This window comes from Vibrio sp. 10N.247.311.14 (assembly GCF_041467715.1).
GTDB classification, from domain to species: Bacteria; Pseudomonadota; Gammaproteobacteria; order Enterobacterales; family Vibrionaceae; genus Vibrio; species Vibrio crassostreae_C.
In genome coordinates this window covers 1-57,671 of the sequence record NZ_JBFSVE010000020.1, presented here as the reverse complement: position 1 = coordinate 57,671, position 57,671 = coordinate 1, and the positions used below count along the sequence as shown (strand labels likewise).

Genomic DNA, 57,671 nt, shown 5'->3' with positions numbered 1-57,671 from the left:
TTCTATGGTTCGTCGCTTCGACAAAGCATTCAAAGACAGCGGCCTTTCAGGTGTACCCGCTGTTGTGGTTAACAACCGCTACCTAGTAGAAGCTCAAGGTATCAACTCTCTTGATGAGTACTTCGAGCTCGTGAACTTCTTATTAAAGAAGTAAGCCATTGATGAAAGGAAGCTTCGGCTTCCTTTTTTTTTGCTAGTTCAAAAATCATTATTGATAAATAATTAACCTGGAAGTTTAAAGCTTTACTGCTATTAATAACCCGTCCTAAGAACCGGTGGGCAAGGAGCCCTTGAATGAAAATAAAAATAACTCTCTTGGCATTGAGCGTTGCGGCTTCTCCCGCTTTTGCCAAGCTTGCAGACCAACAAGGTTTCAGTGGTGAAATCTCTCTCAATACCGGGGTTACCTCTTCCACCTCGAACTTTAATACCGATGCTGATAGCAATATTTCATCCACAGATCAGAAGGCTTCTTCGGAAAGCTCTTTTCTGGTTGCTCCTTTAGGTAGTGTTGCTTATACCTTTGGTGAAAAGCTAAACCATCAGGTATACACAGGTACCGCGCGAGATGATGTAGCAACAGGTACTGTAGTTCTCGAAGTCGGTTACAAATACCAACTTGAGTCAGGCATGGTGATCGACGCTTCACTGCTGCCAACCATTATGTCTGGTGAAACTTGGGCTGATCCATACAACACCACATCAGCTCGCACCAAGACCGATGAAACTGGCAATGCGTTTCGTTTGAAGCTAAGCAACATTGCGGGCTCAGCTTTCTCGCTAGACATGGCCTATGCGACCAAAGATGTCGACAAGGATGATATTCAAGATCAAGAGCTCAAACGAGATGCCAATACTCTCTACTTGAAAGGTCAATATCGCCTGCCACTCAGTCGTACCATGATGCTTATTCCATCCGTCATCTATCAAACACGTGATGCTGATGGTAAAGCTGAATCTTACGACCAATTCGGTGGTGAGGTAAGCTTGTTTGGTGGCATGGGGCGTCACCAGTACGCACTAACAGCGGGTTACAGCCAACGCTCTTACGATGCGAGCAACCCGATCTACGACAAGAAACGCAGCGACGACAATATCAACCTATTCGCCGCCTATGAGTATGATCAATTCATGGATTGGGAAAACTGGTCGTTTATTTCACTGGCAGGCTACGGCACCAGCGACTCGAACATTACCTTCTACGACGAGTCTCAATATATAGTTTCAGTTGGCTTGAACTACAAGTTCTAACCTTAGCGAGTATGAACTGCAATCCAACGAAAGCCTGCATCTAAGCAGGCTTTTTCTGCTTGCTAGACAGCTTGAGCCGTGAGTTGTTTCAGCAAGCGATCCATCGCGCGATAGCCTAGCGCTTCTGATAGATGTTTCTTTTCGATCTGCTCGTTACCGTCAAGGTCGGCAATGGTTCGTGCCACCTTAATAATTCGATGATAAGCACGAATCGATAAACCCAAGCGATGTAGTGCTGTCTCAAGAAACTCTGCATCTTCGCGTCGCAGTGGGCAATACTTCTCAATTTCTCGGCTACCTAACAGTGCATTCGATTTATGGTTGCGAGATAGCATTAACTCTCGCGCCTGCCTAACCCTTTGCTTAACTACTTGAGTGGTTTCACCGCGATCACCGCCTTCGGCCAACATTCCTTTTGGCAACAGAGGTATCTCCAATGACATATCGAACCTATCCAGCAAGGGCCCAGATAAGCGATTGAGGTAACGCAGGATGATCTGTGGGTTGGCGCGCGCCTGGTTACCTTCGTAATAACCCGTTGGACTTGGGTTAAGTGCACCGACCAATTGAAAACGCGCAGGAAAACGAGTCTTGCCCGCAGCACGGGAGATAATGATCTCGCCCGACTCTAGTGGCTCTCGTAATGAATCAAGCACCTTGCGCTCAAACTCCGGCATCTCATCTAAGAACAATAAGCCGTTATGCGCTAAAGAGATCTCTCCGGGGCGAGGCACCGAACCACCACCCACTAATGCCGCCATTGAACTGGAATGGTGAGGAGAGCGAAAAGGTCGTTGCTTCCAGTTGTATTGATTGATTTCTTGTTGCGTTAACGAGGCCACCGACGCGGTTTCCATCGCTTCGTCATCACTCATTTCAGGTAATAGGTCACGCAGTCGAGAAGCGAGCATAGTTTTTCCGGTTCCGGGTGGGCCAAGAAACAATAAGTTATGATTCCCAGCAGCGGCTATCTCTAGAGCTCGCTTTCCTTGTTGTTGGCCGATAATATCTTGTAGGTCGCGAAGCACTGAAACATCAGCCTGATGATGTTCCGTTCTATATAGCCCAAGCTGAGCCTGTCCACACATGTCAGCACAAACCTCCAACAAGGTTTGTGCAGATTTATGCGCTCCCTTGCCCACCAGCGCAGCCTGATCACCGTTATGATGTGGGACAACTAAGCATCGCTCTACACTGTCGGCGGCTAACGTCGCAGGCAAAACGCCCTTTACCGAGCGAAGTTCTCCTGACAATGCCAACTCACCGATAAATTCATGTTGAGCTATTTTTGATGTCGGAAGCTGATCTGACGCCACCAAAATCCCAAGCGCGATGGGCAGGTCAAAACGGCCACCTTCTTTGGGCAAATCGGCTGGGGCGAGATTAACCGTGATTCTTTTCGATGGAAACTCAAAGCGAGAATTGATGATCGCGCTTCTCACTCGATCTTTAGATTCCTTGACCGTTGTTTCAGGTAGACCCACCAGCGTGAAGCCAGGCATTCCGTTGCTTATATGCACCTCAACGGTCACTTCTGGCGCCTCTACACCCACACTAGCTCGGCTATGAATTATCGCGAGTCCCATAACTTTCCTTTGTCTTTGATTTAAAAGTATTCGCTCTGGATATTCGTTGCTCACCAAAGCGATAAGGTTGTTATATAGCTTGGTGGAATGGTATTTTAATGTGAAAAAAGAATGACATTTCCCTTGTCATGCGGCAGATTTGTGTGATAACACTAGAGATGTAGACATTTACTGAAGACAATAAACGAGAAAACTCGAATATTATGATTTTTAACGCTCGCATTTACGCACTGATTAACCTGATTATCGTAGTCATTATTAAGACTGCGCGGGGGCGAGTGGGAAGAAAGTAACCACGAATTAGAAAAAACCCCCGCACTGACAAGTCCGGGGGTTTTTTCTAATTTAAACATTCGATTTTTATATTTTTGAGCATTTTCGGCTTTGCCGATTTACAGGAAGAATGGGAGCACAAGATGTGCAGAGACAAAGGAAACAGTTACCAAAATAAAGGTAATACGGGAGAATTCCGATGAAAGGCGCAGAACTAGTCGTATCCGCACTCAAGCAACAAGGAATTGAGACCGTATTTGGTTACCCCGGTGGTGCCATCATGCCAATCTACGATGCACTCTATGACGGCGGGGTTGAACATATCCTATGTCGCCATGAGCAAGGCGCCGCTATGGCCGCGATCGGCATGGCTAGAGCAACACAAGATGTCGCTGTTTGTATGGCAACCTCGGGACCAGGTGCAACCAACCTAGTCACTGGCCTTGCTGATGCCTTTATGGATTCAATCCCATTGGTTGCTATCACAGGTCAGGTTGCAAGTTCCCACATTGGTACCGATGCATTCCAAGAAATGGATGTGATTGGTATGTCTCTGTCATGTACTAAACACAGCTACCTAGTAACTGATATTGAAGAGCTAGCTCCAACCCTCGCTGAAGCGTTTGTGGTAGCAAAGTCTGGCCGCCCTGGCCCGGTTATCGTCGATATCGCTAAAGACGTTCAACTAGCAGAAGCACCTGTTAACGCTCTTCCTGAATTTACTCCACCCGCAATTCCTGTTGCGACAACTGATGCCATTGAACAGGCACAGTACTTTTTGTCTCAAGCGACCCGTCCTGTTTTATACGTAGGTGGTGGTGTTCAACTTGCTAAAGCAACCGATGCGGTTCGTGAGTTTTTACGCCTAAACCCAATGCCAGCAGTAAGCACACTGAAAGGCTTGGGCACTATCGAACGTGACGACCCACACTACCTTGGCATGCTGGGTATGCACGGCACTAAAGCCGCTAACCTTGTGGTTCAAGAGAGTGACCTGTTGATTGTTGTCGGTGCTCGTTTTGATGACCGAGTAACTGGCAAACTCGATACCTTTGCGCCGCATGCTAAGGTTATCCATATCGATATCGATGCCGCTGAGTTCAGCAAACTGCGTCTTGCCAATGCGCCAATTCGCGGTGACATCAACAAGATCATGCCTCAACTAGAGCTAAGCCAAGACATCTCCTCTTGGGTTCATCACTCTGAAGGTCTTCGTAGCTCATTCAAATGGCGTTACGACCACCCTGGTGATCTGATTTTTGCTCCACTGCTGTTGAAGCAACTGTCAGACATGATGCCAGCAAGCTCTATCGTATCGACTGATGTGGGCCAACACCAAATGTGGGCAGCTCAGCACATTCAGCCTCGCGATCCACAGAACTTCATTACCTCTGCCGGTTTAGGCACCATGGGCTTTGGCTTGCCAGCTGCAATGGGTGCTTCGGTTGGGCGTCCTGATGACCAATCTATTCTTATCTCTGGTGATGGCTCGTTCATGATGAACGTGCAAGAGCTTGGCACGCTGAAACGCCGCCAAATCCCAGTGAAGATGGTACTTCTTAACAACTCTCGCTTGGGTATGGTTCGCCAATGGCAATCGTTGTTCTTCGATGGCCGCCATAGTGAAACTATCCTAGATGACAACCCAGACTTCGTAATGCTAGCGAAAGCGTTCGATATCCCGGGTAAAACCATCACGCGTAAAGAAGAAGTAGAGCCAGCACTAAAAGAGATGCTAGAGAGCAAAACCGCCTACCTACTTCATGTTCTTATCGATGAAGAAGAGAACGTATGGCCACTAGTACCGCCAGGTGCTTCAAACAGTGAGATGTTGGAGAACACATAACATGAAAAGATACCTATTAGACATCAAAGCCGATGATAAGCCTGTACTACTAGAGCGTGTTCTTCGTGTTATCCGCCACCGTGGCTTTATTGTTAAGCAAGTAGCGGGCACTCAAAACCACGAAAGCAAAGTGGCGAGTGTTGAGATCATTGTAGACAGTGACCGTCCGATCTCTTTCTTAGTCAATCAAATCGAAAAGCTGTGGGATGTGCGTACCGTTGACGTTATCTCTATCAGTCGTAATGAATTGCCAAACAACAACTTACAACAAAAGATAAACGCATAAGGAACCACAAACATGACAGCTAAAACGGCAGACTATATTTGGTTTAACGGTGAGATGGTTCCTTGGGCAGAGGCGAACGTTCACGTCCTGACTCACGCAATGCACTACGGTACTTCTGTGTTTGAAGGTGTTCGTTGTTACAACACACCAAAAGGGCCGGTTATCTTCCGTCACCCTGAACATGCTAAGCGCCTAAAAGACTCAGCAAAAATCTATCGCTTCCCTATTCCTTACACTGAGGAAGAAATTATGGAAGCGACTCGCGAAACGCTACGCCAAAATAAGCTAGAGTCAGCGTACATCCGCCCTCTAGGTTTCGTAGGTAACGTTGGTTTGGGTGTCTGCCCGCCAGAAAATACTGAGATGGAACTGATCATCGCTGCTTTCCCTTGGGGGTCTTACCTAGGCGAAGAAGCACTAGAAAACGGCGTTGATGCAATGATTTCTAGCTGGAACCGTGCCGCTCCAAACACGATCCCAACCGCAGCAAAAGCCGGTGGTAACTACCTATCTTCACTATTAGTTGGTGGCGAAGCTCGCCGTCATGGTTACGATGAAGGCATCGCACTGAGTGTTGATGGTTACCTTTCTGAAGGGGCTGGTGAGAACATCTTTGTGGTACGTAACGGCGTGCTATCCACACCACCAGCGACCAGTGCGATTCTGCCGGGTATCACGCGTGATTCGATCATGACACTAGCAAAAGACATGGGTTATGAGATCCGTGAAGAGAACATTGCTCGTGAAGCGCTATACCTTGCTGATGAAGTATTCATGACAGGCACAGCGGCGGAAATCGTTCCGGTTCGTAGCGTAGACAAAATTACAGTAGGTGAAGGCAAACGCGGTCCTATCACTGAAAAAGTTCAAGCGGCTTACTTTGGTCTATTCAATGGCACCACTGAAGATAAGTGGGGCTGGTTAGACTACGTTTATCCAGCAGACCAAACTTCAGAAAACCAAACGCAAACAACTAAGTAAGCAACAGCCAAATATTTTATAAGGATTTAAGCAATGCCAATCTATCGTTCAGCAACGACTACCCACGGACGCAACATGGCTGGTGCGCGCGCTTTATGGCGTGCAACTGGCGTTAAAGATGATGACTTCGGTAAGCCAATCATCGCAGTTGTAAACTCGTTCACTCAATTCGTACCAGGCCACGTTCACCTTAAAGATATGGGTCAACTGGTTGCGGGTGAAATCGAGAAAGCGGGCGGTATCGCTAAAGAATTCAACACCATCGCAGTCGATGATGGTATCGCAATGGGCCACGGCGGCATGCTGTACTCACTGCCATCACGTGAGCTTATCGCGGATTCAGTAGAATACATGGTCAATGCACACTGTGCGGATGCGATGGTGTGTATCTCTAACTGTGACAAAATCACTCCGGGAATGATGATGGCAGCAATGCGCCTTAACATCCCAGTGATCTTTGTATCAGGCGGCCCAATGGAAGCGGGTAAAACTAAGCTTTCAGATCAAATCATCAAGCTAGACCTTGTTGACGCAATGATCCAAGGTGCCGATCCAACCATTTCTGATGAGCAAAGTGAGCAAGTAGAGCGTTCTGCATGTCCGACATGTGGTTCATGTTCAGGTATGTTCACAGCGAACTCAATGAACTGTCTAACAGAAGCGCTTGGTCTATCTCAGCCAGGTAACGGTTCTATGCTAGCAACCCACGCAGACCGTGAAGAGCTGTTCATCAATGCAGGTAAACGTATCGTTGACCTAACTAAGCGTTACTACGAGCAAGACGACGAATCAGCACTGCCACGCAACATCGCTAACCGCGCAGCCTTTGATAATGCTATGGCGCTAGATATCGCGATGGGGGGTTCAAGTAACACAGTACTTCACCTTTTAGCGGCAGCTCAAGAAGGTGAAATTGACTTTGATATGGGTGATATCGACGAGATGTCTCGCCGCGTTCCACACCTATGTAAGGTTGCGCCTTCAACACCTAAATACCACATGGAAGACGTTCACCGTGCTGGTGGCGTAATGGCTATCCTAGGTGAGCTTGATCGTGCTGGCCTACTGAACAACCAAACTCGCACCGTTCTTGGTCTAAGCATGCAAGAGCAACTTGCTCAATACGACATCATGCAGACAGAAGACGAAGCCGTGCTTAAGTTCTTCCGTGCTGGCCCTGCAGGCATTCGTACTACCAAAGCATTTTCACAAGATTGCCGTTGGGATCGTCTTGATGACGACCGTAAAGAAGGTTGTATCCGTACTAAAGAGAACGCATTCAGCCAAGAAGGCGGCCTGGCGGTTCTTTCGGGCAACATCGCGGTTGATGGCTGTATCGTTAAGACAGCAGGCGTTGATGAAGAAAACCTGAAATTCCAAGGCCCAGCTATCGTATTTGAAAGCCAAGATAGTGCTGTTGATGGCATCTTAGGTGGCAAAGTGAAAGCGGGCGAAGTGGTTGTTATTCGTTACGAAGGTCCTAAAGGTGGTCCGGGCATGCAAGAAATGCTTTACCCAACCACTTACCTAAAATCAATGGGTCTAGGCAAGTCTTGTGCTCTATTAACAGATGGTCGTTTCTCGGGTGGTACATCGGGTCTGTCTATCGGTCACGCTTCTCCAGAAGCAGCAAGTGGCGGTGTGATTGGTCTAGTAAACACTGGCGATATCATCACTATCGACATCCCTAGCCGTTCGATCACACTTGATGTGCCTGAAGCTGAACTAGAAGCGCGTCGTGTTAAGCAAGACGCACTAGGCTGGAAACCAGAAAACCGTCAGCGTGAAGTGTCTTTCGCACTGAAAGCTTACGCAAGCATGGCGACCAGTGCCGACAAAGGCGCAGTACGTGATAAGTCTAAACTTGAGGGCTAACTATGAGTGACGGCACCTCCAGTCCCAAAAAACAAAGTGGCGCAGATTACCTGCGTCAGATCCTGAGAGCGCCGGTTTACGAAGCGGCAATCGTAACACCTCTACAGGATATGCCGCGTCTAAGCGCGCGCATTGGTAATCAGGTTCAGCTTAAACGAGAAGACCGTCAGCCGGTGCACTCGTTCAAGCTACGTGGTGCCTACAACATGGTATCAAGCCTTTCAGAGCAACAGAAAGCCGCAGGTGTGATTGCAGCATCGGCAGGTAACCATGCTCAAGGTATGGCGCTGTCCGGTTCTAAGCTTGGTATTCAAACCACGATTGTGATGCCAAAAACCACACCAGACATCAAGGTTGATGCGGTACGTGGCTTTGGCGGTAACGTAGTTCTACACGGCAGCAACTTTGATGAAGCTAAAGCTGAAGCAGAACGCCTTTCCGCTGAACATGGCTACACCTTTGTGCCTCCATTCGATCACCCATTGGTGATCGCCGGACAGGGCACCATGGGTATGGAAATGCTTCAGCAAAATGGTCACATGGATTACATCTTTGTGCCTGTCGGTGGTGGTGGTTTGGCTGCGGGTGTTGCCGTGCTAGTTAAGCAATTGATGCCGGAAATAAAAGTCATCGCGGTTGAACCTGAAGATTCATCTTGCTTGAAAGCAGCACTGGATGCCGGTGAGCCAGTAGTACTGGATCAAGTCAGTATGTTTGCTGATGGTGTTGCGGTTAAACGCATTGGTGAAGAGACATTCCGTCTTTGCCAACAGTACATTGACGGTCACATTGCAGTCTCTAGCGATGAGATATGCTCGGCGGTGAAAGACATCTTTGAAGACACTCGTGCGATTGCTGAACCTTCAGGAGCACTTGCTCTGGCTGGCTTGAAGAAATTTGCAGAACAAAACCAACTGCAAGACAAGCAATTGGCAACGGTACTGTCTGGTGCTAACACCAACTTCCACGGCCTGCGATATGTCTCTGAACGTTGTGAGCTAGGTGAGAAGCGAGAAGGTCTGCTTGCGGTGACTATCCCTGAGCGACAAGGGGCGTTCCTAGAGTTCTGCAATATTATTGGCGGCCGAGCGGTGACGGAGTTTAACTACCGCCACAACGACGAAAGCCTAGCGAATATCTTCGTTGGTGTACGTCTGCAAGGTGGTCAGGAAGAACTTGAGCACATCATCAATGACCTACGTGAGGGCGGATATCCAGTCGTCGACCTTTCTGATGATGAGATGGCAAAACTACACATTCGCTATATGATTGGCGGCAAACCATCAAAACCATTGAAAGAGCGCCTATACAGCTTCGAGTTTCCTGAATACCCAGGAGCCTTGATTAAGTTCCTTGATACCTTAGGTACCCACTGGAACATCAGCCTGTTCAACTATCGTAACCACGGTGCCGATTATGGTCGCGTATTGTGTGGCTTCGAACTTGGCGATGATGATTTAGCTCAGTTCTCAACACATTTACGAGAGCTTGGTTATCAGTGTAAAGATGAAACCGATAACCCTTCCTACAAGTTCTTCTTGTCTTAAGAATTAAACTATCAAACCCAAAAGAGCGAGTTTTTACTCGCTCTTTTTATTGATGCTGATTCAGCTTAAGCTTGAAAAGGATCTTCTTGTAAACAGATCATTAGATCGCCTTGCGATGATCCAACCAATCTTGGTGAAGTTGCTCACTCGATCCTAGGTACTTCACCATCCATTCGATCAGTTTATGGTTATCGTCTTTTCGCCAGACCAAACAACAATGACTCTGCGGGCTCGGTTCAGGCAGTATTTTTTCCACCAGCAAGCCTTGCTCGATAATTGGCGCGGCAATGTGCCTCGGCATATAACCCACCCCAACTCCATTCTTAAGACACTCTATGGCGCTATACCAGTTAGGTAACAATAGGCGTCTTTGATTTGAGTAATGGCCTGTGTGTCGCTTAGGGAGCACACTAGAGGTATCGTCCAAACATATCGCGGGATACTGGCTAACAAATTCTTCGTTGAGGTTTTGCTCTCGCACACACGGGTGACTGGGCGACATTACAAACGCCCAATCTAGGCGTCCCATATCTTTAACCTCAAAGTCGCCACCGACCGGAATCGCTGAGGTTGCGCCAATCACAATATCCGCTCTGCCCTGTGCAATCGCTTCCCAAGAGCCATTAAACACCTCCATGTTGATCTGAAGCTCTGCAAACTCAAAGGTTTGATAGAACTCTTCAATCATCGGCTTCATCTTATCGAGCTTAACCACGTTATCGAGCGTTAGGCGCAAGGTTTTCTTCCAACCACGCGCTGCTCGGCGAGTCTGAGCACTGACCTCTTCCATCTGTCTCAGTAACGCACGTGCCTCTTCAATGAACAGTTCACCTGCCGGAGTGAGCTCAACCTTTCTCGGTAAACGCCTGAAAAGCAGCACATCCAGTTCTTGTTCGACCTGTCTGACACCATAACTGATCGCCGAGGGCACTTTGTGCAACTGCTCAGCCGCCGCGGTAAAACTGCCCAAGCGCGCTACCGTATCGAGCATTTCTAAAGAGGATTTAGAGAACATAAGCCTTCAAATTTTTTGATTGATAACTACATATTTTAGCGTTTTATTTTATCAGGTCTGAAAAATAGAATGTCAGCATAAATAAACAGGGGCTTTAACTTCTGTCTATCAAACAATTTTTTTGATGATAAATACATCACTACTTTTAGCTTAATGGCATCTTATGAATATTTCTAAATTTCAATTGGTCTACCTTGCAGTTCTTTCAATGCTTGGCTTTATTGCGACCGATATGTACCTTCCTGCATTTAAGGCAATGGAAGTTGATTTCGCAACCGGCCCAGAGCAAATTGCTCTGTCTCTAACGGTATTCCTTGGCGGTATGGCAATGGGTCAGCTTCTTTGGGGCCTAGCGAGTGACAAGTATGGTCACCGTAATACGTTGGCGGTTGGTCTTGTTATCTTTACTGCGGCTTCATTCGGCTTGGCATTCAGCACCGAGGTATGGCACCTACTGACACTACGCTTCATTCAAGCGATCGGTGTATGTGCTCCAGCGGTAATCTGGCAAGCAATGGTTATCAAGCGTTACTCACAAAGCAGTAGCCAACAAATTTTTGCAACCATCATGCCTTTGGTTGCGCTATCTCCTGCACTAGCACCTCAGCTAGGTGTGTTACTGGCGGATAGTTTTGGTTGGCACAGCATCTTCATCACATTAACCTTGATGGGTGCACTGCTAGTGGCGACAACAATGGCTCAACCAAAAGAAGCGCCTGAAGTAAAACAGACATCGATTAAGACAGACATCAAGATGTTGCTTAAATCAAAGCCTTACATGGGTAATGTTTTAATGTTTGCGTCAGCATCTGCAGCGTTCTTTGCTTACCTAACAGGTATGCCAGAGATCATGGCTCAACTAGGTTATGAAGCAAAAGACATCGGTTTGAGCTTTATCCCACAAACAATCGCGTTCATGGCGGGTGGTTACTTCGGTAAGCAAGCAGTGAAGAAATATGGCGATGGCGTTGTACTAAGAAACCTTATCGGTTTGTTCAGTGTAGCGGCGATGCTTATCTTTATCGCATCACAGTGGGAACTGACGTCAATCTGGCCTCTACTTGCGCCTTTCTGTTTGATTGCTGTCGCAAACGGCGCACTTTACCCAATCGTAGTAAACCGTGCTCTATCAAGCGCTAAACAGAGCCCAGCAACAGCTGCTGGTCTACAAAACAGCCTGCAAATCAGTATCAGTGGCCTATCAAGTGCATTGGTCGCGGCAATGGCTAGCCAAGCACTAAGCGCGACGGGTATTGCCGTTGTGATCTGTTTGGGTGCGTTGTGGGTTGGCTATATTGTTTCGAACAAAGAGCTTTCTGAACACTTCGCGACACCTGACAACTCTCGAGTAGTCGCTGACGAGAAACAAGACTAGTTTCTAAGTTAACGAAAACAAAAAAGAGCGAGATTACTCGCTCTTTTTTTATATCTAGATAAATAAGAAAAAGCCAGTAGCGGTACTACTGACTTTCATTTAAATCATCTTATTTGTTAAGAGACTACTTTTTCTTAGTCGGACGCTGCCAATCTGCAATCTTACGTTCTTTCGCACGGCTGATAACCAGCTCATTTTCAGAAACATCGCGCGTTACTGTAGAACCAGCACCAACGGTAGCACCATTACCAATCGTAACAGGCGCTATTAATTGACTATCTGAACCAACGAATACGTCGTCGCCAATGATGGTCTTGAACTTATTCGCACCATCGTAGTTACAAGTAATTGCACCCGCACCCACGTTTACGCGCTGACCAATTTCAGCATCGCCTAGATACGTTAAGTGGTTCGCTTTAGAACCTTCACCAAGGCGAGTGTTCTTCACTTCGACAAAGTTACCAACGTGCGAGTTATTACGCATATCAGCACCAGGACGTAGACGAGTGAAAGGACCAACCGTACAGTCTTCACCGACCGTTGCACCTTCGATCACGCTGTATGGGCGAACGATGGTGTTGTCATCAATCTCGCAGTCTTTCAATACACAACCAGTGCCGATAATCACGTTGTCGCCAATGCTTACGCTGCCTTCGATGATAACGTTAGTGTCAATCTCAACGTCCATACCGCACTGCAGCTCACCACGTAGATCAAAGCGGCTTGGGTCGCGCAGCATTACGCCTTGCTTCAATAACTTGTCGGCTTGCTCAGCTTGGTAAGCGCGCTCTAGACGAGCCAGTTGAGAGCGGTCGTTTACGCCTTCCACTTCAATTGGGCTTACTGGGTGTACCGCTTCAACTGCACGACCTTCGTCGTGAGCCGCTGCGATAACGTCAGTCAGGTAGTATTCACCCTGTGCGTTGTCGTTACTTAGGCCAGACAACCAGCGCTTCAGATCGCCACCAGTCGCCACCATAACGCCAGTGTTGATCTCTTTGATAAGCTTCTGCTCATCCGTTGCATCTTTCTGTTCAACGATAGCCACAACAGGACCATTACGACGAATAATACGTCCGTAGCCCATTGGGTTGTCTAACACGACAGTAAGTAGCGCGATGCCACCGTTTGGTTGAGCGTCTAATAGGTTTTCAATGGTTTCAGGTGAGATCAGTGGAACATCACCATATAGCACCAATACTTTTTCATCATCAGCGAAATGTGCAGATGCTTGATCCACAGCGTGGCCTGTGCCGAGCTGCTCAGCTTGCAGTGCCCAGTTTACAGATTCTTCAGCTAGAGTAGCCTTCATCTGATCACCACCGTGGCCGTAAACCAGGTTGATGTTTTGAGCGCCTAGACCATTACATGTATCGATAACATGCTTCACCATTGGCTTACCCGCAAGTGTGTGCAGAACCTTTGGTGTGTTTGAATACATGCGAGTGCCTTTGCCCGCCGCGAGAATTACCGCGCTAAACTTCATTGTAAACCTATCCAACGTTATTTTTATTAAGCCGATATTGTAACCGTTTTTGGCCAAAAAATTAAATCGCAATAACCATTTAACCAGTAGTGATACGTAAAAGAAGCATTTTTGAGAATCTAAAAATGCAAAAAGGCGACCCTTAGGTCGCCTTTATCTCAGAGTCTATAATCTTAAAAAGATTAACGACGCTGTTTTGTCAGTTCGATAACTCGTAACTGAGCAATGGCTTTAGCCAGTTCACCGGCCGCTTGTGCGAAGTCTATGTCGCCATGCTGATTTTGGATATTCTCCACAGCCTTGCGTTTAGCTTCTTCCGCCTTTGCTGCGTCTAGCTCTTCACCACGGATAGCTGTATCAGCCAGTACAGTCGCTGTACCAGGCTGAACTTCTACCATACCACCAGAAACATAAATGATTTCTTCGTGGCCGTGCTGCTTAACAATACGCACCATACCAGGCTTGATAGCGGTCAGCAGTGGAGTATGACCATGGAAAATACCAAGCTCACCCTCACTACCGGTCACCTGAAACGTCTCAACAAGGCCTGAGAAAATTTGTTTCTCTGCACTTACAACGTCTAGGTGAAAGGTTATTGCTGCCATATCGCCTCCTAGTTAGCCTTATAGCTTCTTAGCATTCTCGATAGCTTCGTCAATTGCACCACAGTACATGAACGCTTGCTCTGGAATGTCATCGTATTCACCAGATAGAAGACCTTGGAAGCCACGTAGAGTCTCTTTAAGAGGTACGTAAACGCCTGGGTCACCTGTAAATACTTCCGCTACGTGGTAAGGCTGAGTTAGGAACTTCTCAATCTTACGAGCACGAGATACAACTTGCTTATCTTCTTCAGATAGCTCGTCCATACCTAGGATAGCAATGATATCTTTCAGCTCTTTATAGCGCTGAAGAGTAGACTGAACGCCACGAGCGATGTCGTAGTGCTCTTGTCCAACTACCAATGGATCCAGTTGACGTGAAGTAGAATCTAGCGGGTCGATCGCTGGGTATAGACCCATAGATGCGATGTTACGGTTAAGTACAACCGTTGCATCCAAGTGAGCGAACGTTGTTGCTGGAGACGGGTCAGTCAAGTCATCCGCTGGTACGTATACCGCCTGTACAGACGTGATAGAACCAGATTTAGTTGACGTGATACGCTCTTGTAGAACACCCATTTCTTCAGCTAGTGTAGGTTGGTAACCTACCGCAGAAGGCATACGACCTAGAAGTGCTGATACTTCAGTACCTGCTAGTGTGTAACGGTAGATGTTATCAACGAACAGTAGAACGTCACGACCTTCGTCACGGAAGCGCTCTGCCATTGTTAGACCAGTCAGTGCAACACGTAGACGGTTACCTGGTGGCTCGTTCATCTGACCGTAAACCATCGCTACTTTTGATTCTTCAGGTTTTTCGATGTTTACAACACCTGCTTCCTGCATCTCAAAGTAGAAATCGTTACCTTCACGAGTACGCTCACCTACACCTGCAAATACAGATAGGCCTGAGTGTTGAAGTGCGATGTTGTTGATAAGTTCCATCATGTTAACGGTCTTACCTACACCAGCACCACCGAATAGACCGATTTTACCACCCTTAGCGAATGGACAAATCAAGTCGATTACTTTAACACCAGTTTCTAGAAGAGCTGTCTCGTTAGACTGCTCTTCGTAGCTTGGAGCTTCACGGTGAATGGCGTAATGCTCTTCAGCACCAATCTCGCCACACTCATCAATCGCGTCACCTAGGACGTTCATGATACGACCCAATGTCTTAGTACCTACTGGTACTGAGATTGGAGCGCCAGTATTTTCAACTGTCAAACCACGACGTAAACCATCAGAGCTACCCATTACGATTGCGCGAACTACGCCACCGCCAAGTTGTTGCTGAACTTCAAGAACTAGACGTTCTTGTACTTCATTAACATTCAGAGCGTCGTATACACGAGGTACTTCACCCTGTGGGAACTCTACGTCGACTACCGCACCGATGATCTGTACGATCTTACCTGTAGCCATCGTTAATCCTCTAACTATTTAGTTTTACCTAAGCTTAAACCGCAGCTGCGCCTGAAACGATCTCAGAAAGTTCTTGTGTAATTGCCGCTTGACGCGCTTTGTTGTACACAAGTTCTAAGTCATCAATAATGTCACCAGCGTTATCTGTTGCTGATTTCATAGCAATCATTCGAGCCGCTTGCTCACAAGCAAGGTTCTCGACCACACCTTGATATACTTGAGATTCGACGTAGCGAACCAGTAGTGCATCTAGTAGTGGTTTTGGCTCAGGCTCATAAATGTAGTCCCAAGCATGATCGCGTTTCATGTCTTCGCTGTCTGATTTAGGCAAAGGAAGTAATTGATCGATCGTTGGTTCTTGTACCATAGTGTTTTCAAACTTGTTGAACACTACGAACAGGCGATCCAATTCGCCTTCATCATATTTCTTCAGCATAACGCTTACAGAGCCAATCAAGTCTTCAAGGCTTGGGCGATCGCCCAGACCAGAAACTTGAGCTGCTACTTTCGCGCCGCTGTTGTTGAAAAATGCTGTCGCTTTTGAACCTACAATTGCAAGTTCAACGTCAGCACCTTTCTCAGACCAATCTTTCATGTCGTTCATGGCTTTTTTGAACAAGTTAATGTTCAAACCACCACAAAGACCACGGTCTGTAGAAACGATGATGTAACCAACACGTTTGGCTTCACGTTCCTCAAGATAAGGATGCTTATACTCGAGGCTACCATTAGCCAAATGACCGATCACTTTACGCATTGTTTCTGCATATGGACGAGTAGCTTCCATTGCGTCTTGAGAACGACGCATTTTTGAAGCTGCTACCATTTCCATTGCTTTCGTAATCTTCTGTGTGCTTTTAACACTACCGATTTTATTACGTATCTCTTTTGCGCCGGCCATCGTTACTCTCCGTTAATGGTATGAGGTGGCCCTAAGACCACCTACCAATTACCAGGTCTGGGTTGCCTTGAAATCGTCAACAAGCTTCTTCAGCTCAGCTTCGATTTCTTTATTGAAAGCACCCGTTGTGTCGATCTGTGTTGCTAGATCGGCATATTGACCACGAGCAAACGACAGTAAAGCAGCTTCAAAGTCTAGAACTTTAGAAAGTTCAACGTCTTGAAGGTATCCACGCTCTGCAGCGAAGATTACTAGAGCTTGGTCAAATACAGACATAGGAGCGTATTGCTTCTGCTTCATCAGTTCTGTAACTTTTTGACCATGGTCTAGCTGCTTCTTAGTCGCTTCATCAAGATCCGAAGAGAACTGAGCAAATGCTGCAAGTTCACGGTATTGAGCTAGAGCAGTACGGATACCGCCAGATAGCTTCTTGATGATTTTAGTCTGCGCCGAACCACCTACACGAGAAACTGAGATACCAGGGTCAACAGCTGGACGTACGCCCGCGTTGAATAGCTCAGTTTGTAGGAAGATCTGACCATCGGTAATCGAGATTACGTTCGTCGGTACGAATGCAGATACGTCACCAGCTTGCGTTTCGATGATAGGAAGAGCAGTTAAAGAACCCGTCTTGCCTTTCACTTCGCCTTTAGTGAATTCTTCTACGTAGTGTTCGCTTACACGAGCAGCACGCTCTAGTAGACGAGAGTGAAGGTAGAAAACATCACCAGGGAACGCTTCACGACCTGGTGGACGCTTAAGCAGTAGTGAGATCTGACGGTAAGCGACAGCTTGCTTAGATAGATCATCATAAACAATCAGTGCATCTTCACCGCGATCACGGAAGTATTCACCCATCGCACAACCAGCATACGGTGCAAGGTATTGCAGCGCTGCAGATTCAGAAGCCGATGCAACAACAACAACAGTGTTTGCTAGTGCGCCGTGCTCTTCTAGTTTGCGAACTACGTTAGCGATAGTCGACGCTTTTTGGCCGATTGCAACGTAGATAGAGAAAATACCAGAATTTTTTTGGTTAATAATCGCATCGATCGCCATCGCTGTTTTACCAGTCTGACGGTCACCGATAATAAGTTCACGCTGACCACGACCGATAGGGATCATTGAGTCAACTGACTTGTAACCAGTTTGAACAGGTTGATCTACCGATTTACGGTCGATTACACCTGGTGCGATAATTTCTACAGGCGAAGTCAATTTCGCATCAATAGGACCTTTACCATCAATTGGCTCACCTAGCGTGTTTACCACACGACCAAGCATTTCAGGACCTACTGGTACTTCGAGAATACGACCCGTACCTGTAACTTTCATGCCTTCCTGTAGGTCAGCATATGGGCCCATTACAACAGCACCAACCGAATCACGGTTCAAGTTAAGTGCTAGCGCGTAACGGCCACCCGGTAGTTCAATCATTTCACCTTGCATCACGTCCGCTAGGCCGTGAATGCTAAGGATGCCATCGCTTACCGAAACGATAGTACCTTCATTGCGAGCTTCACTAACAACGTCGAAAGATTCAATACGTTGTTTAATTAGATCGCTAATTTCAGTGGAATTAAGTTGCATGCTCCAATCCCCATTAAGACTGCAATGCATCGCTCAGGCGGTCTAAACGACTGCGCGCTGAGTTATCGATGACTAGGTCTCCGGCTCGAATAATAACTCCACTAAGTAGAGTCTCATCTATACTGCAATTCAGCTGAACTTTGCGCGCTAAGCGCTGTTCCAATTTGCTGCTGATCTCTGCGCGTTGTTCTTTAGAAAGTTCAACCGCTGAAGTGACTTCAACGTCGATCTCTTTCTCGTGCTCTTGTTTGAGCAATAAGAACTCTTTGCAAACATCAGGAAAAGCCATTAAGCGGCCATTCTCTGCCATTACTTTTATCAAGTTCTGGCCGAATTCATCAAATTGTTCGCCACAAATTACAATGAATACTTCAGCTAATTTTTCAGCAGTTTGAGAGCTGCTTAAGAAATTGTGAACATCATCATTTTGTGCCACTTCGGCAGCAAAAGTAAGCATCTGACCCCATTGGTCTAGCTCACCTTTCTCTACCGCAAAGTCAAACGCTGCTTTAGCATAGGGGCGTGCGATTGTAGTCAAATCAGACATATACAGCCCCTTGCTTTAAAGTTTTGCAGTAATGTTGTTAAGAAGATCATCGTGTACATCTTTATCGATTGTACGCTCAAGGATTTTCTCAGCACCAGCAATTGCCAGAGTTGCGACTTGTTTGCGCAGGTCATCACGGGCACGTGTGCGCTCAGCTTCAATTTCGGCTTCCGCTTGCGCTAAGATTTTCTGGCGTTCTGCCTGAGCCTCTTCGCGAGCTTCATCAATAATTTGAGCCTTGCGTTTATTTGCCTGTTCAATAACCTCAGTTGCGGTGCGCTTCGCTTCTTTCAATTGGTCAGAAGCGTTGGCTTGTGCTAGATCCAAGTTTTTAGCAGCGCGTTCAGCGGCTACTAGACCGTCAGCAATTTTTTTCTGACGCTCTTCAATTGCTTGCATGATTGGTGGCCATACATATTTCATGCAGAACCAAACAAACATAGAAAAAGCAATTGCTTGACCTAACAGAGTTGCGTTCATATTCACAACAGCTACCCCTCGTTAAGAATCAACTACAAAAATTTAATTAACTAATTAACAGTTAATTAGCCTGCTAGTTGACCAACAAATGGGTTAGCAAACGTGAATAGTAGTGCGATTACGATACCGATCATTGGAACAGCATCCAGTAGACCAGCGATGATGAACATCTTAACTTGTAGCATTGGAGCCATTTCAGGTTGACGCGCAGCGCCTTCTAGGAATTTACCACCAAGAATAGCAAAACCAATTGCAGTACCTACGGCACAAAGACCAACAATAATAGCAACAGCGATTGCTGAAAAACTTAGTACAGTTTCCATTTACGTTCTCCGATTAACATTAATAGTTAGAATAAAACTTAAAAATTTTTAGTGATCGCCATCTTCATGGGCCATTGATAAATAAACAATTGTTAACATCATGAAAACAAATGCTTGAATCAAAATAACCAAGATATGGAAGATAGCCCAAGGTAGAGAGCCTACCCATTGTAAATACCACGGTAGCATTGCCGCACAAAGAATGAATACAACCTCACCTGCGAACATGTTACCGAATAGACGCATACCAAGTGATAGAGGCTTCGCGAGTAGCGATACCACTTCAATCAGTAGGTTAAACGGGATCATGATTGGGTGATTAAATGGATGTAAAGCAAGTTCTTTGGCGAATCCACCTAAGCCTTTTACTTTGATGCTGTAGTAGATCATCAGAGCAAAAACACCTAAGGCCATTGACATGGTTATATTAACATCAGCTGAAGGAACCACTTTCAAATAAGGGATACCTAGCCAATGCTCCGCAGGATATGGTAAGAAATCGATAGGCACTAAGTCCATCAAGTTCATTAAAATAATCCAGCAGAATATAGTCAGTGCTAATGGAGCAATCAGAGGGTTGCGGCCATGGAAAGTGTCTTTAACGTTGCCATCAACGAATTCAACTACCATTTCAACAAAACACTGAAGCTTACCAGGTACACCTACTGTTGCTTTCTTAGCGACTGAGCGAAAAACCCAAAGGAATAACATCCCTGTCAACACCGAAAAAAACAGACTGTCTATATGTACGTTCCAGAAACTTGTCTCCTCTACAAGACCAAACTTAGCTAAAGAAAGGTTTTGTAAGTGGTGCTCAATGTATCCGGATGCTGTTGGCGCAGCCATAACTCATCCTATTTTTTATTGTTAATGAAAAGCACTGGCGCAAAGATATTAATACCTAGAACCAGTAAATAGGTCAGTTTGAGGGGAACTAATTCCACCTGCATATACATGTAGACAATAGAGAATAGTAGAACTGTGATAAGGATTTTTAGCGCTTCGCCTGCATAAAACGACGCCGCAACTAACTTAGTTGCGCGAGCTCCACTAAATAGGAAAGCACACACACAAAAAACTGCATTTGCGATGACAAAAATACCGCCACCGATTAATGCAGCAAAACCCCAATCAGGATTAACAGCTAAACCTAACCCTATCGCCACTAATATAACCGCGCTAAGCTCGATCAATAACATTTGCTTTGCAAGCACTCGTCCTGGTCTTGCTAACGCCGCTACCATGTATTCGTTCCTCTTTTAAGCCTTCTTTACTACTCGCTTAAAAGCGTGCTGAGAAATTGGCGAAAATTATACGTTCAGCCAAATTGATTGCAATAACAACGCAGCAATCATTTACATTTTTGCATACAAACCTACAACTTTTGTACGAAATTACTTGTTTATTACATAATTGACCTAAATCAATTATCTCATTTAGTACTCTAGTTTAGCAATAAGTTGCTCTAATTTGTGAGGCTCATCAAGAGTAATTGTCACTTTTGACTTACCGCTAACAGAACGAGTAACTGAAACGTTTGCTTGCAATTTTTCCGTGAGTCTTCGTGAAAGTTCGATAGCTTCTGTGTCTTCAGGCTTCGATTCACCTTCAACGTCTGGTTTTAAGCACTTTTTGACAAGTTGCTCAGTTTGACGCACGGTCATTTTTTTGGTTGCCGCAGTGTTTGCTGCTTCAACCTGGGTATCACCTTCAAGCGCAAGCAGTGCTCGAGCATGCCCCATTTCCAGTTGTTTATTGGAAACTAAACCTTTTACTTCATTTTCGAGCTGATTTAGACGTAATAAGTTACTCACCGTAGCTCTCGATTTACCGATTACATCAGCGACTTGTTGGTGTGTCAGCTCAAATTCGTTCTGTAGTCGCTCTAGCGCTTGTGCTTCTTCGATAACATTCAGATCTTCACGCTGAATATTCTCAATCAACGCCATCGCGATAGCGGCTTTGTCTTCGACTCTCTTGACCAAACATGGCACTTGTTTAAGGCCAGCTTGACGAGCCGCTCTCCAACGACGTTCACCAGCAATAATCTCGAACTGGTCGTGCGCCAATGGGCGAACTACGATCGGTTGGATAATGCCTTGAGATTGAATTGATGCTGCCAGCTCTTCTAGCGCTTCAGGCGCAATATCCTTACGCGGTTGATATACACCAGGCTTCAAGCAACCAACAGCCAGTTCAATAAGCTCACCATCAGCCGACAACGCCTGACTATGAGAAGCAACTTGCTGTTTTTCACGAGCCAATGAGCTAGTTGCAAGCAATGCATCTAGCCCTTTTCCTAAACCACGCTTAGACATTGAGCGAATTCCTTTGGTTGGACCTATACTGGGACTTCTTCACGACGCAACATTTCGCCAGCAAGAGCAAGGTAAGCCTTAGCTCCTGCGGAATATTTGTCGTAGTACATTGCTGGCTTGCCGTGACTCGGGGCTTCTGCCAGACGCACATTTCTAGGGATCACAGTTCGGTAGACTTTGCTACCAAAGTGTTTTTTGAGTTGATCAGATACTTCGTTCGATAAGCGGTTGCGAGGATCGTACATAGTACGCAGAAGACCTTCGATCTTAAGATTCTCGTTTACAACAGCCGCTAGCTTACTGATGGTATCCATCAATGCAGTCAAACCTTCCAAAGCAAAGTATTCACATTGCATAGGAACCAATACGGAGTCGGCCGCAGCCATCGCGTTGATTGTAAGAAGATTTAATGAGGGCGGACAATCAATAAAGATGAAATCATAGTTATTGCGAATAGGTTCGAGTGCATTTTTTAAACGAACTTCACGAGCAAACACTTCCATCAGCTTGATTTCTGCCGCAGTAACATCACCGTTCGCGGCGATGAGGTCATAATTGCCAGATGTACTCCGGCAAACCACCTCATCAAATGGGGTGTCTTCAACCAACAAATCGTAAGCTGTTGCTTCAACTTGATACTTGTCGACACCGCTCGCCATAGTGGCATTACCTTGAGGATCGAGGTCAACAACCAATATCTTGCGTTTTGTTGCCGCCATTGATGCTGCTAAATTAATGCAAGTTGTTGTTTTTCCTACGCCACCCTTCTGGTTGGCAATTGCTACGATTCTACCCACTATGGCCTCGCTGATTATCCCTGACGCGATAAAGTAACTAGATGACGCTCTCCATCAAGCTCTGGCACTTGCAAAGCTTTAATGTCTGTCACTGAACACCATTCAGGTAACAGGTCGATTTCGTCTCTAGGATGTTGTCCCTTAAGAGCCAAAAATACACCGGATTGCTCTTTAGGTAAATGGTGACACCACTCTACCATGTCTGTCATTGACGCAAATGCACGACTGAGCACTGCATCAAACTTTTCTTCTGGTTGAAATTCTTCAACGCGACTTTGAACCGGTACCACGTTGTCGATACCCAGCTCATGAATCACCTGTTTGATAAAACGAATACGCTTACCTAGGCTGTCTAGCAAGTAAAACTCGCAGTCTGGATTCATGATTGAGAGCGGAATCCCAGGAAGACCAGGCCCCGTACCCACATCGATAAAGCGCTTACCTTGTAAGTGAGTGCTAACAATGATGCTATCTAAGATATGTTTCACCATCATTTCTTGTGGGTCACGAACTGATGTTAGGTTATAAGCTTTGTTCCACTTGTTCAGTAACTCAACGTAGCCAACCAACTGGCCACGTTGTTTTTCAGATACTTCAAGTTCAGTCTGGCCAATAAGGTGATCCAGTTTTTCGCGTAATGCGCTCATTATGCTTCCTCACCTTTTTTCAACAGGCCGTGTTTTTTCAAGTAAACCAACAGAATTGAGATTGCTGCAGGTGTGATACCTGAAATTCGCGAAGCAATACCAATTGAGTCAGGCTTAGCTGTCGTTAGTTTAAGAACCACTTCGTTAGAAAGTCCTTTTACCTTGCTGTAATCGATATCAGCAGGCAGTTTGGTGTTTTCATGACGCAGTGATTTTTCAATTTCGTCTTGTTGACGCTGAATGTAACCATCGTACTTCACTTGGATCTCAACTTGCTCAGACGCTTGTTGATCTTCCAGTGCAGGACCAAAACGATCCAATGCGGTTAACTGTGAATAAGTCATTTCAGGGCGACGAAGAAGATCTTCACCGCTCGCTTCACGAGACATTGGTGTTTTCAGAATTTGGTTCAGTTGATCAATATCTTCAGATTTTGGATTAATCCAAGTCTCTTTCAGACGTTGACGCTCCTTCTCCATGTTTTCCATCTTCTCGTTGAAACGAGCCCAACGAGCGTCATCAACAAGGCCAAGTTCACGCGACTTTTCAGTCAAGCGGATATCGGCGTTGTCTTCACGAAGCAGCAGACGGTATTCCGCGCGAGACGTAAACATGCGGTAAGGTTCTTTGGTACCCATGGTAGATAGGTCGTCGATAAGCACGCCCATGTAAGCTTGGTCACGACGTGGACTCCAGCCTTCTTTGCCTTGAGTAAACAAACTTGCATTCAGACCGGCCATCAAGCCTTGTGCAGCCGCTTCTTCATAGCCAGTGGTACCGTTGATTTGACCCGCAAAGAATAGACCTTTGATAAACTTAGTTTCGTAAGTCAGCTTAAGGTCGCGAGGATCAAAGAAATCGTACTCAATCGCATAGCCAGGGCGAACGATATGAGCATTTTCAAAGCCCTTCATCGAACGAACAATTTGAACCTGTACATCAAACGGCAGACTGGTAGAGATACCATTCGGGTATAGTTCGTGAGTCGTTAGACCTTCTGGCTCAATAAAAATTTGGTGACTGTTCTTGTCAGCAAAACGCATTACTTTGTCTTCAATCGAAGGGCAGTAACGAGGGCCAATGCCTTCAATCACACCCGCGTACATAGGGCTGCGATCAAGGTTGGCACGAATTACGTCATGCGTATTTTCATTGGTATGCGTGATGTAACATGGAATTTGACGAGGTTGTTGAGCTCGGCTGCCCATGAACGAGAAAACAGGCGTCGGGTTATCACCGTGCTGAACCTCAAGCTCAGAAAAATCAACGCTACGCGCATCGATACGAGGAGGAGTACCTGTTTTCAGGCGATCAACTCGGAATGGAAGATCACGAAGACGGTCAGCCAGTGCGATCGATGGTGGATCACCAGCACGGCCACCTGAAGAACTTTCCATACCAATATGGATCTTGCCGCCTAGGAATGTGCCCACAGTCAGAACCACAGCGCTTGCGCGGAACTTAAGGCCCATCTGCGTTACCACACCTACCACTTGATCCTGTTCAACGATCAAGTCATCAACCGACTGTTGGAACAAAGTCAGGTTTGGCGTGTTTTCAAGAACGTTACGAACAAAGGCTTTGTACAGTGCGCGGTCAGCTTGTGCACGAGTAGCACGAACCGCAGGGCCTTTTGATGCGTTCAATGTTCTGAACTGAATACCTGCATGATCAATAGCTTGCGCCATTAATCCACCCATTGCATCGACCTCTTTTACCAAGTGGCCCTTACCGATCCCGCCAATGGCTGGGTTACAAGACATTTGTCCTAGTGTATCGATATTATGAGTAAGTAATAACGTACTTTGACCAGTACGTGCAGATGCGAGTGCGGCTTCCGTTCCTGCATGGCCACCACCAACAACGATGACGTCAAATTTTTCGTGATAAAGCATGAACCGACCTCAGGTATTCAAACGTTTTCTAGATTGATAAAAAGGAGCGATATTCTACCTGTTTTCATAGCCTGAGAAAACGTTTTTGGGATTTTTCGAAAAAGCTGTTTTTAATTAATATAGATAAGATCTTTAAGGAGATCTTTTATTAGATCTATTATTAGGATCGAGGGTATCTGTGGATAAGTCGAAAATGATCAACGAGATCATGGATCTTTTTTGGATCAAATGATGTGATCTAACTTTGATCAGGATGAGGATTAGCTGGGATCAAAATGGCTACTTATTCACAGGAGGAAATTAGCCTGAAACTTGTTATTTGGATAACTATAGGTTAATCACCGTATATGTATGATCTTATCCACAGCAGAAATTGAAAATAGATCGCTAATTTTCGATGTTTTTGAAAAAAAGTTATTCACAATCACGATGTTCAGAGACAAAAAAAGCGGCATAAGCCGCTTTTTGAGAGAGGAGAGAGGTTAAAACTGTTCGCTATGATCGTTGAACCAAGCTTCTGCTGCGTCTTCTGGTACCGGAGTTTCCAATACATCGATGGTAAAACAGTCAGAAATAGGCTGAGCACCGAGCTCTTTCATCTGGCTGTGGACTGATTTTCCCGCCAAACAGAAGGTATCGTAACTCGAATCACCAAGCGCCACGACAGCAAAGCGAACCGGGCTTAAATCTGGAGATTGCTGGGTCAATGCGTCGATAAACGGCTTAATATTATCTGGAAATTCACCCGCACCATGAGTTGAAGTCACCAGCAACCAAAAGCCTTGTTGGGGAATATCATCGAATTCAGGCTGATTATGAAGGGTGATCTCGTGGCCTTGCTCTTCAAGAAGATCATTAAGGTGATCGCCAACGTACTCTGCACCACCTAAGGTGCTGCCTGTAATAATGTGGATCATTAAGCTGTCCTTACTAAAGAAAAAGGCCAGCATGAGCCGGCCTTTAAAGGTTATTTACCAATACAGAAAGAGGTGAAGATACGGCCGAGTAGGTCATCGGAACTGAATTCACCAGTAATCTCGTTAAGGTGTTGCTGCGTTATACGCAGTTCTTCTGCCAAGATTTCCCCTGCCATATAGCCTTCGAGCTGTTGCTGGCCAATATCTAGATGCTCAGATGCGCGTTCTAGGGCATCTAAGTGGCGACGACGTGCCATGAAGCCACCTTCATTGCCACCAGCAAAGCCCATGCAATCTTTTAAGTGATTACGTAGTGCATCAACGCCTTGTCCCGTCTTTGCTGATAGTCGAATCAGAGTTGGATCATTAACATGGCAAATCCCGAGATCTTCACCGGTTTGATCGGCTTTGTTACGAATCACGGTCATTCCGATGTTATTCGGCAGACGATCAACGAAATCTGGCCAGATATCTTTCGGGTCGGTTGCATCGGTAGTGGTGCCATCGACCATAAATAAAACGCGATCGGCTTGAGCAATTTCTTCCCAAGCGCGTTCAATACCGATTTTTTCGACTTCATCCGAGGCTTCACGCAGGCCTGCGGTATCAATAATGTGCAGTGGCATACCATCAATATGGATATGTTCACGAAGTACATCACGGGTTGTACCTGCAATATCAGTCACAATCGCGGAGTCTTTACCCGATAATGCATTCAGTAAGCTCGACTTACCGGCATTAGGACGACCTGCAATCACCACCTTCATACCTTCACGCATGATGGCACCTTGATTGGCTTCTTGGCGAACCGCTTCGAGGTTGTCGATGATAGCTTGTAAGTCAGCACTTACTTTACCGTCAGCAAGGAAATCAATCTCTTCTTCTGGGAAGTCGATAGCGGCTTCAACATAGATGCGTAAGTGAATCAGAGAGTCCACCAGCGTATTAATGCGTTTCGAGAACTCACCTTGCAACGATTGCAGAGCTGATTTCGCCGCTTCTTCTGAACTGGCATCAATGAGGTCAGCAATCGCTTCTGCTTGGGTTAAATCCATCTTGTCGTTCAAGAAGGCACGCTCCGAGAACTCACCTGGGCGTGCTGCGCGTAGCCCTGGAATAGCGAGGATGCGCTTGATGAGCATATCCATTACCACAGGACCACCGTGGCCTTGCAGCTCTAAAACGTCTTCACCGGTAAACGAGTGCGGGTTAGGAAAGTAAAGCGCGATGCCTTGGTCTAGCTCTAAACCATCGTGAGATTTAAAAGGGGTGTACTCAGCGTAACGTGGTTTCAGTACTTTGCCGGTAACTTCAAGCGCAACTTGGGCTACTTGTGGGCCTGAAACGCGAATAATACCGACGCCGCCACGGCCGGGTGCAGTCGCTTGAGCAACAATCGTATCTGTAGTCATAGTTGTGCCTGCTAGCATGTGAAAGCCAAAAAGGGGCGCTCACGATTAATCAATTAGCTGAATTGTAATCAGCTAAAAACAAAAAGGCGACCTTTTGGTCGCCTTTCTTTGTCTCTTTCTATTATCGAACTTACTTAGAATGTAAGCCTTTCTTTTCCAGCGCGCGGTAGATAAGCGTTTGCTGAATCAGAGTTACGATGTTCGATACTAGCCAGTATAGAACCAGACCTGAAGGGAAGAACAGGAAGAAGAATGTGAACATAACCGGCATAAAGGTCATGATCTTCTGCTGCATTGGATCCGTTACAGTTGTCGGGCTCATCTTCTGGATTAGGAACATTGAAGCACCCATCAGAAGTGGCAAGATGTAGTATGGGTCTTGTGCTGAAAGGTCAGTAATCCAACCGAAGAACGGTGAGTGACGCAGTTCAACAGACTCCATTAGTGCCCAGTATAGCGAAATGAAGATAGGCATTTGCAGAAGGATAGGTAAACAGCCACCTAGTGGGTTTACTTTCTCTTTCTTGTAAAGCTCCATCATTTCTTGGCTCATGCGTTGACGGTCGTCGCCGATACGCTCACGCATTGCAGTCAGCTTAGGCTGAAGCATACGCATTTTCGCCATAGACGTGTACTGAGCTTTCGTTAGTGGGTACATAGCACCACGAACGATGAAAGTTAGACAGATGATTGCCAGACCCCAGTTCACAACGATGCCTTGAATGAACGAAAGCAGAGTATGAAGTGGTTTAGCAATGAACCATAACCAACCGTAGTCAACTACTAGGTCTAGGTTAGGTGCAACAGCAGCCATTTGGTCTTGAAGTTTAGGACCAACCCAAAGCGTTGCTTTGAAGTTTGCTTCGTCGCCAGTAGCGATGGTTTTGTTCGGCATGCGAACACCGATGTCGCCAAGGTTACCAATTACACGAGTGTAAAGGTTGCTGCCTGCTTCGTCGCGTGGGATCCATGCACTTGCAAAGTAGTGCTGAATCATCGCTGCCCAACCTTGACCGTTTGCTAGGTTAAGAGACAGGTTGCGATCTTGCATGTCGTCGAAGCTGTATTTTTTGTAACGCGTATCTTCCGTAGAGTAAGCACCACCACGGTAAGTTGGCATTGTTAGGCTACCGCCGTCATCCATTACGTTCTGACGCAGGTGAGCGTACATGCCGAATGTCGCGTTGTTACCAGAGTTGTTGACTACATCGTATTCAACATCCATTGCGTAGCTGCCACGCTTAAGGATGAATGTTTTCGTGTAATCAAGGCCGTTCGCTTGGTAAGTCATCGGGATGCGTAGTTCATCCTGACCATCAGCAAGCGTGAAGCTGTCTGCTGAAACTGTGTAGCTTGGGCGGTTTGTGCTGCTTAAATCGATACCTTGAGGACCCACTAGACCGCTTTGTGCGATAAATTGGTGACCTGGTTCGTTTTTAAGAAGAACAAACGTATCTTCAGAATCGAACTCAGCAGAGTAATCGTTTAGGTTTGCTTTAACGACATCACCACCAACCGTATCAATTGACAGAGTCAGTACATCAGTTGTTACTGTGATAGTTTTAGCAGAAGAAGCAACTTGACCAGGAGCCGGGTCTAGATCATCTGCATAAGATGGCGCTGGTAGGGTGCTGCCAGATTGTGCCTGCTCAACCGCTTGTGGTGCTGGATTCTGAGCTACGTTCCATTGTTGGAACAGTAGGAAAGAAACCAAAGCCAATGCGATTAACAGGATATTACGTTGAGAATCCATCGTTATTTATCTCTGTCTTGTTTTTGGACTGGTGGAACGGGGTCAAAGCCCCCTTCGTTCAAAGGATGGCATTTTAATAGACGTTTGCCTGATAACCAACACCCTTTTACAAAACCGTGAGCTTTCAACGCTTCTATCGCATATAAAGAGCAGGTTGGAGTAAATCGGCAGCGTGGGCCGATGAGTGGACTAATAAACCATCTATAAAAATAGATGGGTATTAGCGCTATCCACGCGAAGGGCGAGACAGGCGAAGCCATAATTTGTCGAGTAGCTTGAACATTTCTTCATTGCTTAAATCTTGCGCGCTCTTCTTAGCGATTACAACAAAATCTTTGTTAGGAAGTTTGTGTTGAGTGTTACGAAAGCTTTCACGAGTAAGACGCTTGAATCGGTTACGACCCACGGCGGTTTTAATCTGCTTTTTCGGAACGGCTAATCCAAGACGAGGATTTGAAAGAGAGTTATTTCGGGCAATGATGGTGAAATGAGGGGAGCCAGCTCGATGAGCTTGCTTGAAGACATTTTGATAATGTTCGGGAGTTAACAAGCGTAACTCCCGACCGAAGGCTAGCTTATTCAAAATAATCAAAGATTACTTAGAAAGACGCTTACGGCCTTTTGCACGACGTGCATTGATTGTTGCGCGACCGTTCTTAGTAGCCATGCGAGCACGGAAACCGTGAGTACGCTTACGCTTTAGAACTGTAGGTTGAAAAGTGCGTTTCATTGTAATTACCTTACTGATCAGTAGTTTTAGGTTTTTGTTAAACCCGGCGTGGGCATTTTTTCTCTTCTTTATATAAGAAAGGAAAACCGACGCCTCTCAACAAAGAGGCGGAATTGTAATCACTGTCACAAAAAGTGTCAATGATTGGGTTAACTAAAATTCCGGTCGGGGGATTATACGTAGAATAACTAAAATCACAAGGATCCTTAGTCGATCCCAACCTTATTTAAGAATTTTTTTAATTTAGGATCCTGTGGATTACCAAAAATATCCTGTGGAGATCCCTGCTCGATAATATGACCGTCAGCCATGAAGATCACTCGGTCTGCGACCTCTCTCGCGAACTGCATTTCATGGGTAACCACCAGCATGGTTTGATGCTGATTTGCCAGTTTTTTCATTAGGTTAAGCACTTCGCCAACCCACTCAGGATCGAGCGCTGAAGTCGGCTCATCAAACAGTAAAAGCTCGGGTTGTAGTGCCATTGCACGGCCAATACCCACCCGTTGTTGCTGGCCACCAGAGAGCGCGGCTGGGTAGCTATCACCTTTGTCACCTAAGCCAATATCATCAAGTATTTGTTGTGCTTTTTCATGGGCTTGCTGTTTTTTCCAACCACGAACGGTAATTAAACCTTCAGCAATATTCTGTCTCGCGGTTTGGTGAGCGAACAGTGCATAGTTTTGGAACACAAAACCGGTCTTACGACGCAGTGCAAGCACCTCTGCCTTAGTGTGTTTCTGAGTATCAACCTTGATATCATCAATCGAAATCGTGCCTTGATCGGCTTGCTCTAGAAAATTCACACAACGCAGTAGGGTAGATTTACCCGTACCACTTGAACCTATGATGACAATTATCTCACCTTGTTTGATTTCTAGGTCGATCCCTTTCAAAACTTCGGTGTCACCAAACTGCTTGTGGATACTTTGTAATTTGATCATCGTACATATGCCTTATTCAGTTTCACTTCGGCCCAAATTTGAATACGAGTGAGGATAACCACCACGCCCCAGTAAATCAGTGCGACTGCTAAGAAAGCCTCGAAGAAGCGGAAACTTGAAGAAGCCTCCATCTGAGCTTTAGCCATGATTTCGGCGACACCTAGGGTGAAGGCAAGTGAAGTCGACTTGATCATATCGATGAAGTAGTTCATCAACGACGGCAGTGCCACGCGAGTTGCTTGCGGTAAGATCACTCGGCGCATAGCTTGGCTGGTTGTCATACCGACCGAAAGGCTGGCTTCCATCTGGCTGCGATCAATACCGATAATCGCGGCACGAATACTTTCTGCCATATACGCGGCAAAGTGCAGGGTTAAGCCAATCACAGCGGCGCTGAAGGCATCCAACCCAACCATCCACGGGAAGACTTGTGGTAAGCCGTAATAAAGGAGGAACAGCTGCACCAACAGTGGTGTGCCTCGGAAGAAGCTAATGTACAGCTGGCTCAGTTGGTCGAGCACTGGGATTTTGAATACACGAATATTCGCCAGTATCAGAGACAGGATCAGAGCAAAGAACAAGCCCCAGGTCGCCATCTCCATCGTGGTGCCTAAATACTTCAGTAGTATTGGCAACAGCTCTAGCATGTAATTAAAGTCAAATCCCATAATCTATCTCGTATTTTTATTGGCAGTGTTGTTCTATATGTAAGTACTGTTGTATCAGGTTTTTTAATCAGTGCACAAAAGCAAAAAGCCCACCGCTGTATAAAGCAGTGGGCCTTGAATGGAGAAAGTGAGTAATTACTTCTGAGTAATGTCCGCACCAAACCATTTCTGAGAGATACTTTCTAGCGTACCATCTGCGCGCATTGCTGCTAATGCTTCATTTACTTCTGCTTGCAGTTTTTTGCCGTTATCGTTGTCGACGAAAGGCCAAGCGTTTTCAATTGTTTCGAATGGCTGACCTGCTAGTTGTAATGGTAGACCAGTCTTCTTGATAAGCTCTAGTGCTGATAGGCGATCCATTACGAATGCATCGGCACGACCCAGTGCCACGTCATGTTCAATACCTGTATCGTAGGTTTTTACATTGATCTTGCCATCTTTGTCGTAGCTGCGAAGCAGTTGTTCAAAGTTTGAGCCTAGGTTTACCGCAACCGTCTTGCCATCAAGGTCTTCGATGCCTTTAATGCTGTCATTACCTTTACGAACGGTAATTTGTGCGCCGTCTACTACGTATGGGTCTGCGAATAGGTATTTCGCTTTACGTGCATCCGTCATTGTAATTTGGTTTGAAATGGTATCGATGCGACCCGTTTCAAGAAGACCAAACAGACCAGAGAAGTTTGCCGTTACGTATTCAACCTTGTAATCGTTACGCTTACCGATCTCATCCCATAAATCCACTTCAAAACCCTGTAGCTGGTCTTGTTTAACGAACGTAAACGGGAAATAGCGACCAGACATGCCGACTTTAACTTCAGTCGCAGCTTGAACAGTAGCAGCAGAGAGTGCGATAGCCGCAATTGCAGCCTTAATCCAGTTATTCATTTGGTAACTCCTTATATTTATGGGTTTGGATGTTACTGGGAAAATGCTCACTAGAATAAATAACCAGATGTTATTAACCATAACCAGATTGAATTCCCGATTTGGGGATAACTAGCAAGGATCCGGGCATAAGTGGATCATTGTGTGAGTAAATTAGGGGCAAGATGTGTGGATCCACCGATAAATTACAAATTTATTGTGAATAACTTGGATCTTATTCACTGGATCTGTGATCAATTGCTGGTGATCTGACTTATCAACAGGTAAAATTAGCGGTCATTTCATATTACTTTAAATAGAGTGAGGGCACCGTGTCATCTTCGCTTTGGTTGCAGTGTTTGCAACAGCTTCAAGAAGAGTTACCAGCTACAGAATTCAGTATGTGGGTTCGTCCGTTACAAGCGGAACTCAATGACAATACTCTAACTCTATTTGCACCGAACCGTTTCGTACTCGATTGGGTTCGTGATAAGTATCTAAATAGCATTAACCGTCTGCTGCAAGAATATTGCGGTAACGATATCCCACATCTTCATTTTGAAGTGGGAAGCAAGCGTGTGATTGCACCAAAGCCTGCGACACCGACACCAACTCAGACTCGCACTGCAGCTGATGTGGCCGCTGAGTCATCAGCACCTGCGCAATTACAAGCTCGCAAACCTGTCCATAATATCTGGCGTGATGAAGAGCCTGTCGCGGTTGACTTGAATCACCGCTCAAACGTGAACCCAAAACATAAGTTCAATAACTTTGTTGAAGGTAAGTCGAACCAACTCGGTTTGGCTGCGGCACGTCAGGTTTCTGATAACCCAGGTACAGCCTACAACCCGTTGTTCCTATACGGCGGCACTGGTTTAGGTAAAACGCACTTGTTGCATGCGGTGGGTAACGCCATTGTTGATAATAAGCCGAATGCGAAAGTGGTTTACATGCACTCAGAGCGTTTTGTTCAGGATATGGTAAAGGCTCTGCAAAACAACGCGATCGAAGAATTTAAGCGCTACTACCGTAGTGTTGATGCATTGCTTATCGATGACATCCAATTCTTTGCTAATAAAGAGCGTTCTCAAGAAGAGTTCTTCCATACCTTTAACGCGCTGCTTGAAGGCAATCAACAGATCATCCTAACGTCTGACCGTTATCCAAAAGAGATCAACGGGGTAGAAGATCGTCTTAAATCTCGTTTCGGCTGGGGTTTGACGGTAGCGATTGAGCCACCAGAGCTTGAGACACGTGTTGCGATCTTGATGAAGAAAGCCGAAGACCACCAAATTCACCTTGCGGATGAAGTGGCGTTCTTTATTGCCAAGCGTCTACGCTCTAACGTTCGTGAACTGGAAGGCGCATTGAACCGTGTTATTGCGAATGCAAACTTCACTGGCCGCCCGATCACGATCGACTTCGTGCGTGAAGCACTGCGTGACCTACTTGCACTGCAAGAAAAACTGGTCACTATTGATAACATTCAAAAGACAGTAGCCGAGTACTACAAAATCAAAGTCGCTGATCTATTGTCTAAGCGTCGTTCTCGTTCTGTTGCTCGTCCACGTCAATTGGCGATGGCACTGGCGAAAGAGCTAACAAACCACAGCTTGCCTGAGATTGGCGATGCATTCGGTGGTCGTGACCACACGACGGTACTGCATGCTTGTCGTAAGATTGCTCAGCTGCGTGAAGAGAGCCACGACATTAAAGAAGATTATTCGAACTTGATTCGTACCCTTTCTTCTTAATACACAGTATTCTTAACCTTAATAAGCAGAATCTTGGCCACGTACTATTACGCAGTGCCATTTAGACCGTAAGAGCAAGATATGAAATTTACCATTGAACGTAGTCACCTGATTAAGCCATTACAACAAGTATCTGGCGCACTCGGTGGCAGGCCAACGCTTCCAATTCTAGGAAACCTACTGATTAAAGTAGAAGATAACGTGTTGTCGATGACAGCGACGGATCTAGAAGTTGAACTGATCAGCCGTGTAACGCTTGAAGGTGATTTCGAAGCGGGTAGCATTACCGTACCTTCACGTAAATTCCTAGATATCTGCCGTGGATTGCCAGATAACTCAGTGATCACGGTGGTATTGGATGGTGACCGTATTCAGGTTCGCTCTGGTCGTAGCCGCTTCTCTTTAGCAACATTACCTGCGGCAGATTTTCCAAATATTGAAGACTGGAGCAGTGAAGTTGAAGTGTCAGTGACACAAGCTGAACTTCGCGGTCTTATCGAGAAAACACAATTCTCAATGGCGAACCAAGATGTTCGTTACTACCTCAACGGTATGTTGTTTGAGATTGAAGGCTCTATCCTGCGCAGCGTAGCGACCGATGGTCACCGTATGGCAGTATCTCAAGCACAACTGGGTGCGGATTTTGCTCAGAAGCAGATCATTGTTCCTCGTAAAGGTGTTCAAGAGTTAGTGAAGCTATTGGATGCACCTGAACAGCCAGTAACACTGCAAATTGGTAACTCTAACGTGCGAGCTGAAGTGAACAACTATGTCTTCACTTCTAAGTTGGTTGATGGTCGTTTCCCTGATTATCGCCGCGTAATGCCGCAAAATACCACCAAGACACTTGAAGCTGGCTGTGATGAATTACGTTCAGCATTTTCTCGTGCTGCGATTCTATCGAATGAAAAATTCCGTGGTGTTCGCGTTAACCTTGCGGATAGCGAGATGCGTATTACCGCGAACAACCCAGAGCAAGAAGAAGCGGAAGAAGTGCTTGATGTTAACTTCGACGGTGACGCGCTAGAGATTGGCTTCAACGTAAGCTACGTATTGGATGTTCTGAACACACTGCGTTGTGAACAAGTTCGCATCTCAATGTCAGACGCCAATGCGAGTGCTCTTATCGAGAACGCGCAAGATGACAGCGCGATGTACGTTGTTATGCCAATTCGCTTATAAGCTGCCCTATGTTGACCTACCGAGTCGTGATTGAAGATTAATATGAAGACGTTATGCCTTTATCGCGCTTAATCGTTAAGCAGTTTAGAAATATTGAAGCCTGTGACATTCAACCGTCATCAGGCTTTAACTTTCTTATAGGGGCTAACGGAAGCGGCAAAACCAGTGTCCTTGAAGCGGTGTATCTGCTCGGACATGGTCGCTCATTCAAGAGTTCACTTACCGGTCGTATCATACAAAACGAGTGTAGTGAGCTGTTTGTACATGGCCGTTTTATGACCTCGGATCAATTTGAGCTGCCAATTGGCATTAATAAGCAGCGCGATGGCACGACAGAGGTTAAAATAAGCGGTCAAACTGGGCAAAAGTTGGCTCAGTTAGCTCAAGTCTTACCTTTGCAGTTGATTCACCCTGAAGGGTTTGATTTACTAACCGATGGACCTAAGCATCGCCGAGCATTCATTGATTGGGGAGTCTTCCACAGTGAGTCGGGCTTTTATGATGCGTGGGGCAGGGTAAAGCGCCTCAATAAGCAGCGAAACGCCTTATTGAAAACGGCAACGCACTATCGAGAGCTGAGCTATTGGGACCAAGAATTGGCCCGTTTAGCAGAAAGCATCAGTCAGTGGCGTGCCACCTACGTTGATCAGCTCAAAGAAGTCGCCGAAGAAATCTGTGCGACCTTCCTTCCTGAGTTTGAGATAAAGATTAACTACTATCGTGGCTGGGACAAAGACACCCCGTACGCCGATATATTAGAAAAGAATTTTGAAAGGGATCAGCAGCTTGGTTACACCTTTAGTGGGCCAAACAAAGCGGATCTGAAGATAAAAGTGAACGGCACTCCAGTGGAAGATGTCTTGTCACGAGGTCAATTGAAGTTGATGGTGTGCGCGCTACGAGTAGCACAAGGGCAACACCTCACTCAAATGACAGGTAAGCAGTGCATCTATTTGATAGATGACTTCGCTTCCGAATTAGATAGCCAACGCCGAGCACGTCTTGCTGAGTGTTTAAAGGCGACCCAGGCTCAAGTTTTTGTAAGCTCTATTACCGCTGATCAGATTGCAGATATGCATGACGAAAATAGCAGGATGTTTCATGTGGAACATGGCAAAATAGAGCAAGGATAATTAGTCAGAGAGTAACTATGTCAGATAATTACGATTCATCGAGTATTAAAGTACTGAAGGGTCTGGATGCGGTACGTAAGCGTCCTGGAATGTACATTGGCGACACGGATGATGGTACCGGTCTGCACCACATGGTTTTTGAGGTGGTAGATAACTCTATTGATGAAGCGCTAGCTGGTCACTGTAATGACATCATTGTAACTATCCATGAAGATAGTTCTGTGTCTGTGAGCGATGACGGCCGTGGTATTCCAACAGAATTGCACCCAGAAGAAAACGTATCTGCAGCCGAAGTAATCATGACGGTTCTTCACGCTGGTGGTAAGTTCGATGATAACTCGTACAAGGTATCTGGTGGTCTGCACGGTGTTGGTGTTTCAGTAGTTAACGCACTTTCTAAGCAAGTTACTCTTACTATCCACCGCGGTGGCAAAATCCACACTCAAACCTACAGCCACGGTGAGCCTCAAGCGCCACTAGCGGTTATCGGTGACACGGATAAAACAGGTACAGAGATTCGTTTCTGGCCGAGTGAAGAAACCTTCACTAACATCGAGTTCCATTACGACATTTTAGCTAAGCGTCTACGTGAGCTATCATTCTTGAACTCAGGTGTATCAATTAAGCTAATTGACGAGCGCGAAGAAGACAAAATGGATCACTTCGAATACGAAGGCGGTATCCAAGCGTTTGTTGAACACCTTAATACTAACAAAACGCCAATCATCCAAAAAATCTTCCACTTTAACTCTGAGCGCGAAGACGGTATTACCGTTGAAGTTGCGATGCAGTGGAATGACGGCTACCAAGAAAACATCTACTGTTTCACCAACAATATCCCTCAACGCGATGGTGGTGCTCACTTAGCAGGTTTCCGTGCGGCGCTAACGCGTACTCTGAACAGCTTCATGGACAAGGAAGGCTTCTCTAAGAAAGCGAAGACTGCGACCTCTGGTGATGATGCTCGTGAAGGTCTGACGGCGATTGTTTCTGTTAAAGTGCCTGATCCTAAGTTCTCAAGCCAAACTAAAGATAAGCTGGTTTCTTCAGAAGTGAAGTCTGCCGTTGAATCTACAATGGGTGAGAAGTTGTCTGAGTTCCTTATTGAGAACCCAGGTGAAGCGAAAACAGTTTGTTCTAAAATTATTGATGCAGCACGTGCTCGTGATGCAGCGCGTAAAGCTCGTGAAATGACTCGTCGTAAAGGCGCATTAGATTTAGCGGGTCTTCCTGGTAAGCTTGCTGACTGTCAGGAAAAAGATCCTGCACTGTCTGAACTATATATTGTGGAAGGAGACTCTGCTGGCGGTTCAGCTAAGCAGGGGCGTAACCGTAAGAACCAAGCAATCCTACCGCTGAAAGGTAAAATCCTTAACGTAGAGAAAGCACGTTTCGATAAAATGCTGTCTTCTCAAGAAGTAGCAACGCTAATCACCGCTCTTGGTTGTGGTATTGGTCGTGACGAATACAACCCAGATAAACTGCGTTACCACAACATCATCATCATGACCGATGCCGATGTCGATGGTTCTCACATCCGTACCCTGCTACTGACGTTCTTCTACCGTCAAATGCCAGAGCTGATTGAACGTGGCTACATCTACATTGCTCAACCGCCACTTTACAAAGTGAAGAAAGGTAAGCAAGAGCAGTACATTAAAGATGAAGATGCGATGAACCAGTATCAAGTATCTTTGGCTTTAGACAACGCAGAACTGCACGTAAACCCTGAAGCGCCAGCATTTGCAGGTGAAGGTTTAGAGAAGCTTGTTCAGCAATACAATGCAGGCATCAAGCTTGTTGATCGTATGAGCCGCCGTTACCCACGCGCATTGGTTCACGAACTGATTTACGTTCCTCGTCTAACGGCCGAGCAGTGTCATGATGACGCGGCAGTTGAAGCTTGGGGTAAGCAGCTTGTTGAACAGCTAAACGCGAAAGAAGTAGGTGCAAGCCAATACAGCCTTGAAGTTGAAAAACACGAAGAGCTAGGCTTAAGCGTTCCTAAGATTGTGGTTCGTACTCATGGTGTGACTCATGAACACCTACTAAGCATCGATCTTATTAACTCTAAAGAGTTTGGTAAGCTAGCGGATCTTTCTGAAGCTCTTGATGGCTTGATTGAAGAAGGCGCTTACATTAAGCGTGGTGAGCGTACTCAAGAAGTTTCTAGCTTCGTTGATGCTCTGAACTGGTTAGTGAAAGAGTCTCGTCGTGGTCTAAGCCTACAGCGATACAAAGGTCTAGGTGAGATGAACCCTGATCAACTTTGGGAAACCACGATGGATCCTGAAACTCGCCGTATGATGCAAGTAACAATTGAAGACGCTGTTGGTGCTGATTTGTTGTTTACGACGCTAATGGGTGACCAAGTTGAACCTCGTCGTAACTTCATCGAAGAGAATGCACTGAAAGTAGCAAACCTAGACGTTTAGTCTCTTTGATACTTCGCTCTTTGGCTTAATTTCTGTGTCAGAGGTGCTCACATACATTCGTATGCTCCGCGCCTCTTCCTTGAACTAAAGCCAAATAGCTTCGTCTCAAAAAACTAAAATCATAAAAAAGCACTATCCTTTGGATGGTGCTTTTTTATGTTTGTAAGGTATTGAAAAATATTGAGTTGCAAAAATAATTGAAAATAACCCCTTGAAACTATTTTGCTCAATCCATATATCTATTTGTGAAGAGGATGACTGTCTTGCTCTACAAGAGAAGAAACAGAACCTTCATTACCGCTAACGAAGTATCGCTCAATAGAGGATAACTTTGGCAGCACACAACTTAAAAATTGATTCATTGCCATGTCCCAGCGTTGTCGCCAATAGAGGTGAAACCCGAGGAATGCGAATTGAATCTCTTAGCTGTTTACTGGGTCACACACAGGTTAGATCCAAGTAAAATTCGCAGCTAAGACTATTGCTTAATAAAAGGATAGCATTATGAGAACTGTAGATTTCACTCCACTTTACCGCAACGCAATCGGCTTCGATCGTCTATTCAACATGATGGAAGCGAACACATCGAAGAACTCTTCTGGCGGTTACCCTCCATACAACATCGAGCAAAAAGACGAGAATAACTACCGTATTACTATGGCAGTCGCTGGTTTTGCTGATGACCAATTAGATCTGACTCAGAAAGAGAACATGCTAATTGTGAAAGGTGAGCGTAAAGCAGAAGCAGAGAAAACCTTCGTATACCAAGGTATCGCAGAGCGCGATTTCGAGCGTAAATTCCAACTGGCAGACTACGTAAAAGTGGTAGGCGCAAGCATGGAAAATGGTCTTCTTCACATCGACCTAGAACGCGAAATCCCAGAAGCGATGCAACCACGTAAGATTGCTATCAATGGTAATAGCCTACTAGAAGGTTAATTACTGTTAGCTCCTTAGAGCTAAAAAATATCGGGAAGTAAAAGTGAAAGAGCACCTCATGAGGTGCTCTTTTTGTTTGTCCTATCAGTGTCATTCCATAGAGGGAGGAACGACCGAGTAGGGAATCTCTATTTGCTTTCGCTGTAAGCCTTTTTCACTTCTTCAGCAATGATAGCAATGCCTTTCTGCATCGCCTCATCATCTTGTACGTAGTTCATGCGTAAGCACTGGTGAGCATGATCCCACTCGTCTTCTTGACCGATAAAGAAGTATTCACCAGGAACAATCAATACGCCGCGAGCTTTAAGGCGGTCGTACAATTCCATTGTGGTGATCGGCAACTCATCAAACCATAGCCATAAGAAGATAGCGCCTTCAGGTTTGTGAATACGGAAGCGAGGGTCGTCGATAGCGTCTTGTAACAGTTCAACTGCACGTAGCGATTTGTCTTTGTAGAAAGGTTTGATCACCTCACTGCTCAAGCGTAGTAAATCACCTTTTTCAATCATGTGGTTGGCAATCGCAGGGCCGACGCTGTTTGGCGCTAAGCTGATGATGCCATTCATGTTGGTCAATGCTTGTGTTACTTCTTCACTCGCAATCACGATACCGCAACGCACACCCGGCAAACCAAGCTTAGAAAGGCTCATGCACAGAATGGTATTTTCATTCCAGAACGGTTCGACATCTTCAAAGATGATGTTTGGAAACGGCAGGCCGTAAGCATTGTCGATTAGCAGTGGGATGTTGTTTTCACGCGCCAGTTTATCCAGTTTACGTACTTCTTCGTCGGTCAGTACGTTGCCTGTTGGGTTGGTTGGACGAGATGCACAGATAGCCGCGACCGAGTCATCAACCTTTAGTTGTTCAAAATCGACGTGATATTTGAACTGGCGGTTTTCTAGCAGCTCAATCTCTGGGTGGTAAGAGATAAAGATATCGTCATCAATACCCGCGTCGCCGTAGCCGATGTATTCCGGTGCGATCGGCAGTAGGATTTTCTTGTGCGAACCGTCAGGCTGTTGGCCTGCTAGCAGGTTGAATAGGTAGAAGAAGCCACTTTGACTGCCATTAGTCAGGCTGATGTTCTTCTCGCTGATCTCCCAACCATAGGTCTCTTTCAGCATTGCCGCTAACGATTTGATGAAGCTGTCTTTACCCTGCGGACCATCGTAGTTGGCGAGGGTGGCGATGAGTTCTCCACTGGCGAGCATGTCGGCACTGGCTTGGTTAAAGTAATCGAGCATGGCTGGGATAGCGGCTGGGTTGCCACCACCGAGCATGATAGCGCCAGGAGTGCGCAGGCCATCATTCAAATCATCCATTAAACGAGTGATTCCAGAGTATCGATTAAACTTTTCGCCAAACTTAGAGAACTGCATTACTAATTTTACCTAATTCATTGTGATTGCTTGTTACGTGTCATTAAGGCAGACCTTATGTCTGCCATCAGTGTATTCCTTGAACATACCGCAATGTTTTTGCGACGCATAGCGCCAAATGCTCTAACACGTAAAAAACTTCTATAAAGTTTGGTTAATGAGTGACAGCTTGCTTATTGAACGTACCTTTAGCGATAAAAAAAGGAGAAGCCTAAGCTTCCCCTTGAGTTCCTTGTGTTTATGTTAATGAAGGTTTAGTTCGAACCGGTATAAACGACTAATACCTTGTCATCTTGGTATTGGCGTTCGAACGCATAGTAGCCCTTGCTGTTACGGATGATGTGCTTACCTTGGGCTACCGCTGGGTGGCGTTGGCGGAATTGGCCAAGCGCTTGCCAGTGTTCCAGCAGTTCTGCCCGTTCGCCAGTGATTTGATCCCAAGGCATGTCTGAGCGTGTGCCTTGCATTGGATCAGAACCCGTTGGGCCAAAGTCTCGGGCGATTTCATCGCCGTAATAGATCTGTACCGCACCGGGAGCCAGCATCAACGCGTTTGCAGCTTTGGTTTGTTTTGCAAAGTCACTGCCATGTTGTGTCCAGAATAGCGAGGTGTCGTGAGACGAAAGGTAACTCAGTACGTTGAACTCGCTGTCGTTGTTGATCTTCTCTGCGTATCGAAGGTAATCAGCATCAAGATCGGATAGGCACTTGAGCGCCTTTGGTGCGATATCACTCTGGAATTCAAAGTTGATGATCGAATCAAATCCGTTAGCGAAGTAATCTGATTTGACCACGCTGTGTGCCCATACTTCGCCAGTCATCCAGAAGGGTAAGTCATCCAAGGCCTTGTCTGGGTTGTTCTGTTTCCACTCGGCAAGTGCCTGGTTGGTGCTCTCTTTCAGTTCTGCCCATGCTTCGAGTTCAACGTGTTTAGCGGTATCGACCCTGAAACCATCGACACCATATTCGCGCACCCAATCCGATAACCAAGTGATTAAATGGTTACGAGGTGTTTTGAGTTCATCGGTCGCGCTGGTGGACTTATTGCGATAGAAATTAGGCAGCCCGATTGTCTCTGTCGACTCTGTTTTGAAATCGGGCAGATGCGCCAAAGACATGGTGAGGTTATTGTAGCCCGGAGAGTCATAGGCGCCGATATCGCTGCGTAGCCAAGCTTTGCCCCACCACTTTTCCCACGCTTCTTTGTCGCTGTAAGAGATGTAGTTGTTGAAGTAGTGCCAGTTCTGACCTTTGGCAGGTTGCCAATCTGTCCAGTTTTCGCCAAGTGTTTGTTTGGCTTCTTCGTCAGTTAGGTTGAGCTTACCAAAATCAAACTCTTGCATGTCGGCAAGCGTCGCATAGCCGGTGTGGTTCATTACCACATCCCAAACAACACGAATGCCTTTGCTATGCGCGGTATCGATGAAGGTTTTTAGCTCGTCTTCGGTGCCCATGTTGTCATCGAGCTTGGTCCAATCTTGATGGTAGTAGCCGTGGTAGCCGTAGTGTTTGAAGTCACCTCGATCACCGCCGCCAACCCAGCCGTGGATTTGCTCTAACGGAGACGTTATCCAGATAGCATTAGCACCGAGTGATTCTATGTAATCGAGTTTTTCGGTTAAGCCTGCCAAGTCACCACCGTGGAAGGTGCCGATTTCGTCTTGTCCATCTTGGCTGCGACCGTAACTGTTGTCGTTATCAGGATTACCATTGTGGAAACGGTCAGTCATTACGAAGTAAACCGTGGCGTTATCCCAACTAAAGTCAGCTTTGGTTTCTGGTTCTACTTTCTCAAGCAGCAGAACACCTTGGCTATTTTCTGCTGGCTGCATGGTGACGCTGCCATTCGTTACTGTGACTTGTTTGCCTGAAAGAGCGTCTCTAACCACGGTGCCATCATCAAAGGTTTGAGCAACGTCGATGATGGTTGGTTCGTCACTAGGAACCGGACAAGCAAAGCTTTGTACTTGTTGTTGCTTCGGCTTTATCTGAACGGTCAGTTCATTGGTTTGTGGGTTGAGCATAAACTGATAGGTGTTAGCGCGAAAGATCTTGATATCTAATTCAGACTTCTCGGCGCAGTCGTCTAGGCGAAGGGGTTTATTGAATTTGATGCGGTTTTCTTCAGCCAGCGCATAGTTGGTGCCACAGGTATTTTGAGTATCGCTGATAGAGAAGGTATAGCTACCTTTCGCGAGTTCCTGTTCTGCAATCACGGTGCCTTTACCGGATGATTCGAATACGACAGTGTCGTTATCAATTGTCAGTAATAGGTTGTTGTCACTGGTTTGGCTGCATGCGCTGAGTGCGAGTATTGAAAGCGCGAGTACTGTTTTTTTCATTGTTCCCTTCCCCTGAATAAACAGGTCAGTTATAGCAAACAATGCCCTCTACAGTCTGAGTGCTGTTTCATTCAGTTAATCAATAAGACATCTACAAACAAATGCTTGGTTCACAAAAACAAAAAGGGAAGCTTTCGCTTCCCTTTGGGTGTTTACCGTTAATTACTCAGAGTATGACTTAGAGTAATTGTCTCACTTGTGCTTATTTTTGCAGTAGAGAGATGTCAGCAATCTGTAGGAACAGGTTACGTAGGTTGTTCAGTAGCGTTAGACGGTTCTTCTTAAGCGCTTCGTCATCAGCCATCACCATTACGTTATCGAAGAATGCATCAACTGGTTCACGTAGATCAGCAAGCTTGCTTAGGGCTTCTTGGTAGTTACCTGTTGCGAATGCTGGTTCTAGTGCTTCCGTCATTACTTCAACGTTTTCAGCCAGTGCTTTCTCTGCGTCTTCTTGAAGAAGCGTTAGGTCGATTTCAGCTGGTAGCTCGCCATCGAATTTCGCAAGGATATTACCTACACGCTTGTTCGCTGCTGCTAGTGCTTCTGCTGCTTCCAGTTCACGGAAGTGAGAAACCGCTTTAACACGTTGGTCAAAGTCAGCAGGCTTAGTTGGACGACGTGCTAGTACCGCTTGGATGATATCAACGCTGAAACCAGCATCTTGGTACCATGCGCGGAAACGACCTAGCATGAAGTCGATAACGTCAGCTTCTACGTTTTTGTTAGTCAGCTTGTCGCCTAGTAGCTCTTTCGCTTTGCCGATCAGATCGGTTAGGTCTAGGTTGTAGCCGTTTTCAACGATGATACGTAGCACACCTAGAGACGCACGACGAAGTGCAAATGGGTCAGAACCTTTTGGTGCTTGGCCAATACCGAAGATACCTACGATAGTGTCTAGCTTGTCTGCCATTGCTACTGCTGAAGAGATACCCGTGCTTGGTAGATCGTCACCCGCGAAACGAGGCATGTATTGCTCGTAAAGTGCCAGTGCAACTTGCTCGTCTTCACCGTCGTGAGTCGCGTAGTGCATGCCCATCACACCTTGAGTATCCGTAAATTCGAATACCATAGAGGTCATTAGGTCACACTTAGCCAGTAGGCCTGCGCGCTTAGACTTTTCAACGTCAGCATCGATTTGCTCAGCAATGTAGCCTGCAAGCTCTGTGATGCGGTCTGTTTTGTCTTTGATAGTACCCAATTGCTTCTGGAAGATAGCCTGGTCTAGTTCAGCAAGACGGTCGATAAGCGGGCGCTTACGGTCTGTGTTGAAGAAGAATTCAGCATCAGCAAGACGTGGGCGTACCACTTTCTCGTTACCTTCGATAACGTGACGAGGCTCTTTAGACTCGATGTTCGATACGAAGATGAAGTTCGGTAGTAGCTTCTTGTTGTCATCGTAAACAGGGAAGTACTTTTGGTCACCCTTCATGGTGTAAACTAAAGCTTCAGAAGGGACTTTTAGGAACTCTTCTTCAAACTTCGCTGTCAGTACGACTGGCCATTCAACCAGAGACGTTACTTCTTCAACAAGGTCATCTTCTAGGTCAGCTGTACCGCCAACCGCAGCTGCCGCTTTTTGCGAATCAGCAAGGATGATCGCTTTACGCGCTTCGTAATCTGCCATTACTTTACCGCGCTCTTCTAGGATCGCAGGGTATTGGTCAGCAGAGTCGATTGTGAACTCTTGTTCGCCCATGAAACGGTGGCCACGGATAGTACGAGCAGATGCTACGCCTAGGATTTCGCCTTCAACAAGCTCATCACCTAGTAGTACTGTCAGTGTTTTTACTGGACGGATAAATTGAATGTCTGAGTTACCCCAGCGCATTGCTTTAGGAATTGGTAGGCCAGCCAGTGCTTTCGCAGCAATGTCCATCACCAATTCTTGAACTGGTTTGCCAGCTACTTCTTGTTTGAAAAGAAGCCACTCGCCTTTGTCTGTTTTCAGACGGTCAGCTTGCTCAACAGTAATACCGTTACCACGAGCCCAACCTTGTGCCGCTTTGGTCGCGTTGCCTTCAGCATCGAATGCCACAGAAACAGCAGGGCCACGTTTCTCAACCACTTTGTCTGCTTGGCCTTCAGCCAGTGCAGTTACTTTAAGTGCTAGACGACGAGGTGCTGCGTACCACTTGATGCCTTCGTGAGAAAGCTCAGCCGTTTTAAGACCTGCTTCAAAGTTAGAAGCAAACGCTTCTGCTAGAGAACGAAGTGCTGTTGGTGGAAGCTCTTCCGTACCCAGTTCAATTAGAAAATTCTTCGCCATGATTATTTACCTTCCTTCTTACACATTGGGAAGCCAAGCGCTTCACGTGACGCGTAGTACGCTTCAGCAACTGATTTAGTCAGGTTGCGGATACGAAGGATGTAACGTTGACGCTCTGTTACAGAGATAGCTTTGCGCGCATCAAGGATGTTGAATGCGTGACCTGCTTTTAGAATGCGCTCGTAAGCTGGAAGCGGCAGTGGCTTCTCAAGCTCAAGTAGCTCTTTACACTCTTTCTCGCACTGGTCGAAGAAAGTGAATAGGAAATCTACGTCTGCGTGCTCGAAGTTGTACGTCGATTGCTCAACTTCGTTTTGGTGGAAGATGTCACCGTAAGTCACGTTAGAACCGTCTGGTGCTACGTTCCATACTAGGTCGTAAACAGAATCTACTTCCTGGATGTACATTGCTAGACGCTCGATACCGTAAGTGATCTCGCCAGTTACTGGCTTACACTCAAGGCCGCCAACCTGTTGGAAGTAAGTAAACTGAGTTACTTCCATGCCGTTTAGCCATACTTCCCAACCAAGGCCCCATGCGCCTAGTGTTGGGTTTTCCCAGTTATCTTCAACGAAGCGAATGTCGTGAACAAGTGGGTCAACACCAAGAACCTCTAGGGAGCCTAGGTACAACTCTTGGATATTGTCTGGCGATGGTTTTAGCGCTACTTGGAATTGGTAGTAGTGCTGCAGACGGTTCGGGTTTTCACCGTAACGGCCATCGGTCGGACGACGAGAAGGTTGAACGTAAGCTGTAGACATTGGCTCTGGGCCAAGTGCTCGTAGACATGTCATTGGGTGAGAGGTGCCTGCACCTACTTCCATATCTAGAGGTTGAACAATGGTACAACCGTTTTGAGCCCAGTAATCCTGCAGCGCGAGGATCATTCCCTGGAAGGTTTTGATATCGTATTTTTGCATAGTCAGGTTCGCGCGATTCTTTTAAATGAATGAGAAAAATAACCTCTGAGTATACCGAGATATTCGTAAAGCGAGTAGGGGTAATCTTGTTTAATTAGTGGTCTAAAATGTCGTTTAGTGGATTTTTGTGCCTTTAATGTTTGTTTTTCGGCACAAGTGGATATTTTGATAACTTTGACACTTGTGTTTGAAAGCATGGGCTATTAAAATCTCGCGGTCTTTGGGGAGTAGCTTACTTATTCATATCCTATTGAATGAGTTCGTTCGTCAACATAATTGATGCAAAATCATCATGGCGTTCGAGGCAACCACCACCTTGGTGGTGCTTAGCAAGACCATAGACAAGCATCGTGAACCGGGATGGGGCGCGAGGTTTGTCTTTGGTTAAATATAATAATCCCCATCCCAAATGAGCATGTCGTGAGCGTTTTAGCAATTTCAATTACAACTGTCGCCTTAGCCGAGATCGGTGATAAGACTCAGTTGCTATCTCTTTTATTAGCCAGTCGATATCGCAAGCCGATACCTATCATCGCAGCTATCTTCTTTGCCACCATTGCCAATCATGCCCTTGCAGCATGGCTCGGGGTCGTGGTTGCTGATTATCTTTCACCTGAAGTATTAAAGTGGGTGCTGGTGGTCAGTTTCATTGCGATGGCTGGCTGGATTTTGATTCCCGATAAGTTAGATGACGATGAACAGATCTCAAACCGAGGACCGTTTGTCGCCAGTTTTATCGCTTTCTTTATTGCTGAGATCGGCGATAAAACCCAAATTGCGACCTCTATCCTAGGGGCTCAATATGCGGATGCATTAGCGTGGGTGATTCTGGGTACTACGATCGGTATGCTGCTGGCGAATGTGCCTGTGGTGATCATCGGTAAGCTCTCTGCGGATAAGATGCCGCTTGATCTGATTCGTAAGATCACAGCCTTGCTATTCGTGGGTTTAGCTATCGCTGCTGCTTTCTATTAACAGGTGGTATTGAGTCTTATTATACTCAATCAGTAGAGTAATGTGTTGTAGGTCATACTCTTACAGTATTGTGGGGTTTATCGAGCGAATGGACATATAACTGTCATACTTGTCATGATATTTTAATCTTGTGAGTTAAGAACACGAGGGCATGATTATGTTGACGCGTTATATGGGTATTACTCCACAAAGCCAAAGTTATCTATTTACTTTTGGTCTTGCACTTACACTGTTAGGCATGGTGTTGACGGACATGTGGCTGCCAATGGTCGCGGGTGCCATCATCATGACTGCACTTGCGGTAGAGGCTTGGATTCGGGTCGCGCATATTATTCCGATGCGCAAAGATATCCGAGAAATTCAGCATCAGCTGGAGCATCTGCAAAACAAATCTAGAAGCGAATAAACAAAAAGCCGCTCGTACTCTGAGTTCTGTTTAAGAACATAAGGTACGAGCGGCTTTTTTGATACTTGATAGTCGGTGGGGCGTTACGCCTCCAATCCCTTTCTGATCAAATACTGGTAAGGCAACGTTTCTGTTGCTTGGCCTACCAACTGGTGATCCATGAATCGACAAAAGCTCGGAATATCTCGAGTTGTCGAAGGATCGTCAGCTTTTACCAGTAACACATCGCCATCCTGCATGTTTCTAATTGTCTTCCTGACCATCATTACTGGTTCCGGGCAACGCAGGCCTTCAGCTTCTAAAGTATGGGTTGCCAGTTCAGGTTTGAATGTCATGGTTTGTATCTCTATATCTATCTAACGAGTGAATAATACGTCTGCAGAAAAAATATGCAATAAATGCTTGGCAAACAGAATCATTTCCTATAACTTAGTTAACAAGTTGATAACAACTTGAAGCAAAGGCAACTAGCTAAGGAGTGGCGATGTTGACAGGATTAGATAGATTAACAATTTATTCGGTTCTCTGTTTTATTTCTTTTTGTGCGTTAGTACTACGCTCATCGACAGAGACCTCACTGATGCCTATTTTTGGCATAGTAGCAACGATTATTGGTATTTGGGTAGAGATGCGCCGTTGGCAAGGCATAGCCGAAGAGCAAGAGCACTAACCCGAATACAGCAAGCGAATTCCGATACGACAACATTCCGACACTATCCCCAAATTTTCTTGGGCTTCCCCGCGTAATTGCGGGATTTTTTTTATCTAAAGCATGCTATAAACAACTTAGTGACTAATGGCAATCGTATACAGCTAGGTAAGTGGCGTGGAATTAGAAGACATCTATCGTAGAGACCTTAATTTATTGGTCGCTTTAAAGGTATTGATTGAAGAGGGCAGCGTAAGCCAGGCCGCGCTTCGTCTTAACTTAAGCCAATCCGCAACCAGTCGAGTATTAGGGCGTTTAAGAGAATTACTAAACGATCCGTTGTTTACACGTCAAGGTCAGCACCTTATTCCTACCAAGAAAGCACTCGAGATCAGTCAGCGTATTGATCAGCCTTTGGAGTCTTTTCGCCAATTGCTGAGTCCGAGTGACTTTGACCCTTACTATTGCAGCGAACGTTTTCTGATCGCTACCACCGATTATGCGATGCAAACCATCTTGCCTTATGCGTTGCCTAAGATTTATGAACAAGCACCCAATATCTCTTTGGAGTTTGCTCCGTTGCAGCATGAGCATTTGTTTAAACAGCTCAGCACCGAACGCGTTGATATGGCGATCTGTCGTCCGAGTGGCAGCATTGCACCACTTCATCAAGAAGTCTTGGGGCCGGTTGGTGTGTCGTGTCTGTTATCTAAAAACCATCCATTAGCCGATCAACCTTTAAGCCTTGAAGACTATGTTTCACTCCCACATGCGATGATTGCGATCAGTGATGGTGTTAAGGCTTTATTAGACAACGCGTTAGCCAATCAACAGCCTCGTAAAATGGTGTTGCGTGCTTATCACCTTGAAGCTGCATTGGCGATTGTTGATAGAATGCCGTTGGTGATTACTGTGCCTGCTGATTTGGCTTATTTGGTAGCAGAGCGTTATGACTTGGTTGTTAAGCCATTACCATTTGAATTTATGCCGTTTGATTACTCACTGATCTGGCACTCGCGTTGCGATTCTTCTGCTTCACAACAATGGTTAAGAAGAGTGGTAAAAGAAGAGTGTGGTGAGTTGATTCAAAAACGGATTGCGGATGTCGGTTTGGGTTAACCGGATCTGAGTCTGAGTTCACTTGACCCGAATGACAAAAACGCAAAAGGGCTGATAAAAATCAGCCCTTTGTTGTTTTGGGTTATCCAAGCCTAAAGCTGTTGCTTAAGGTTTGATAACTTTATGTTTGAGAGCCTATAGTTTAATGACTACGCGACCAGTGATTTGACCGTTAGTGATGTCTTCTGCTGCTTGAATTGCACCGTCTAAAGACACTTCTTTGGTTGCTTGAGCGTAGAAAGATTCTGGTAGTAGCTCAGCCAGTTGTTCCCACGCTTTAATACGTTTTTCACGAGGGCACATTACAGAATCAACACCTTGTAGGCGAACGTTACGCAGAATGAATGGCATTACCGTGGTTGGTAAGTCAAAACCGCCTGCTAGACCACACATCGCAACCGCACCGTTGTAATCAATTTGCGCCAATACTTTCGCAAGCACTTTGCTGCCTACCGTATCGATAGCGCCAGCCCACAGTTGTTTTTCTAGTGGCTTAGCTGGTTCTTCTAGTTCAGCACGCTCTACAATACGTGTCGCGCCTAGTGATTTAAGTAGTTCACCGTTTACAGAAGCACGGCCAGTCACTGCTGCCACTTTGTAGCCCAGTTGGTTTAGTAGAGTGATAGATACGCTACCTACACCGCCACTTGCGCCGGTAACTAGGATTTCACCGTCTTCTGGTTTGATGCCTGCATCTACGATAGCTTGCACACAAAGCATTGCCGTGAAGCCTGCTGTACCGATCGCCATGACTTTCTTAGCGTCTAGACCTTTAGGCATTGGCACTAACCAATCACCGTTTAGGCTCGCTTTTTCAGCCATGCCGCCCCAGTGACCTTCACCAACACCCCAACCCGTTAAAACAACTTCGTCGCCTGCTTTGTAGCGTGGGTCATCAGATTGTGAAACCACACCTGAAAGGTCGATACCAGGAACCATAGGGAAGTTACGAACAATGCGCCCTTTACCTGTAATCGCCAAACCATCTTTGTAGTTCAAAGAAGAGTAGCTAACATCAATCTTCACGTTACCTTCTGGTAATTGAGATTCTTCAATTTGAGAAACTGACGCGATAGTTTTTTTGTCTTCTTGGTTTAGTACAAGTGCTTTAAACATGATCTGCTCCGTGGAGGAATATTAGGAAACTGAAGTAACTTTAGTTGAATCATCCGAGAAAAAATAATGAAACATCAACATTGAATATATGCGTTTTGTGCATAGATGTCAGGGTTGGTTTTTCTCTCGTTGAGTTCGCTGAACGCAATCGATGCATTGTTGGATGCCAAGCAATAAAAAGTGCAGCTATATAAATATAGCTGCACAAAAGATTACCCTTCAAATATTACAGTCAGTAAACGCTATGGGCGTTCAAATACCGTTGCAATACCTTGGCCTAAACCAATACACATAGTCGCCAAGCCGTATTTCACGTCTTGTGCTTCCATCAGGTTGATTAGCGTCGTCGAGATACGAGAACCAGAACAGCCTAGTGGGTGACCCAGAGCAATCGCACCGCCGTTAAGGTTTACTTTCTCGTCAACAACATCCAGTAGACCTAAGTCTTTAGCACAAGGTAGAGATTGAGCAGCAAACGCTTCGTTTAACTCAATCACACCCATGTCTTCAATGGTTAGTCCTGCACGTTTAAGTGCTTTTTGGGTTGCTGGTACTGGGCCGTAACCCATGATTGAAGGATCGCAGCCAGCGATAGCCATAGACTTCACGCGAGCGCGAATCTTAAGGCCAAGTGCGTTAGCTTTCTCTTCGCTCATGATAAGCATTGCAGAAGCACCATCAGACAGAGCTGATGAAGTACCTGCTGTTACTGTGCCGTTTGCTGGGTCAAATACCGGACGCAGCTGGGATAAGCCTTCAACTGTTGTCTCTGGGCGAATGACTTCGTCGTAATCCAGAGTGAACAGAGAACCGTCTGCAGCGTGAGCTTCGGTTGGCAGGATTTCATTTTTGAAACGACCTTCAACCGTAGCTGCTTGAGCGCGAGCATGTGAGCGTGCTGCGAATGCATCTTGGTCTTCACGGCTAATACCGTGCATTTTGCCTAACATCTCAGCGGTTAGCCCCATCATGCCGGCCGCTTTTGCTACGTGTTTTGACATGCCTGGGTGAAAATCAACACCATGGTTCATTGGTACGTGGCCCATGTGCTCCACACCACCAATCAGGCAGATTTCAGCATCACCAACCATGATAGAGCGAGTTGCATCATGCAAAGCTTGCATAGATGAACCACATAAACGGTTGACTGTTACAGCACCAATCTCAATCGGTAGACCAGCAAGCAAGGCAGCGTTACGTGCAACGTTGAAGCCTTGCTCTAGTGTTTGTTGTACACAACCCCAGTAAATATCTTCAATTTCGACAGGGTTTACTTCTGGGTTGCGCTCTAAAATGCCTTTCATCAAATGTGCAGACAGATCTTCAGCACGAGTGTGACGGAAAGCTCCACCTTTGGAACGTCCCATTGGGGTGCGAAGGCAATCAACAACAACTACATTTTTCATTTTGCTATTCCTTTTCCAAATGTGGGTTACAGAGAACTGGCTTGTTGGCTGTCGTAAAAGCTTTCGCCCTTCGCTGCCATATCAAGCAATAGCTGAGGAACTTGGTACATTGCACCTAAGTCTTGGTAGCCTTTCGCCATTTCAACGAAGTTACCAATGCCCACACTGTCTAAGTAGCGGAATACGCCGCCTCTAAATGGAGGGAAGCCTAAACCGTAAACCAGTGCCATATCCGCTTCTTGCGGTGTCGCGATAATGCCTTCTTCTAGACAAAGCACCACTTCGTTGATCATTGGAATCATCACGCGCTGGATAATTGTTTGGTCATCAAAATCTTGTGGTGCTTGACATACGTCAGCCAAGATAGGAAGAATGTCTTCAGAGAAGGTCTTCTTCGGACGACCACGCTTGTCTACGCTGTATGTGTAGAAACCGCTACCGTTTTTCTGACCGTATTTTTCAGCAACGTAAAGTGCATCAATCGCATCACGACCTTCTTTGCCCATACGCTCTGGGAAACCTTGCGCCATCACAGCTTGTGCGTGGTGTGCAGTGTCTAGGCCTACAACGTCTAGTAAGTAAGCCGGGCCCATTGGCCAACCGAACTTGCGCTCCATCACTTTATCGATCTTAGTGAAATCAGCACCGTCGCGTAGCAACATGCTGAAACCGCCAAAGTAAGGGAAAAGTACACGGTTAACGAAGAAGCCTGGGCAGTCGTTTACAACGATTGGGGATTTACCCATCTTCGCTGCGTAAGCAACCACGCGATTGATGGTCTCTTCTGAAGTTTGTTCACCACGGATGATCTCAACCAAAGGCATGCGATGCACAGGGTTAAAGAAGTGCATGCCACAGAAGTTTTCTGGGCGCTTCAGTGATTTCGCTAACAGGTTGATCGGAATTGTAGAGGTGTTTGATGTTAGAACCGTGTCTTCACCAACCAAACCTTCCACTTCGCTCAGTACTGCTGCTTTTACTTTCGGGTTTTCTACTACTGCTTCAACAATCACATCCGACTGTTCTACACCCGCGTAATGCAGGCTTGGAGTAATAGAAGACAGAATGCCTGCCATCTTGAATCCATCTAGGCGACCGCGTGATAAGCGTTTATTCAACAGCTTAGAAGCTTCGTTCATACCAAGATCAAGCGATGCTTGTGCGATGTCTTTCATCATCACTGGCACGCCCTTCAATGCTGACTGGTAAGCAATACCGCCGCCCATGATGCCAGCACCAAGTACCGCAGCACGTTCAGTCGCTTTATTTGCAGATTTACCAGCCTGTTTTGCTAAGCCTTTAATGTATTGGTCATTTAAGAACAGGCCAACCAGAGCTTTCGCTTCTTCAGATTTTGCTAGCTTAACGAAGTGTTTACGTTCGATGTCGAGTGCTGCATCGCGATCGCTGCGTGCTGCTTCTTCAATCGCAATCACAGAAGTAATCGGAGCTGGGTAGTGAGGCCCTGCTTTTTGAGCAACTAAGCCCTTCGCCATGGTAAAGCTCATCATCGCTTCGAGTTTGCTTAGTGAAAGCGCTGATGTTTTTTGTTTACGGCGTAGCTGCCAGTCTAATTTTTCATTGGCAGCCAGAGAAACGGTATTGATTGCCGATTCTAGTAACTGGTCTGTTTCAACAATCGCATCTAACAAGCCAACTTTAAGCGCTTCATCTGCACGGCATGCTTTGCCTTGCGTGATAATTTCCATTGCGCTGTCAGCACCGATAACACGAGGTAGGCGCACACAACCACCAAAACCAGGCATGATGCCAAGCTTGGTTTCAGGTAGGCCAATGCTGGTGGTCTTGTCACCGATACGGAAATCAGTAGCGAGTACACATTCACAGCCGCCGCCAAGGGCATGGCCACGCATCATTGAAAGAGTTGGGACAGGGAGGTCTTCGAGCTTGCTGAAGATTGAATTAGCGAATCTTAACCATTCATCAAGTTCTGCTTCTGGCTTAGCAAATAGGCCAAGAAATTCAGTGATGTCTGCGCCTACAATGAACGCGTCTTTGTTTGAAGTTAAGATTAAACCACGTAATCCTGCGTGAGCATTAAGAGCATCTAACGCTTTGTCTAGTGATTCTAAAGTAGCAAGGTCGAGTTTGTTTACAGAGGCTGGTGCACAGAAGCTTAATTCCGCAATACCATCTTGTAATTCCTTTACCTGTAGGGTGTTAGCTTGGTAAATCATTGTCTATCTCCATGACATACAATCCACGATTGTTTGAGAGAATCTTGTTATCTTTCTATTATTGTAGAATACCTGGTAAGACCAGTTATCTTAGTCTGTACCTCTGCTTGATTAATTTCAATACATTTTTTAAACAATTGTTTAACATTGTGCGATGGCACAGATCCTCTAACCCTTATTATTCACGCGTGATACACTTCGTCGCTCTTATTAACTAAGTTAACGATATGAATGAACAGCCTTATTTAATACCTTCTGCGTCGGCTCTGTTTGAAGAAGAGATAAAAAAGAGCGTCTTTATTACGCATCTTGCTCATACTCCAAGTGTTGAAGCTGCAAAACAGTTCGTAGAACAGGTGAAAAAAGAGCATTCTTCAGCACGACATAACTGTTGGGGTTTTGTTGCTGGTCGACCTGAAGACTCAATGCTTTGGGGTTTCAGTGATGATGGTGAACCCTCGGGTACAGCGGGTAAGCCTATCTTGGCGCAACTATCGGGCTCTGGTGTCGGTGAATTAACGGCTGTTGTGACGCGCTACTCTGGCGGAATTAAGCTTGGAACCGGCGGTTTGGTTAAGGCTTACGGCGGTGGCGTACAACAAGCTCTCAAGCTGCTTCAAACTATCGAGAAAAAAATAACCACAAAATTACGGCTAGAGTTAGACTATGGCTTTGTGCCGATCGCACAATCCATCATGGCTCAGCATCAGGCTGTTGAGGTCCAAGCGGATTATGGTGTTCAAGTTGAGCTTATTATTGAAATAGAGCTCCTTCAGGTAGATTCGTTTACCCAAACCATGATCAATAAAAGCGGTGCTAAGGCACTGGTAACGAAAGTCAAAGACAACTAGGAAGTGTGAAGCATTTCGCTTCGTTCAATAGCTCATGCAATTTCGCTCAATTATTCGAATCGTCGGATTATTATTAGCACTTTTTAGTGTATCAATGCTTGCTCCTGCGCTCGTCGCACTGATCTATCGAGATGGTGCGGGTGTGCCATTTGTGACGACCTTCTTCGTTCTCTTATTCTGTGGAGCAACTTGCTGGTTTCCAAACCGACGTTATAAGCATGAATTGAAAGCGCGTGATGGCTTTTTGATTGTTGTTCTGTTTTGGACGGTAATCGGTAGTGCGGGTGCGCTGCCGTTTTTGATCGCCGATAACCCCAATGTGTCGGTAACCGATGCTTTCTTCGAATCCTTCTCTGCATTAACTACGACAGGTGCGACCGTAATTGTCGGCCTCGATGATCTGCCTAAGGCGATTCTTTTTTATCGTCAGTTCCTACAATGGTTTGGTGGTATGGGTATCATCGTATTAGCGGTAGCTATCCTCCCTGTTCTGGGTATCGGTGGTATGCAGTTATATCGTGCTGAAATCCCGGGTCCAGTAAAAGATAGCAAGATGACTCCGCGTATTGCTGAAACGGCAAAAGCGCTTTGGTACATCTACCTGAGCTTAACCATTGCTTGTGCAGTGGCGTTTTGGCTTGCTGGGATGAGCTTCTTTGATGCCATCAGTCATAGCTTCTCTACTATTGCGATTGGTGGCTTCTCGACTCACGATGCGAGCATGGGGTATTTCAATAGCCCTGCGATCAACATGATTACAGTTGTGTTCCTTCTTATATCCGCATGTAACTATTCGCTTCACTTTGCTGCATTTGCTTCAGGTGGTGTGCATCCTAAGTATTATTGGAAAGATCCTGAGTTCCGCGCCTTTATCTTTATTCAGGCAGTACTGTTCTTGGTTTGTTTCTTATTACTGCTCAATCATCACTCTTATGATTCGTACTACGATGCTTTCGACCAAGCCTTGTTCCAAACCGTGTCTATCTCTACGACCGCGGGTTTTACAACGACGGGTTTCTCAGAGTGGCCATTGTTCTTACCCGTACTGCTTTTGTTCTCTTCTTTTATAGGGGGATGTGCAGGTTCTACGGGTGGTGGTATGAAAGTGATTCGAATCTTACTACTTACTCTGCAAGGTGCTCGTGAAATGAAGCGTCTTGTTCACCCACGGGCTGTCTATACCATCAAGGTTGGCGGTTCTGCACTACCACAACGTGTTGTAGATGCGGTCTGGGGCTTCTTCTCTGCATACGCATTAGTGTTTGTGGTTTGTATGCTGGCTCTTATTGCAACTGGTATGGACGAGTTGAGTGCTTTCTCTGCGGTAGCGGCGACATTAAATAACCTTGGCCCGGGCCTTGGTGAAGTCGCGGTGCACTTTGGCGATGTGAACGACAAAGCAAAATGGGTACTTATCGTATCTATGCTGTTTGGCCGATTAGAAATCTTCACCTTATTAATCTTATTGACCCCTACGTTTTGGCGTAGCTAAGGACAACATTGTGGCAAAAGTTCTATTTTTGTATTCAAGCCGTGAAGGGCAGACCAAGAAAATCTTGAACTATATAAAAGAAGAAATGAGTGAGTTCGAATGTGAGCTTCAAGATCTGCACACTATTGGCAAGGTGGATTTTGCTCAGTACGACAGAGTGTTGATTGGCGCATCGATTCGTTATGGCCACCTTAATAAGAAGCTATATCAATTTATTGATGCCAACCTTACTCAGTTGCAATCAAGCAAGGTTGCGTTCTTCTGTGTTAACTTAACGGCGCGTAAAGAAGACCAAGGCAAAGATACACCAGAAGGCAGTGCGTATATTAAGAAGTTCCTTACCAAGTCTCCATGGCAGCCGACTTTAATCGGTGTATTTGCAGGTGCCCTCTATTACCCACGTTATAACTGGTTCGATAGAACCATGATCCGCTTTATTATGAATATGACAGGTGGTGAAACGGATACAACGAAGGAAGTTGAGTACACAAACTGGGAAAAAGTCTCTTTGTTCACTGAAAAACTGAAGAATATGTAAGATAAAAGCCTACTTTTGAGGCGTTTTGAGTTCTTTTTAATCGAACGAATAAAAAAACGAAAAAAACTTAAAAAAGGGCTTGCCAGTGTGATCGAAATCTCTATAATGCCACCTCGCTGACACGGGATGGCTTCTTAGGAAACCAGAACGAATCAGCAAGCCAAATTAGCCAAGCCAAGCGCTTGAAAAAAGTTTTGAAAATAGTGGTTGACACTAAAACTTAAATCGCTA

54 protein-coding genes and 1 riboswitch (1 of these 55 running past the window's edge) are annotated in these 57,671 nt (G+C 45.9%); of the genes, 20 read left to right on the top strand and 34 right to left on the bottom strand.

The window, feature by feature from the left end:
• Both AB6F11_RS09630 and AB6F11_RS09625 read left to right on the top strand, forming a co-directional pair.
• On the top strand, positions 1 to 154 hold the 3' portion of the coding sequence (locus AB6F11_RS09630; protein ID WP_017063015.1) for a thiol:disulfide interchange protein DsbA/DsbL. It extends 446 nt beyond the left edge of the window; only the last 154 of its 600 coding nucleotides appear in the window; its start codon lies beyond the left edge, outside the window; the stop codon is at positions 152 to 154.
• Between the two features lie 140 nt (positions 155 to 294).
• Positions 295 to 1,251 carry a DUF2860 domain-containing protein gene (locus AB6F11_RS09625; RefSeq protein WP_102393474.1) on the top strand — a complete coding sequence of 319 codons (957 nt, stop codon included), beginning with the start codon at positions 295 to 297 and terminating at the stop codon, positions 1,249 to 1,251.
• Positions 1,252 to 1,313: 62 nt separating this feature from the next.
• Here AB6F11_RS09625 and AB6F11_RS09620 read toward each other — a convergent pair whose 3' ends face one another.
• A complete protein-coding gene (locus AB6F11_RS09620) occupies positions 1,314 to 2,837 on the bottom strand; it encodes a YifB family Mg chelatase-like AAA ATPase (protein WP_017058783.1) in 1,524 nt (507 codons plus the stop codon).
• 472 nt (positions 2,838 to 3,309) lie between these two features.
• On the opposite strand from AB6F11_RS09620, the gene ilvG reads away from it, so the two are divergent.
• Genes ilvG through ilvA form a run of 5 tightly spaced genes read left to right on the top strand, consistent with a single transcriptional unit; the run spans position 3,310 to position 9,645 of the window.
• Positions 3,310 to 4,956 carry an acetolactate synthase 2 catalytic subunit gene (ilvG, locus tag AB6F11_RS09615; protein WP_017058784.1) on the top strand — a complete coding sequence of 549 codons (1,647 nt, stop codon included), beginning with the start codon at positions 3,310 to 3,312 and terminating at the stop codon, positions 4,954 to 4,956.
• A gap of 1 nt (position 4,957) precedes the next feature.
• On the top strand, positions 4,958 to 5,242 hold the full coding sequence (gene ilvM, locus AB6F11_RS09610; RefSeq protein ID WP_017055442.1) for an acetolactate synthase 2 small subunit: 285 nt from the start codon (positions 4,958 to 4,960) through the stop codon (positions 5,240 to 5,242).
• Positions 5,243 to 5,254: 12 nt separating this feature from the next.
• Complete coding sequence (locus AB6F11_RS09605) at positions 5,255 to 6,223, top strand: branched-chain amino acid transaminase (protein WP_017063017.1); 969 nt, start codon at positions 5,255 to 5,257, stop codon at positions 6,221 to 6,223.
• 33 nt (positions 6,224 to 6,256) lie between these two features.
• Complete coding sequence (gene ilvD, locus AB6F11_RS09600; protein WP_017071778.1) at positions 6,257 to 8,098, top strand: dihydroxy-acid dehydratase; 1,842 nt, start codon at positions 6,257 to 6,259, stop codon at positions 8,096 to 8,098.
• Between the two features lie 2 nt (positions 8,099 to 8,100).
• Positions 8,101 to 9,645, top strand: coding sequence for a threonine ammonia-lyase, biosynthetic (gene ilvA, locus AB6F11_RS09595; RefSeq protein ID WP_102393473.1), 1,545 nt, complete (start codon positions 8,101 to 8,103; stop codon positions 9,643 to 9,645).
• A gap of 100 nt (positions 9,646 to 9,745) precedes the next feature.
• Here ilvA and punR read toward each other — a convergent pair whose 3' ends face one another.
• Positions 9,746 to 10,660: a DNA-binding transcriptional activator PunR gene (punR, locus tag AB6F11_RS09590; protein WP_017058788.1), complete on the bottom strand. Its 915-nt coding sequence runs from the start codon at positions 10,658 to 10,660 to the stop codon at positions 9,746 to 9,748.
• Between the two features lie 163 nt (positions 10,661 to 10,823).
• Between punR and punC the strand changes: the two genes are divergently transcribed.
• Complete coding sequence (gene punC / locus AB6F11_RS09585; protein ID WP_017063021.1) at positions 10,824 to 12,035, top strand: purine nucleoside transporter PunC; 1,212 nt, start codon at positions 10,824 to 10,826, stop codon at positions 12,033 to 12,035.
• A 124-nt stretch (positions 12,036 to 12,159) separates the two neighbouring features.
• Here punC and glmU read toward each other — a convergent pair whose 3' ends face one another.
• From glmU to AB6F11_RS09470, 23 genes are all read right to left on the bottom strand, one after another.
• Positions 12,160 to 13,521 (bottom strand): bifunctional UDP-N-acetylglucosamine diphosphorylase/glucosamine-1-phosphate N-acetyltransferase GlmU, encoded by a 1,362-nt coding sequence (gene glmU / locus AB6F11_RS09580; protein ID WP_065676899.1) that lies wholly within the window; start codon positions 13,519 to 13,521, stop codon positions 12,160 to 12,162.
• 182 nt (positions 13,522 to 13,703) lie between these two features.
• Positions 13,704 to 14,126 carry a F0F1 ATP synthase subunit epsilon gene (locus AB6F11_RS09575; protein ID WP_004735742.1) on the bottom strand — a complete coding sequence of 141 codons (423 nt, stop codon included), beginning with the start codon at positions 14,124 to 14,126 and terminating at the stop codon, positions 13,704 to 13,706.
• An 18-nt stretch (positions 14,127 to 14,144) separates the two neighbouring features.
• Positions 14,145 to 15,548 carry a F0F1 ATP synthase subunit beta gene (atpD, locus tag AB6F11_RS09570; protein ID WP_048610850.1) on the bottom strand — a complete coding sequence of 468 codons (1,404 nt, stop codon included), beginning with the start codon at positions 15,546 to 15,548 and terminating at the stop codon, positions 14,145 to 14,147.
• Positions 15,549 to 15,582: 34 nt separating this feature from the next.
• Positions 15,583 to 16,449: a F0F1 ATP synthase subunit gamma gene (gene atpG / locus AB6F11_RS09565; RefSeq protein WP_017058793.1), complete on the bottom strand. Its 867-nt coding sequence runs from the start codon at positions 16,447 to 16,449 to the stop codon at positions 15,583 to 15,585.
• A 48-nt stretch (positions 16,450 to 16,497) separates the two neighbouring features.
• The gene (atpA, locus tag AB6F11_RS09560; RefSeq protein WP_102321083.1) at positions 16,498 to 18,039 is read right to left on the bottom strand and encodes a F0F1 ATP synthase subunit alpha; all 1,542 of its coding nucleotides are present in this window, start codon (positions 18,037 to 18,039) and stop codon (positions 16,498 to 16,500) included.
• Between the two features lie 13 nt (positions 18,040 to 18,052).
• Positions 18,053 to 18,586, bottom strand: a complete 534-nt coding sequence (atpH, locus tag AB6F11_RS09555; RefSeq protein ID WP_017058795.1) for a F0F1 ATP synthase subunit delta — start codon at positions 18,584 to 18,586, stop codon at positions 18,053 to 18,055.
• 15 nt (positions 18,587 to 18,601) lie between these two features.
• A complete protein-coding gene (gene atpF / locus AB6F11_RS09550; RefSeq protein ID WP_032545592.1) occupies positions 18,602 to 19,072 on the bottom strand; it encodes a F0F1 ATP synthase subunit B in 471 nt (156 codons plus the stop codon).
• A gap of 59 nt (positions 19,073 to 19,131) precedes the next feature.
• Entirely contained in the window at positions 19,132 to 19,389 is a 258-nt protein-coding gene (atpE, locus tag AB6F11_RS09545) for a F0F1 ATP synthase subunit C (protein ID WP_004411110.1), read from the bottom strand.
• A 48-nt stretch (positions 19,390 to 19,437) separates the two neighbouring features.
• The gene (atpB, locus tag AB6F11_RS09540) at positions 19,438 to 20,235 is read right to left on the bottom strand and encodes a F0F1 ATP synthase subunit A (protein ID WP_017058797.1); all 798 of its coding nucleotides are present in this window, start codon (positions 20,233 to 20,235) and stop codon (positions 19,438 to 19,440) included.
• A gap of 8 nt (positions 20,236 to 20,243) precedes the next feature.
• Positions 20,244 to 20,633 (bottom strand): F0F1 ATP synthase subunit I, encoded by a 390-nt coding sequence (locus AB6F11_RS09535; protein ID WP_017058798.1) that lies wholly within the window; start codon positions 20,631 to 20,633, stop codon positions 20,244 to 20,246.
• 192 nt (positions 20,634 to 20,825) lie between these two features.
• Positions 20,826 to 21,707: a ParB/RepB/Spo0J family partition protein gene (locus AB6F11_RS09530; protein ID WP_017058799.1), complete on the bottom strand. Its 882-nt coding sequence runs from the start codon at positions 21,705 to 21,707 to the stop codon at positions 20,826 to 20,828.
• 23 nt (positions 21,708 to 21,730) lie between these two features.
• The gene (locus AB6F11_RS09525) at positions 21,731 to 22,504 is read right to left on the bottom strand and encodes a ParA family protein (protein ID WP_029235097.1); all 774 of its coding nucleotides are present in this window, start codon (positions 22,502 to 22,504) and stop codon (positions 21,731 to 21,733) included.
• A 14-nt stretch (positions 22,505 to 22,518) separates the two neighbouring features.
• Entirely contained in the window at positions 22,519 to 23,151 is a 633-nt protein-coding gene (gene rsmG / locus AB6F11_RS09520; RefSeq protein ID WP_017058801.1) for a 16S rRNA (guanine(527)-N(7))-methyltransferase RsmG, read from the bottom strand.
• Positions 23,151 to 25,046, bottom strand: a complete 1,896-nt coding sequence (gene mnmG, locus AB6F11_RS09515) for a tRNA uridine-5-carboxymethylaminomethyl(34) synthesis enzyme MnmG (protein WP_017058802.1) — start codon at positions 25,044 to 25,046, stop codon at positions 23,151 to 23,153. Before mnmG ends, rsmG begins: the two co-directional genes overlap by 1 nt.
• A 482-nt stretch (positions 25,047 to 25,528) precedes the next feature.
• The gene (gene mioC, locus AB6F11_RS09510) at positions 25,529 to 25,963 is read right to left on the bottom strand and encodes an FMN-binding protein MioC (RefSeq protein WP_102393472.1); all 435 of its coding nucleotides are present in this window, start codon (positions 25,961 to 25,963) and stop codon (positions 25,529 to 25,531) included.
• 50 nt (positions 25,964 to 26,013) lie between these two features.
• On the bottom strand, positions 26,014 to 27,375 hold the full coding sequence (mnmE, locus tag AB6F11_RS09505; RefSeq protein WP_102393486.1) for a tRNA uridine-5-carboxymethylaminomethyl(34) synthesis GTPase MnmE: 1,362 nt from the start codon (positions 27,373 to 27,375) through the stop codon (positions 26,014 to 26,016).
• Positions 27,376 to 27,505: 130 nt separating this feature from the next.
• Complete coding sequence (yidC, locus tag AB6F11_RS09500) at positions 27,506 to 29,128, bottom strand: membrane protein insertase YidC (RefSeq protein WP_017058806.1); 1,623 nt, start codon at positions 29,126 to 29,128, stop codon at positions 27,506 to 27,508.
• 2 nt (positions 29,129 to 29,130) lie between these two features.
• Positions 29,131 to 29,388, bottom strand: a complete 258-nt coding sequence (gene yidD / locus AB6F11_RS09495) for a membrane protein insertion efficiency factor YidD (protein ID WP_004735802.1) — start codon at positions 29,386 to 29,388, stop codon at positions 29,131 to 29,133.
• On the bottom strand, positions 29,355 to 29,678 hold the full coding sequence (gene rnpA, locus AB6F11_RS09490) for a ribonuclease P protein component (RefSeq protein ID WP_017055478.1): 324 nt from the start codon (positions 29,676 to 29,678) through the stop codon (positions 29,355 to 29,357). Before rnpA ends, yidD begins: the two co-directional genes overlap by 34 nt.
• A 45-nt stretch (positions 29,679 to 29,723) precedes the next feature.
• Positions 29,724 to 29,858 carry a 50S ribosomal protein L34 gene (rpmH, locus tag AB6F11_RS09485; RefSeq protein WP_004735800.1) on the bottom strand — a complete coding sequence of 45 codons (135 nt, stop codon included), beginning with the start codon at positions 29,856 to 29,858 and terminating at the stop codon, positions 29,724 to 29,726.
• A 206-nt stretch (positions 29,859 to 30,064) separates the two neighbouring features.
• On the bottom strand, positions 30,065 to 30,802 hold the full coding sequence (locus AB6F11_RS09480; RefSeq protein ID WP_017063027.1) for an amino acid ABC transporter ATP-binding protein: 738 nt from the start codon (positions 30,800 to 30,802) through the stop codon (positions 30,065 to 30,067).
• Positions 30,799 to 31,470, bottom strand: a complete 672-nt coding sequence (locus tag AB6F11_RS09475) for an amino acid ABC transporter permease (protein WP_009848134.1) — start codon at positions 31,468 to 31,470, stop codon at positions 30,799 to 30,801. Before AB6F11_RS09475 ends, AB6F11_RS09480 begins: the two co-directional genes overlap by 4 nt.
• Before the next feature lie 135 nt (positions 31,471 to 31,605).
• Complete coding sequence (locus AB6F11_RS09470) at positions 31,606 to 32,355, bottom strand: amino acid ABC transporter substrate-binding protein (RefSeq protein ID WP_009848135.1); 750 nt, start codon at positions 32,353 to 32,355, stop codon at positions 31,606 to 31,608.
• A 311-nt stretch (positions 32,356 to 32,666) separates the two neighbouring features.
• Between AB6F11_RS09470 and dnaA the strand changes: the two genes are divergently transcribed.
• The 4 genes from dnaA (at position 32,667) to gyrB (ending at position 38,838) form a co-directional block, all read left to right on the top strand.
• Positions 32,667 to 34,088 (top strand): chromosomal replication initiator protein DnaA, encoded by a 1,422-nt coding sequence (gene dnaA, locus AB6F11_RS09465; RefSeq protein ID WP_017058808.1) that lies wholly within the window; start codon positions 32,667 to 32,669, stop codon positions 34,086 to 34,088.
• Between the two features lie 81 nt (positions 34,089 to 34,169).
• Positions 34,170 to 35,270: a DNA polymerase III subunit beta gene (dnaN, locus tag AB6F11_RS09460; RefSeq protein ID WP_017058809.1), complete on the top strand. Its 1,101-nt coding sequence runs from the start codon at positions 34,170 to 34,172 to the stop codon at positions 35,268 to 35,270.
• 53 nt (positions 35,271 to 35,323) lie between these two features.
• Positions 35,324 to 36,403 (top strand): DNA replication/repair protein RecF, encoded by a 1,080-nt coding sequence (gene recF, locus AB6F11_RS09455; RefSeq protein ID WP_017058810.1) that lies wholly within the window; start codon positions 35,324 to 35,326, stop codon positions 36,401 to 36,403.
• Positions 36,404 to 36,420: 17 nt separating this feature from the next.
• Entirely contained in the window at positions 36,421 to 38,838 is a 2,418-nt protein-coding gene (gene gyrB, locus AB6F11_RS09450) for a DNA topoisomerase (ATP-hydrolyzing) subunit B (RefSeq protein WP_017058811.1), read from the top strand.
• Between the two features lie 239 nt (positions 38,839 to 39,077).
• Here gyrB and AB6F11_RS09445 read toward each other — a convergent pair whose 3' ends face one another.
• Positions 39,078 to 39,200 carry a hypothetical protein gene (locus AB6F11_RS09445; RefSeq protein WP_267869012.1) on the bottom strand — a complete coding sequence of 41 codons (123 nt, stop codon included), beginning with the start codon at positions 39,198 to 39,200 and terminating at the stop codon, positions 39,078 to 39,080.
• Between the two features lie 142 nt (positions 39,201 to 39,342).
• Here AB6F11_RS09445 and AB6F11_RS09440 point away from each other — a divergent pair, with 142 nt between their 5' ends.
• Positions 39,343 to 39,777, top strand: coding sequence for an Hsp20 family protein (locus tag AB6F11_RS09440; RefSeq protein WP_009848140.1), 435 nt, complete (start codon positions 39,343 to 39,345; stop codon positions 39,775 to 39,777).
• 128 nt (positions 39,778 to 39,905) lie between these two features.
• Here the strand turns inward: AB6F11_RS09440 and AB6F11_RS09435 are convergent, their stop codons facing one another.
• The 4 genes from AB6F11_RS09435 to glyQ all read right to left on the bottom strand — a co-directional run bounded on the left by AB6F11_RS09435 (position 39,906) and on the right by glyQ (position 46,690).
• Positions 39,906 to 41,159 (bottom strand): valine--pyruvate transaminase, encoded by a 1,254-nt coding sequence (locus tag AB6F11_RS09435; protein ID WP_102393471.1) that lies wholly within the window; start codon positions 41,157 to 41,159, stop codon positions 39,906 to 39,908.
• A 254-nt stretch (positions 41,160 to 41,413) separates the two neighbouring features.
• Positions 41,414 to 43,501 carry an alpha-amylase gene (locus AB6F11_RS09430; RefSeq protein WP_017058813.1) on the bottom strand — a complete coding sequence of 696 codons (2,088 nt, stop codon included), beginning with the start codon at positions 43,499 to 43,501 and terminating at the stop codon, positions 41,414 to 41,416.
• 202 nt (positions 43,502 to 43,703) lie between these two features.
• Positions 43,704 to 45,770 (bottom strand): glycine--tRNA ligase subunit beta, encoded by a 2,067-nt coding sequence (gene glyS / locus AB6F11_RS09425; protein ID WP_017058814.1) that lies wholly within the window; start codon positions 45,768 to 45,770, stop codon positions 43,704 to 43,706.
• Positions 45,771 to 45,772: 2 nt separating this feature from the next.
• On the bottom strand, positions 45,773 to 46,690 hold the full coding sequence (gene glyQ, locus AB6F11_RS09420; protein ID WP_017058815.1) for a glycine--tRNA ligase subunit alpha: 918 nt from the start codon (positions 46,688 to 46,690) through the stop codon (positions 45,773 to 45,775).
• A gap of 210 nt (positions 46,691 to 46,900) precedes the next feature.
• Positions 46,901 to 47,017, top strand: a riboswitch (yybP-ykoY riboswitch).
• Positions 47,018 to 47,110: 93 nt separating this feature from the next.
• On the opposite strand from glyQ, the gene AB6F11_RS09415 reads away from it, so the two are divergent.
• Entirely contained in the window at positions 47,111 to 47,665 is a 555-nt protein-coding gene (locus AB6F11_RS09415; RefSeq protein ID WP_017058817.1) for a TMEM165/GDT1 family protein, read from the top strand.
• Between the two features lie 151 nt (positions 47,666 to 47,816).
• Complete coding sequence (locus AB6F11_RS09410) at positions 47,817 to 48,071, top strand: hypothetical protein (protein ID WP_017058818.1); 255 nt, start codon at positions 47,817 to 47,819, stop codon at positions 48,069 to 48,071.
• A gap of 83 nt (positions 48,072 to 48,154) precedes the next feature.
• On the opposite strand, the gene tusA is transcribed toward AB6F11_RS09410, so the two are convergent.
• Complete coding sequence (gene tusA, locus AB6F11_RS09405; protein ID WP_004736675.1) at positions 48,155 to 48,406, bottom strand: sulfurtransferase TusA; 252 nt, start codon at positions 48,404 to 48,406, stop codon at positions 48,155 to 48,157.
• 149 nt (positions 48,407 to 48,555) lie between these two features.
• On the opposite strand from tusA, the gene AB6F11_RS09400 reads away from it, so the two are divergent.
• Both AB6F11_RS09400 and AB6F11_RS09395 read left to right on the top strand, forming a co-directional pair.
• Positions 48,556 to 48,741 (top strand): hypothetical protein, encoded by a 186-nt coding sequence (locus tag AB6F11_RS09400; RefSeq protein ID WP_004736674.1) that lies wholly within the window; start codon positions 48,556 to 48,558, stop codon positions 48,739 to 48,741.
• A gap of 156 nt (positions 48,742 to 48,897) precedes the next feature.
• Positions 48,898 to 49,839, top strand: a complete 942-nt coding sequence (locus tag AB6F11_RS09395) for a LysR family transcriptional regulator (protein WP_004736673.1) — start codon at positions 48,898 to 48,900, stop codon at positions 49,837 to 49,839.
• Between the two features lie 135 nt (positions 49,840 to 49,974).
• Here AB6F11_RS09395 and AB6F11_RS09390 read toward each other — a convergent pair whose 3' ends face one another.
• The 3 genes from AB6F11_RS09390 to fadB all read right to left on the bottom strand — a co-directional run bounded on the left by AB6F11_RS09390 (position 49,975) and on the right by fadB (position 54,559).
• On the bottom strand, positions 49,975 to 50,955 hold the full coding sequence (locus tag AB6F11_RS09390; protein WP_017058820.1) for an MDR family oxidoreductase: 981 nt from the start codon (positions 50,953 to 50,955) through the stop codon (positions 49,975 to 49,977).
• A gap of 242 nt (positions 50,956 to 51,197) precedes the next feature.
• Entirely contained in the window at positions 51,198 to 52,361 is a 1,164-nt protein-coding gene (gene fadA / locus AB6F11_RS09385) for an acetyl-CoA C-acyltransferase FadA (protein WP_017058821.1), read from the bottom strand.
• 26 nt (positions 52,362 to 52,387) lie between these two features.
• The gene (gene fadB, locus AB6F11_RS09380) at positions 52,388 to 54,559 is read right to left on the bottom strand and encodes a fatty acid oxidation complex subunit alpha FadB (protein ID WP_102393470.1); all 2,172 of its coding nucleotides are present in this window, start codon (positions 54,557 to 54,559) and stop codon (positions 52,388 to 52,390) included.
• Positions 54,560 to 54,786: 227 nt separating this feature from the next.
• Here fadB and AB6F11_RS09375 point away from each other — a divergent pair, with 227 nt between their 5' ends.
• The 3 genes from AB6F11_RS09375 to hemG are packed head-to-tail and all read left to right on the top strand — an operon-like array spanning position 54,787 to position 57,440.
• Entirely contained in the window at positions 54,787 to 55,410 is a 624-nt protein-coding gene (locus AB6F11_RS09375) for a YigZ family protein (protein ID WP_017058823.1), read from the top strand.
• 34 nt (positions 55,411 to 55,444) lie between these two features.
• Complete coding sequence (locus tag AB6F11_RS09370; RefSeq protein WP_008223210.1) at positions 55,445 to 56,902, top strand: TrkH family potassium uptake protein; 1,458 nt, start codon at positions 55,445 to 55,447, stop codon at positions 56,900 to 56,902.
• 10 nt (positions 56,903 to 56,912) lie between these two features.
• Positions 56,913 to 57,440 (top strand): menaquinone-dependent protoporphyrinogen IX dehydrogenase, encoded by a 528-nt coding sequence (hemG, locus tag AB6F11_RS09365; RefSeq protein ID WP_017058824.1) that lies wholly within the window; start codon positions 56,913 to 56,915, stop codon positions 57,438 to 57,440.
• Positions 57,441 to 57,671 lie beyond the last annotated feature (231 nt).

Coding starts and splice junctions, on each gene's coding strand:
- AB6F11_RS09625 (WP_102393474.1), top strand. CDS start 295: ATGAAAATAAAAATAACTCTCTTGGCATTGAGCGTTGCGGCTTCTCCC.
- AB6F11_RS09620 (WP_017058783.1), bottom strand. CDS start 2,837: ATGGGACTCGCGATAATTCATAGCCGAGCTAGTGTGGGTGTAGAGGCG.
- ilvG (WP_017058784.1), top strand. CDS start 3,310: ATGAAAGGCGCAGAACTAGTCGTATCCGCACTCAAGCAACAAGGAATT.
- ilvM (WP_017055442.1), top strand. CDS start 4,958: ATGAAAAGATACCTATTAGACATCAAAGCCGATGATAAGCCTGTACTA.
- AB6F11_RS09605 (WP_017063017.1), top strand. CDS start 5,255: ATGACAGCTAAAACGGCAGACTATATTTGGTTTAACGGTGAGATGGTT.
- ilvD (WP_017071778.1), top strand. CDS start 6,257: ATGCCAATCTATCGTTCAGCAACGACTACCCACGGACGCAACATGGCT.
- ilvA (WP_102393473.1), top strand. CDS start 8,101: ATGAGTGACGGCACCTCCAGTCCCAAAAAACAAAGTGGCGCAGATTAC.
- punR (WP_017058788.1), bottom strand. CDS start 10,660: ATGTTCTCTAAATCCTCTTTAGAAATGCTCGATACGGTAGCGCGCTTG.
- punC (WP_017063021.1), top strand. CDS start 10,824: ATGAATATTTCTAAATTTCAATTGGTCTACCTTGCAGTTCTTTCAATG.
- glmU (WP_065676899.1), bottom strand. CDS start 13,521: ATGAAGTTTAGCGCGGTAATTCTCGCGGCGGGCAAAGGCACTCGCATG.
- AB6F11_RS09575 (WP_004735742.1), bottom strand. CDS start 14,126: ATGGCAGCAATAACCTTTCACCTAGACGTTGTAAGTGCAGAGAAACAA.
- atpD (WP_048610850.1), bottom strand. CDS start 15,548: ATGGCTACAGGTAAGATCGTACAGATCATCGGTGCGGTAGTCGACGTA.
- atpG (WP_017058793.1), bottom strand. CDS start 16,449: ATGGCCGGCGCAAAAGAGATACGTAATAAAATCGGTAGTGTTAAAAGC.
- atpA (WP_102321083.1), bottom strand. CDS start 18,039: ATGCAACTTAATTCCACTGAAATTAGCGATCTAATTAAACAACGTATT.
- atpH (WP_017058795.1), bottom strand. CDS start 18,586: ATGTCTGATTTGACTACAATCGCACGCCCCTATGCTAAAGCAGCGTTT.
- atpE (WP_004411110.1), bottom strand. CDS start 19,389: ATGGAAACTGTACTAAGTTTTTCAGCAATCGCTGTTGCTATTATTGTT.
- atpB (WP_017058797.1), bottom strand. CDS start 20,235: ATGGCTGCGCCAACAGCATCCGGATACATTGAGCACCACTTACAAAAC.
- AB6F11_RS09535 (WP_017058798.1), bottom strand. CDS start 20,633: ATGGTAGCGGCGTTAGCAAGACCAGGACGAGTGCTTGCAAAGCAAATG.
- AB6F11_RS09530 (WP_017058799.1), bottom strand. CDS start 21,707: ATGTCTAAGCGTGGTTTAGGAAAAGGGCTAGATGCATTGCTTGCAACT.
- rsmG (WP_017058801.1), bottom strand. CDS start 23,151: ATGAGCGCATTACGCGAAAAACTGGATCACCTTATTGGCCAGACTGAA.
- mnmG (WP_017058802.1), bottom strand. CDS start 25,046: ATGCTTTATCACGAAAAATTTGACGTCATCGTTGTTGGTGGTGGCCAT.
- mioC (WP_102393472.1), bottom strand. CDS start 25,963: ATGATCCACATTATTACAGGCAGCACCTTAGGTGGTGCAGAGTACGTT.
- mnmE (WP_102393486.1), bottom strand. CDS start 27,375: ATGACTACAGATACGATTGTTGCTCAAGCGACTGCACCCGGCCGTGGC.
- yidC (WP_017058806.1), bottom strand. CDS start 29,128: ATGGATTCTCAACGTAATATCCTGTTAATCGCATTGGCTTTGGTTTCT.
- yidD (WP_004735802.1), bottom strand. CDS start 29,388: ATGGCTTCGCCTGTCTCGCCCTTCGCGTGGATAGCGCTAATACCCATC.
- rpmH (WP_004735800.1), bottom strand. CDS start 29,858: ATGAAACGCACTTTTCAACCTACAGTTCTAAAGCGTAAGCGTACTCAC.
- AB6F11_RS09480 (WP_017063027.1), bottom strand. CDS start 30,802: ATGATCAAATTACAAAGTATCCACAAGCAGTTTGGTGACACCGAAGTT.
- AB6F11_RS09475 (WP_009848134.1), bottom strand. CDS start 31,470: ATGGGATTTGACTTTAATTACATGCTAGAGCTGTTGCCAATACTACTG.
- AB6F11_RS09470 (WP_009848135.1), bottom strand. CDS start 32,355: ATGAATAACTGGATTAAGGCTGCAATTGCGGCTATCGCACTCTCTGCT.
- dnaN (WP_017058809.1), top strand. CDS start 34,170: ATGAAATTTACCATTGAACGTAGTCACCTGATTAAGCCATTACAACAA.
- recF (WP_017058810.1), top strand. CDS start 35,324: ATGCCTTTATCGCGCTTAATCGTTAAGCAGTTTAGAAATATTGAAGCC.
- gyrB (WP_017058811.1), top strand. CDS start 36,421: ATGTCAGATAATTACGATTCATCGAGTATTAAAGTACTGAAGGGTCTG.
- AB6F11_RS09445 (WP_267869012.1), bottom strand. CDS start 39,200: ATGAATCAATTTTTAAGTTGTGTGCTGCCAAAGTTATCCTCTATTGAG.
- AB6F11_RS09440 (WP_009848140.1), top strand. CDS start 39,343: ATGAGAACTGTAGATTTCACTCCACTTTACCGCAACGCAATCGGCTTC.
- AB6F11_RS09435 (WP_102393471.1), bottom strand. CDS start 41,159: ATGCAGTTCTCTAAGTTTGGCGAAAAGTTTAATCGATACTCTGGAATC.
- AB6F11_RS09430 (WP_017058813.1), bottom strand. CDS start 43,501: ATGAAAAAAACAGTACTCGCGCTTTCAATACTCGCACTCAGCGCATGC.
- glyS (WP_017058814.1), bottom strand. CDS start 45,770: ATGGCGAAGAATTTTCTAATTGAACTGGGTACGGAAGAGCTTCCACCA.
- glyQ (WP_017058815.1), bottom strand. CDS start 46,690: ATGCAAAAATACGATATCAAAACCTTCCAGGGAATGATCCTCGCGCTG.
- AB6F11_RS09410 (WP_017058818.1), top strand. CDS start 47,817: ATGATTATGTTGACGCGTTATATGGGTATTACTCCACAAAGCCAAAGT.
- tusA (WP_004736675.1), bottom strand. CDS start 48,406: ATGACATTCAAACCTGAACTGGCAACCCATACTTTAGAAGCTGAAGGC.
- AB6F11_RS09400 (WP_004736674.1), top strand. CDS start 48,556: ATGTTGACAGGATTAGATAGATTAACAATTTATTCGGTTCTCTGTTTT.
- AB6F11_RS09390 (WP_017058820.1), bottom strand. CDS start 50,955: ATGTTTAAAGCACTTGTACTAAACCAAGAAGACAAAAAAACTATCGCG.
- fadA (WP_017058821.1), bottom strand. CDS start 52,361: ATGAAAAATGTAGTTGTTGTTGATTGCCTTCGCACCCCAATGGGACGT.
- fadB (WP_102393470.1), bottom strand. CDS start 54,559: ATGATTTACCAAGCTAACACCCTACAGGTAAAGGAATTACAAGATGGT.
- AB6F11_RS09375 (WP_017058823.1), top strand. CDS start 54,787: ATGAATGAACAGCCTTATTTAATACCTTCTGCGTCGGCTCTGTTTGAA.
- AB6F11_RS09370 (WP_008223210.1), top strand. CDS start 55,445: ATGCAATTTCGCTCAATTATTCGAATCGTCGGATTATTATTAGCACTT.